Genomic DNA, 57,671 nt, shown 5'->3' on the forward strand with positions numbered 1-57,671 from the left:
GCGATGAGGAGTCATATCCGGTATTAGACCCAGTTTCCCAGGCTTATCCCAGAGTTAAGGGCAGGTTACTCACGTGTTACTCACCCGTTCGCCACTAATCCCCGGYGCAAGCACCGGATCATCGTTCGACTTGCATGTGTTAAGCACGCCGCCAGCGTTCATCCTGAGCCAGGATCAAACTCTCCGTTGAAGTAAAACAGACACAGCACGCACCCCCGGGAAAACGGAAGAAACACGCTGCACAAAATTTGAAACCAGCTGTAAAAACCAGACCACACCACGGGGTGGCATGATCCAGTCAATTCAACCAATCCATTACAATAAATTGGTATCAACAAACTTGGCACACTATTGAGTTCTCAAACAACAGACACATTCGAATATTTACCGAAACAATTCATTTTCATGAATTCTTATTTCGTTTTTCTTCGCTGCGATGTTTATAGCTTATTTCATTCATTTCCACTTTGCAAACTCGCGATTTTCATCGGAATTTCACTTTGTGGAGCGAATCCGCCCAGCAGAATTGAAGCAATTTCCATTATGTGCGCCTAGCGCATGGAGAATTGCTTCTCATTTGTGGGGGTTTGTCACCACTCAACGGCGGCGACTCAGAAAACAATACACGCTCCCCCTCGGCCGTGCAAATCGGCCGGGGAGGAGCGTGCAGGCTGCGTAATGAACGTTGATCAGGACGCGGCGACTTCCACCGTGGCCAGGTTCTTCTTGCCCCGCCGCAGGAGCAGGTAACGCCCGTGGAGCAACTCGCTGGCGGCAATAACGGCGTCGGGATCGGACACCTTCGCATTGTTGACGTAGGCCCCGCCCTCCCCCACTGTGCGGCGTGCGGCGGATTTGCTCTCCGAAAGACCGGAAGCGACCAGCAGCTCGATGATGCCCAGGGCGCCGGCGTCGACCGTGGCGGAGGGCAACTCGGAAGTTGCCGCTTTCAACGTCGCCTCGTCCAGTGCGGAGAGATCGCCGTTGCCGAACACTGCGGCCGAGGCTGCGATGACCTTTTCCGTGGCGTCCACACCGTGGACGAGCGAGGTTACCTCATAGGCCAGTTTCCGCTGGCCTTCGCGGGCGAACGGCCGCTCGGCGACCGCGAGCTCCAGCGCCTCGATCTCGGCGCGGCTCAGGAAGGTGAACACCTTGAGGCGGTCCGCTACATCCGCGTCCGCCGTATTGAGCCAGAACTGGTAGAAGGCGTACGGGCTGCACATGGCCGGATCCAGCCAGATGGCATTGCCCTCACTCTTGCCGAACTTGGTGCCGTCAGAGTTGGTGATGAGCGGCGTTCCCAGGGCGTGGACGTGCTTGCCCTCGACCTTGCGGATCAGCTCGGTACCGCTGGTGAGGTTGCCCCACTGATCCGAGCCGCCGGTCTGCAGCATGCAACCGTGGTCGCGGAACAGCTGCAGGTAGTCCATGCCCTGCAGGATCTGGTAGCTGAACTCCGTGTAGCTGATGCCTTCCTCGGAACCGAGGCGGGATGCCACGGCGTCCTTGCGGAGCATGGTGCCGACGCGGTAGTGCTTGCCGATCTCGCGGAGGAAGTCGATGGCGCTCAGGGGCGCCGTCCAATCCAGGTTGTTGACCATCCGGGCGGCGTTGTCGCCCTCGAAGCTGAGGAAGCGCCGGACCTGGGCCTGCAGGTAGCCCACCCATTCGGACACGGTGTCCTTGGTGTTCAGGGTGCGTTCCGCCGTCGGACGCGGATCACCGATAAGGCCTGTGGACCCGCCCACCAGCCCGAGGGGCTTGTGGCCGGCCAGCTGGAGCCGGCGCATGACCAACAGCTGGACAAGGTTACCCAGGTGCAGGCTCGGCGCGGTCGGGTCGAAGCCGCAGTAATACGTCACGGGATCGCCGGCGAGGAGCTTTTCGAGCTCTGCCTCATCCGTGGAGACGTGGACAAGGCCGCGCCATTTCAACTCCTGCCAGATATTGGCAAAGCTGGGGTCGTTCTGCTGGGCATCGAGAATATTTAGCTGGGACACGGAATCTAAGTTAGCAGGATCGACGGACCGGCATCGCAGGTGACTCCCGGCCCGGGACGGGCAAGCCGGACCGCGCTACTCCTCGATGCCGGCCGGGACGCCGGAGGCGGCGATGAGCCTCAGGCGCTGCGTGGGCCGGGTCATGGCCACGTACAGGTCCCCCACCCGGCCGTGCTCGTGGTTGAGCATGTCCGTCGGTTCCAGGACCACGACGCCGTCGAACTCCAGTCCCTTGGCCTCGCGGGGACTGATCACCACGATGTCCTGCGCGTAACTTCCCGCTCCGGTCCCGACACGGTGGCCGTACACGGCCCGCAGTGCCGCGCTGGCTTCGGGGAGGAGCTCGCCGTCGGCGATGACGGCCAGCAGGCCGCCCTCGATAGCGGCCAGTTCCTCCGGGAGCACCTCAACGAGCTTCTTGACGATCTGGCCGGCGCCGACACGGTCGATGACCGGGGACCAGTGTCCTTCCCTGACGGCCTTGGGCGCGGAAACCACCAGGCCGGCCGCGGTAGCCATGCGGGCCGCGGCCTCGGCGATCTGGGACGGGGTGCGGTAGTTGACGGTCAGTTCCTCGAGCTGCCAGCGGTCGCCAAACATAGGGCCCAGTGCGCTGTGCCAGGAGTTGGCGCCGGCGACGGAACTGGTCTGGGCGATGTCGCCCACGATCGTGAACGACTTCAGCGGGCAGCGCCGGACCAGGAGCCGCCACTGCATGGGCGACAACTCCTGGGCCTCGTCCACGACGATGTGCCCGAAGGCCCAGCTGCGGTCCGTGGTGGCACGCTCTGCAGCGGTCAGCCGCGTCTCGCGCTCCTGGTTCTGGTCCACAAGGTCTTCGGCCGTGACGAGGACGTCCACTCCGGCGGTTTCCATGTTGACCAGGGTCTGCTTGGCGTTGGCGAGGTCGCGGGCACGGTCCTGTTCCTGCTGCGCCAGTCCGCGTCCGGCGGCGGCATCGAGCTCGCCGAGCAATTCGGCGGCCTCGTCGAGCAGCGGAACGTCGGACTCGGTCCACGGCGAATCCGCGGGGCGGAGCAGCAACGCCCGCTCCTCCGGGCTGAGGTTCGGGGTGCATGCCTCGAGGATGGCCGGCTTGCTCAGCAGCTCCCCCACGAGCTTCTCCGGGGTCATCGGCATCCAGCACAGGTTCAGSGCSAYCCGGACATCSCGSGCGGAGCGGACGTCCTCGGCCAGGTAGGAGCGGTCGGCGTTGTTGCCGATGTTGCCGGCCTCCACCAGCTCCGTCATCTGCTCGGTCAGCTCGCGGAGCAGGATCTTGACGAAGGAGACGCGGGCCTCGTTGTGCGGTTTACCCGTGGCGCGCGCCCGTTCCTTGGCGCGTCGGACCTGCCGCGGGGTGAGGACCAGCTTGCGGCCATCGACCTCGAGGATTCTGTTTCCGGCCGGAATGCGCTGCCGGTTGGCCACGGCGTTGGCGACCACCTCGGCCATGTCCAGCCGGCCCTTGATGGCCGCCACGGCGGAGTCCTGCTCGGCGACGGCGGTGATGCCCGGCATGAGCCGGCCCAGGCTCGCCATGACGACGCCGGTCTCGCCGAGCGAGGGCAGCACGCGCTCGATGTACTTCATGAAGGACGACGTCGGTCCCACCAGCAGGACGCCGGCGCTCTTGAGTCTGTCCCGGTGGGTGTAGAGCAGGTACGCGGCGCGGTGCAGCGCGACGGCGGTCTTGCCGGTGCCGGGACCGCCCTGGACCACGAGGGCACCGGAGATGGAGGAACGGATGATCCGGTCCTGCTCGGACTGGATGGTGCCGACGATGTCTGACATCCGGCCGGTCCGCTTGGAGTTCAGGGCAGCCAGCAGGGCGCCTTCGCCCTGGAGCGAATCGTTGTCGGCGAGCATGTCGGCGTCGAGGACGTCATCCTCGATCGCCTTGACCTCGCGGCCCTGCAGGATCAGGTGACGGCGACGGCGAACGCCTTGGCGGTCGAACGCCGTGGCCTGATAGAAGTGGCCGGCCTCGGGCGCCCGCCAGTCCACCATGAGCCGTTGCAGGTCCTCGGTGGTCAGGCCGATGCGGCCGATGTACTGGGCCTCGCCGGAATCCAGGTCCAGGCGGCCGAATACCAGCCGGTCGTCGACGGCATCCAGCTGGGCTAGGCGGTCCTCGTAGAGGGCCGCGAAGGCATCGCGTTCGGAAACGTTCTGCATGGTGCCCACGGCACCGGCACGGCGCACCTGGGCCAGCTGGGTGCGCTTCTCTGCCCGCAACTCATCGAGCCGGGCGTAAAGTCCGGCCACATAGTCGCGTTCATGGGCCAAATCAGCGTCGTGCATCGAACGTTCCCCTATCGAAAAAGACGGACCCACCATTCTACAGCCATTTCGACGGACATAGCGGTTGTATGTCCCCGAACAGTGCCGAGGCAGTCTTCGTCAGGGAATTCTACCGATACGCCACGGATGGTCCAGCCACCGCGCGCCCGTTAGATCCTCAGCAGGGAGCGGACGTTGTGGCCGGTCAGGGCCGAGCGCCCGGCCAGTTCGTCGAGTTCCATGACCACGCCGACGCCGGCCACGTGGATCCCGCACCGCTCGAACAGCCGCGCCGCGGCGCCGAGCGTACCGCCGGTGGCGAGCACGTCGTCGAGGATCAGCACCCGGCTCCCCGGCGCCAGATCCGTGGTGTGCAGCTCGAGGGTGGCGGTGCCGTACTCCAGGGCGTAGTCCTCGGAGAACACTTCGCGCGGCAGCTTGCCGGCCTTGCGGACGGTGATGACTCCGGTCCCGGTGGCGTAAGCTGCGGCCGCCGCGAGCAGGAAGCCGCGGGCTTCCACTCCGGCGACGGCGTCGAACTGGCCCTGGAAAGGGCCCACCAGGGCATCGACGACGGCTCCGAAGGCGTTGCCGTCGGCGAACACCGGGGTGAGGTCCTTGAAGCTGATTCCGGGTTTGGGATAGTCCGGGATGGTGGCGCACAGGCTCTCGATCAGCTCATCCACGGGCAGTGCTGTCTTGGTCTGGTTCAGCTGGCTTTGATTCACCCATCTACCTTACTGGCTGGTAGCAAACCAGCCCGGCGGCCCTCCTCCGCGGGCAACCTCGCGGCCACCCAATGTTCATTTCGGCGGCGCCTGATTCGACGGTCCCGTCCACCCGGCCGGTGATTGAATGCTCCAATGCGACACGACATCGTCCTTTCCGGCCATGGGGTCCGCCTGGTTCCGTTGGCCCCGCACCACGCGGCAGGCCTCTTTGATTTCGTGGATTCCGGCATGTGGGCAGGCATGGCGGCCCCGATGCCGGGGACGACCGGCGAACTGGCTGGCCTCTTCGAGTCACGGCTGGAGGATCCCGCCACGATTCCGTTTGCCGTGACGGACGGGCGCACCGGCGCCCTGCTGGGCACCACGTCCCTCCGCGACTACGTGCCGGCCCAGCAGCGCCTGGAAATCGGCGGAACCTTCTATGGAAGGCAGTTCTGGGGCAGCCACGTCAACCCGGCGAGCAAGCACATGCTCCTTGCCTACGCCTATGAAGTACTGGCAGTCCACCGGGTGGCGTTCCGCTGCGACGCCCGCAACACCCGGAGCGCGACGGCGATCGAACGGCTCGGCGCCCATTTTGAGGGGATCCTCCGCGGCCACCGCGCGGCACCCGGCGGGGGCAGGGCAGATACCGCTGTGTACTCGATCCTCGCCCAGGAGTGGCCCCAAGTGCGCGAGGACCTTCGGCGGCGTCTCTCCCCGTTCGCCGTCGGCGCCGACTACGGGCTCAGCAGCCTCGCCGCGTCCTAGGAATTCCTACGTTCCGGCGGCTGGCGGCACGGGTTCGTCCGGTTCGGGCGGGCGCAGGAGGTCATTCGCAAGCCCGTAGGCGACGACGTCCAGCGCTATTCGCAGGGCCCGCTCGGCGTCGAACCGCCCGGCTGCCACGCTGCTCAGCCGGGCGTAGTCTTCGGCCCACCCGGACCGGCGAAACCTGTCGGCGTCGCCATGGAGGAGCCGGCCATAGAGGACGTCCTCGAACAAGTCGTGGTCGTTCGCGGCGATTTCGGCCATCCGTGCCTCGCGGTCCCGGATCATCTCGTTCGTGAACAACCTGCCTGCTTCTGCCGTCCCCTCGGTAATGCGGGAGTCCGCAGAGTAGTTGCACATGCGCAGGGCCCGCACCACGAGCTTGAGCGAGACGTGCTCATCCGGGACGACGAACTTTCGCAGCAAGGCTGCACGGAAGAGCTCAAGCCAGTGTCGGCGCTCTGCCTCGGCCGAGTCGGCCGCGGCCGGCGCCAGATCGGGTGTGAACAGCTCAACCATGCCGAAGTACTCGGTGGCCAGCTGCGCGAAGATCTGGAGCCGTTCCAGCTCGCTGCCCGGTTTTCCGCGTTTGCCCTCGCCCATAGTGCTCCATCCTCCCTGAGCGCCGACGCTGCGCATCAAGGTACGTGCCCGGCTACCCGCCCCGGGCGTTTGGGGCCTTTACTGTTCTTGCCGGCTTTGCCGGCTTGTAGCGGGAGACGGTGGGGTCGCCGGTGAGCCAGAACCGCCAGGGGTAGTCATGGCTGCCGCCGGCGCCGGAGACGCCAACCCGGGGGCCGGAGCTGATGCCGGCGACCCCGTCCGGCCGATTCACGGGCGGTTCCAGCCTGAACGGCGGCGCCAGGGCATCCCGCCCGCTGTCCGCCGTCGTGACGCCCAGCGCTGTGGCTAGCCGGGCGGGCCCGCTGGCGAGGTCGTTGTCCGATTTCGACGTCGGACGCCTGGCCCTGGCCAGTTCATGTCCCGCAACCACTTCGCCGGCCCGCAGCAGCAGCGCCGACGCCACCCCTTCAGGCCCGCAGACGATATTGGCGCAATGGTGCATCCCGTAGGTGAAATACACGTAGAGGTGGCCCGCCGGGCCAAACATCGGCGCGTTGCGGGCCGTCTGGCCGCGGAAGGTGTGGGACCCGGGATCAGGGTGGCGCGAATCATGCGGTCCCAGGTACGCCTCCACCTCGGTGATCCGCACAGAGACGGAGCCTTCCCGCCCGTCGTGCGTCAATATGGCGCCGAGCAGGAGCGGCGCAACGTGCCGGGCGTCGGCCGAGAGCATCGCCCGGAGCGAAGCGTGCGTGCCGGGCTCTGTGCCGGGCCGCGTGCCGGGCTCTGTCATGTTCAGACTTTAACAAATGCCGCCGCAAGCCCCCACGGCCGTGTCCGAATTCCGCTAGCAGGCGATCCGGGAAGCTGGCAGGATGGGGTCATGGACTTTTGGCAACGCTACCGGGCAATCGACGCCCGGGACACCCGATTCGACGGGCAGTTCTACACAGCCGTCCGGACCACCGGGATCTACTGCCGGCCCTCGTGTCCTGCCCGGACACCCAAAGCGGACAACGTCACGTTCTATGAGACGTCAGCCGCCGCGCACGAGGCCGGCTACCGGGCGTGTAAGCGTTGCCTGCCGGAGGCTGTGCCCGGCACCCCGGCCTGGAACGTGCGCTCGGATATCGCCGGGCGCGCCATGCGGCTCATCAATGATGGCGTGATCAACCGCGACGGCGTCGAAGGGCTGGCGGCCCGGCTCGGCTATTCCTCGCGCCAGCTCAACCGGATCCTCAGCCACGAACTCGGCGCCGGACCCCTGTCCCTGGCGCGGGCAAGCCGGGCCCAGACCGCCCGCACCCTGCTGGTCTCCACCGCCATGAAAGTCTCGGACATCGCCTTCGCCGCGGGATTCAGCAGCGTGCGCCAGTTCAACGAGACCATCGGCGAGGTCTTCGCCATGACGCCCTCTGCGCTGCGGGCCACGGCCCGGCACCACCGCGCCCCCGCAGCCACCACGGCGCTCACGCTCAATCTTCCGTACCGGGAACCGTTCGATCCCGGTGTCTTCGACTTCCTCGCCGTCCGCGCTATCCCCGGGATCGAGGAAGGCACCTCCCACTCCTACGCCCGGACCCTGCGGCTGACCCACGGCGATGCCCGTTTCCGGGTGGATTACGACGCCGGCGCTCCCGGGCGCCCGCTCGTGCTGACCATCGGCGCCGTCGACCTCCGGGACCTTGCCGCCCTGTTGAGCAGGGTCCGCCGCCTGCTGGACCTCGACGCCGATCCCGTCGCCATAGATGCCGCCCTCGCCGCCGATCCCCGCCTAGCCGCCACGGTGGCGGTCACGCCGGGGATGCGGATGCCCGGCGCCGTTGATCCGCAGGAACTGCTGATCCGGGCCATGATCGGCCAGCAGATCACGGTGGCTGCTGCGCGGACCGCCCTGGTCCAGCTTTCGGCGGCCGGGAGCGAGAGCCTGGTGCCCGCCGACGGCCTGCACCGGCTGTTCCCGACGGCCGCCCAGATTGCCGAGTCCGGCTTCGAACTGCTCCGCGGCCCGCAGCGGCGGATCGACTCCGTTCGCGGCGCGGCGGCAGCCATGGCCTCCGGGGACCTTGATTTCGGCTACGGCGATGATGTGCACGGGCTCGAGGCCAAGCTCCTGCCGCTTTCCGGCGTCGGGCCGTGGACCGTCGGATACGTCGCGATGCGCGTCATCGGAGCACCGGATGTGTTCCTTGCCAACGACGCGGCCGTCCGGAACGGCATCCGGTCCCTCGCCCCGGCCCCCGGCGCCGCGCTGAGCCCTGATTTCCGCGAGGTCAGCCCGTGGCGCTCCTACGCCACCATGCACCTGTGGCGCGCGGCAGCGGCCGCCCAGGCCGCGGCACGCAAGCCGCCACGGGCGACACAACAAGCACCAACATCGGCGACACAGCAGACACCGCAGACACCGCAGACACCGACACAAACTTCCGCGCAGACTCCGAAGAAAGCGAAACCATGAAAGCCCAGCTGTTGACCATGTCCACCCCGGACGGCCCATTCACCATCATTGCCCGTGACGGCGTCGTCCTGTCATCGGGCTGGACCGCCATCCCCGGCGAACTGACCGGGCAGATCCACGCCGACCTGCTGCCCGGCGAATTCGAGACCGTCACCGGGATGGGCGCCATCTCCGAGGCCGTCGAGTCGTTCTACGCAGGGAATCCGGAGCCCGCCATGGCCGTGCCGGTGCTGCAGAAGTCCGGACCCTTCCGCAGCCACGCCTGGGACGTGCTGCGGACGGTCGCTCCGGGGCACCCCGTGACCTACTCGGAGTACGCGGAATTGTCCGGCAACCCCAAGGCCGTCCGCGCGGCAGCCAGTGCCTGCGCCTTCAACGCGGCGGCCTTRTTCGTTCCTTGCCACCGTGTGGTCCGCACCGAYGGSASCCTGGGCGGCTTCCGCTGGGGACTCGCCGTCAAGGGCAGCCTGCTGGACCGGGAACGCGAACTCGCCCTCGCCACGGCACGGCCATAGGACGAAGGATAAGACCTGCGCGGTTTGGCCTGGCAGTCCGCCACGGCTGGGATCCTCAGTTGTTGATGGGCACGCCGGATGGCCAGGGCAGCAGCTCCGGAAGGTCGACGCCGTCGGCCGCGGCGGTGGCGCGCAGGCTGCCAAGGGTAGGCGTGCGGCCGGCGAGCCACGCGGCAATATCCGTCAGCATTCCGTTGATCACCGTCGAATGTCCACCGCTGCCAATGGCCACCGCCGGCAGGCCGAGCGGCTGCAGGACAAAGCGCTGCCCCTCGGGCACCCGGGCGGAGAGGAACTCGAAGAGGTGCCCGCAGAACGGCCGGCTCCAGGTTTCCGGGCCGTGGCCGGTGCCGAGATCCGCCGCGTGGATGACGAGTTCGCGCCAGAGGGCCAAGCCGCCGTCGAACACGACTCCCCCGCGGTAGGTGATGGACTCGCGCCAGCCGGCCGCGTCGAGGGCGTCGAAGGCGCCCAGGGCCCTGCCCAGCGCGGAGTCGAGGTCGGCGCGGTGCTCGGCGAGGCTGTGGCCGGCCGCCATGTCGATGGCGCGGTTCCGCCCCTCGAAGCCGCCGTCGTAGAGTTCCACGGCTTCACCGCGGGCCGCGTATTCGAGCTGGCGGGCCATTGCGTTGGCGATTCCGCAGATGTGGGCCAGCACGTGCCCGCGGCTCCAGCCGGGCAGTTCGGACGGCGCCTTGATGTCCTGTTCGGTCAGTTTCGCGGTGATTCCGGCCACGACGTCGGCGGCGCGGTGCAGTTCTGCCCGAAGGTTCTCTGGTGTGATGGAGGTCATGCCGCCCATCCTAACGGAGCCACCCAATTAACCCGGACTAACTGAACGGAACGTGGTCAGCGGGCGCGTAGCGGTGCCGGATGTGCCTGCGGTCGTGCCGTGCCTGCCAGAATTCGATCTCCCGGGGGCGGAGGGCGTAGAGCTGCCAGTCTGTGTTTTCATTGTCGCTGCCGTCCGCGCCGGGCCGTGCCTGCCAGTCCGCGGCCGAGGCCTCGGCGGAGAGCTCCACGACGTCCCCGGCCACCCGCACTTGGCGGCCCTGCTGCTGCCAGAAGAAGTTCAGGGCCGCGTGTGGGTTGGCCGCGAGTTCCTTGCCCTTGCGGGATTCCCGGGAGGTGGCGAAGTGCCAGCCGTCGGCGTCGATGTCCTTGAGGATCAGCATCCGCGACGACGGCCGGCCCTGCCCATCCGCCGTGGCCAGGCTGCACGCGTTCGGCTGCGGCACCCCGGCAGCCAGGGCTTCGCCGAGCCACAGCCGGAACAGCTCGGCAGGGTCCGCGGGCGCGCCCGCCGGATCGAAGTCCGGGAGCACCTCCGGGAAATCTGGCAGGGCCCGCAGCATTTTCCGGAAAGATTCGCTCATGCACCCACCTTAAACGCCGCGAGTTGGCATTTCACGGCAGTGTCATTAGACAACATTGCCGCGAAATGCCAACTCGCGTGGGGTGTAGGCGCCTCGGTGCGAACTAGCCCGCGTACTCCCGCACGCCGGCGAGTTCGCCCTCGAGGGCCAGCAGCTGGCGTTCGACGGCGGCCGGCGCGGTACCGCCCTGGGAGTTCCGGCTGTTGAGCGACCCCTCGGTGGACAGGACCGTGCGGACCTCCGGCGTCAGGTGCCCGGAGATGGCCGCGTATTCCTGGTCTGTGAGGTCCCAGAGCTCGACGCCGCGGCTTTCGGCCTGCTTCACCGCGGCACCGGAGAGCTCGTGCGCCTCGCGGAAGGGAACGCCTTGCCGGACCAGCCATTCGGCGATGTCCGTGGCCAGCGCGAAGCCCTGGGGTGCCAGGGATTCCATCCGTTCGGTGTTGAACGTCAGCGTCGCGATCATGCCGGAGACTGCCGGGAGCAGGACCTCCAGGGTGTCGGCGGCGTCGAAGACCGGTTCCTTGTCCTCCTGCAGGTCGCGGTTGTACGCGAGCGGCAGGCCCTTCAGGGTGGCCAGAAGCCCGGTCAAGTTGCCGATCAGCCGGCCGGCCTTGCCACGCGCGAGCTCGGCCACGTCCGGGTTCTTCTTCTGCGGCATGATCGATGAGCCGGTGGAGTAGGAATCGTGCAGGGTGACGAAGGAGAATTCCTTCGTGGCCCACAGGATCACTTCCTCCGAGACCCGGGACAGGTCCACGCCGATCATGGCCGTGATCCAGGCGAACTCGGCGAAGACGTCGCGGGAGGCGGTGCCGTCGATCGAGTTGTGCGTCGCCGAGAAGAAGCCCAGGTCCGCCGCGACGGCCTCCGGGTCCAGGCCCAGCGAGGAACCCGCCAGGGCACCCGAGCCGTAGGGCGAAACGCCGGCGCGCTTGTCCCAGTCCTGAAGCCGCTGCACGTCGCGCAGCAGGGCCCAGGCGTGGGCCAGCAGGTGGTGGCTGAGCAGGACCGGCTGGGCGTGCTGGAGGTGCGTGCGGCCCGGCATGGCCACGCCCKGGTGGGCCTTGGCCTGSTCCACCAGCGCGTCGATCGTGGCGASCACRCCGCGGGCGATGATCCGKGCGTGGTCACGCAGGAACATCCGGCCCAGCGTGGCCACCTGGTCGTTGCGGGAACGGCCGGCGCGGAGCTTACCGCCCAGCTGGGTGCCGGCGCGCTCGATCAGGCCGCGCTCCAGGGAACCGTGCACATCCTCATCCGACTCCGCCGGCAGGTAGGCGCCGGAGGCGACGTCCTGATCCAGCCGGCTCAGGGCGTCCAGCATGCCCTCGAGTTCGGCGTCATCCAGCAGCCCGGCCTTGTGCAGCACGCGGGCGTGCGCCTTGGACCCGGCGATGTCATAGCGGGCCAGCCGCCAATCAAAGTGCGTGGACTTGCTCAGCGCCGCGAGGGCGTCCGCGGGGCCGCCGGCGAACCGGCCACCCCACAGCGCGCCTTCATTGGTGGCGGACCTCTGCTCAGCCACGGGGGCTACTTTCCTGCGACGCGGATGTCGCGGCCGGAGGCAACCTTGGCGGACATGCCCCACAGCTCGATGAAGCCGCGCGCCATGGACTGGTCGAAGGTGTCGCCCGTGTCGTACGTGGCGAGGTCGAAGTCGTACAGCGAGGTTTCGGAGCGGCGTCCGTTGACGATCGCCTGGCCGCCGTGCAGCACCATGCGGATGTCGCCGGTGACGTAGCGCTGGGTGTCCTCAATGAAGGCGTCGAGGGAGCGCTTGAGCGGGGAGAACCACTGGCCGTCGTAGACCAGCTCGGCCCAGCGCTGGCCGACGGTCGCTTTGAAGCGGGCCTGCTCGCGCTCGATGGTGATGTCCTCGAGGTGCTTGTGGGCCGTGATGAGCGCCATGGCGCCGGGGGCTTCGTAGATTTCGCGGGACTTGATGCCTACGAGGCGGTCCTCGACGACGTCGATGCGGCCGACGCCCTGGGCGCCGGCGCGGCGGTTGAGTTCCTTGATGGCCTGCAGCGGGGTGACCTTGACGCCGTCGATCGCGACCGGCACGCCGGCCTCGAAGGAGATGGTGACCTCATCCGGTGCCGGCGGGAATTCCGGGGTGGCGGTGTAGTCGTAGATGTCCTTGGTGGGGGCGTTCCAGATGTCCTCGAGGTAGCCGGTTTCGACGGCGCGGCCCCAGACGTTCTGGTCGATCGAGTACGGGTTCTTCTTGGTGGTCTCGATCGGCAGACCCTTTTCCTCGGCGAAGGCGATGGCCTTGTCGCGGGTCAGGGCAAGGTCGCGGACCGGTGCGATGCACTTCAGGTCCGGGCCGAGGGTCTGGATGCCGACTTCGAAGCGGACCTGGTCGTTGCCCTTGCCGGTGCAGCCGTGGGCGACGGTGGTGGCGCCGAACTCGCGGGCTGCCTTGACCAGGTGCTTGACGATCACCGGGCGGGAGATGGCCGAGACCAGCGGGTAGTGGCCCTGGTAGAGGGCGTTAGCCTTCAGCGTGGGCACGCAGTACTCGTTGGCGAACTCGTCGGACGCGTCGGCCACGTAGGCTTCGACGGCGCCGCAGCCCAGCGCGCGCTGGCGGATGGTCTCCAGCGATTCGCCGCCCTGTCCGACGTCGACCGCCACGGCGATGACCTCGGCGCCGGTGGCTTCACCGATCCAGCCGATGGCTACGGAAGTATCCAGGCCACCGGAGTAGGCCAGAACAATACGCTCAGTCACGGAAATGCTCCTTAGTTGTTTAGTTTATTGGTGTCTGTTGCAAGCCTGTCACAAGCCGGGTGTGCCCGGTCCTGTGAACGGCCCATGGTGTGGCTTATTGGCCGGCTTCCTCGGCGAACTGCAGGAAGCGTGCGGCGATGTCCGCGCCGCCCAGGGGGTCCCGGGTGACGAGCAGGACGGTGTCGTCCCCCGCGATGGTGCCCAGGATCGAGGGCATCACGGAGTGGTCGATGGCGAGGGCCAGGAAGTTCGCGGCGCCCGGCGGGGTCCGCAGCACCACGAGGTTGGCGGAGGCCTCGGCGGTGACAAGCAGTTCCCCGCACAACCGGGTCAGCCGGGCGTCGAGGATTTCCTGTGTCACGCCGCTTTTGGCCGCCCGTTCGCCGCCCTCCCCCGGAACGGCGTAGACCAGCACGCCGTCCTTGCCGCGGACCCGGACGGCGCCGAGTTCCACCAGGTCGCGCGAGAGCGTGGCCTGGGTGACCTGGACGCCGTCGTCCGCGAGCAGCGCCGCGAGCTCGGCCTGGGAACGGACCGATTCGCCGGTCAGGATCGCCGTGATCCGCGCCTGCCGGGCTGTTTTGGTGGCCGGGCTGGCCCCCGGCGAGGCGGGCTGGACGGACATCAGGCCAAGCCGTCCACCGGTGCGGGCACGTCGACCGGCGCGAGCCCATTGACCGGCGCGAGCCCGTCAACAACAGCCAGGCCGGAGCGGTGCATGAGCCAGGCCATGAGCGCTTTCTGGGCGTGGAGCCGGTTTTCGGCCTCGTCCCAGACGATGGACTGCGGGCCGTCAATGACGTCCGCGGCGATCTCGTAGCCCCGGTAGGCCGGCAGGCAGTGGAGCACGACGGCGTCCGGCGCCGCGAGTTCCATCGCCGCGGCATCCACGGAATACGCGCCGAACAGCTTCATCCGCGCTTCCTTCTCCGCCTCCTGGCCCATGGACACCCAGGTGTCAGTGGCGACGACGTCGGCGCCCAGGAGGGCCTCGGCGGCGTCGACCGTGACGAGCACCGATCCCCCGGTTTCCGCGGCGCGGTCCTCGGCGGCGGCAACGATCTCCGCGGACGGCAGGTAGCCTTCGGGTCCGGCGATGCGGACGTTCATGCCTGCCGTGACGCCGGCCAGCAGGTAGGAGTTGGCCATGTTGTTGGCGGAGTCGCCCAGGTACGCCATGGTCAGGCCCTTGAGGCCTCCCTTGTGTTCCTTGACGGTCAGGAGATCGGCGAGCAGCTGGCACGGGTGGTAGTCGTCGCACAGGGCGTTGATGACCGGGACGCGCGAGTTCGCGGCCATGGCGACGAGCCCGGCGTGCGCGCCGGTGCGCCACACGATGGTGGAGACCATGCGTTCGAGCACCTTGGCGGTGTCCTCGACCGATTCCTTGTGCCCGATCTGTGCCTCGCCGGGGTTGATGATGAGCGCGTTGCCGCCCATGTCCGCGATGCCCGTGGCGAAGGAGACGCGGGTCCTGGTGGAGGTCTTGTCGAAGATGACGGCCACGGTCTGTCGGCCGTTGCCTTCCGCGGCGAAGGGCTGCACGCTGTAGGGCGCGGCCTTCATCCGGACGGCGAGCTCGAGCACCTCGGCCTGCTCGGCCGGGCTGAGGTCGGTGTCCTTGAGGAAGTGGCGGACGGGTCTTGTCGAAGTTTCAGGTGCGGTCACGGCGGCGGTCACTGGGCGTCCTTTGCGGTCTGGAGGAGGGCCGGCAGGGCGGCGAGGAAGCGGTCGGCCTGCTCGGTGGTCAGGATCAGCGGGGGCGCGAGCCGGATGGTGCGCGGGCCGGGGCTGTTGACGATGAACCCGGCGTCGAGGCCGGCGGTGACGACGGCGGGGGCGACGTCGGCGTCGAGGTCGAAACCGATCAGCAGTCCTTCGCCGCGGACCTCGGTCACACCGTCGATCCCGGCGAGGCCGGCGCGCAGGTGCTCCCCCACGCTCCGGACGTGTGCCAGGACGTCCTGGTTTTCGAGGACGTGCAGGGTGGCGAGGGCGGCCGCGGTGGCCACGGGGTTGCCGCCGAAGGTGGTGCCGTGCTGGCCTGCGGTCAGGAGCGCGGACGTTTCCGGGCCGAACGTCACGAGGGCTCCCACCGGGAAGCCGCCGCCCAGGCCTTTGGCGAGGGTCACGGCGTCGGGCACGATCCCGGCGTCCTCGCTGGCCAGCCACTTGCCGGTGCGGCCGATGCCGGTCTGGACCTCGTCGAGGATCAGCAGGGCGCCGGCCTCCGTGGTGGCCTCGCGGGCGGCCTGCAAGTAGCCTGCGGGCAGCGGCCGGACGCCGGCCTCGCCTTGGATGGGTTCGAGGAAGACGGCGGCGGTGGTGTCGTCCACGGCGGCGCGGAGGGCCTCGATGTCACCGAAGGGAACATGCACGACGCCGCCGGGCAGCGGCGCGAACGGGGCCCGGTAGGCTTCCTTCGCGGTGAGCGCGAGGGCGCCCATGGTGCGCCCGTGGAAGGCGCCCTCGAGCGCGATGATCTTGGTGCGCGGCTTCCCTGTGTCCTCCGCATCCGCGGCACCTGTGTTCCGGCGGGCCAGCTTGAACGCGGCCTCGACGGCCTCGGTGCCGGAGTTGGCGAAGAACACTTTGGAGCCGGCCGGCGCCTTGGACAGTTCCAGCAGCTTCTCGGCGAGGGCGATCTGGGTGGGGCTCGTGAAGAAGTTGGAGACGTGGCCCAGGGTGGCCAGCTGGCTGGAGATCACCGAGGTGACGAACGGGTGGGCGTGGCCGAGGGCGTTCACCGCGATCCCGCCGAGCAGGTCCAGGTACTCCTTGCCGTCGGCGTCCCACACGAGGCAGCCGGCGCCGCGGACCAAAACCCGCTGCGGGGTGCCGAAGACGCCGAGCAGGGAGGATGAGTAGCGGGAGAGCCACTGTGCGCCGGTGGCGCGCGAGTGAACCAGTTCCCCTACCGGGGAGTGCTCAAGGTCCGTGGAAGGTGCTGTTTCGATCTGGTTCATTTGCTTTCCTCGTCCGGGACCACCTGGGTGCCGATGCCGGCGGTCGTGAAGGTTTCCAGGAGCATCGAGTGCGGCAGGCGGCCGTCCACGATGTGGGCGCGCTCGACGCCGTCGTCAATCGCKTTCAGGCAGGCAGCCATCTTCGGGATCATGCCGGACTCAAGGCGCGGCAGCATCTCACGCAGCTCCGAGGCCGTCAGCGACGAGATCAGCGATGACCTGTCCGGCCAGTTGGCGTAGAGGCCTTCGACGTCGGTCAGGATGACCAGCTTGGAGGCGCCCAGGGCCGACGCGACCGCCGCCGCGGCCGTGTCCGCGTTGACATTGAGTACCTGCCCGGTGGTGGATCCGTCGGCGGCGATCTCCGGGGCAACGGTGGAGACCACCGGGATCCGGCCGGCCGCGAGGATGTCCACGATGCCTTCCGGGTTGACGCCCACCACTTCACCGACCAGGCCCAGGTCCACCTCTTCGCCGTCCACCACGGTGCCGGTGCGGACGGCGCGGAGCAGTCCGCCGTCCTCACCGGACATGCCGACGGCGTAGGGGCCGTGGGAGTTGATCAGGCCGACGAGTTCGCGCCCCACCTGGCCGGTGAGGACCATCCGGACCACGTCCATGGCCTCGGGCGTGGTGACGCGCAGCCCGCCCTTGAACTCGGATTCGATCCCGAGCCGGCCGAGCATGGAGTTGATCTGAGGGCCGCCGCCGTGCACCACCACGGGGTGGATCCCGACATGGTGCAGGAACACGACGTCCTCGGCGAAGGCGCGGCGGAGCTCGTCGTTGACCATCGCGTTGCCGCCGTACTTGATCACCATGGTGCTGCCGGCAAAGCGCTGGATCCAGGGCAGTGCCTCGATCAGCGTGGCGGCCTTGTCCCGGGCGTCGGACTGCGAGGTGGTCTCGCGGGTCTGGGTGTTCATGGGGTTCGTCCTTACCTGTTCGTCCGTACTGTTCCTTCCCCGGGGGGTTAGCTGGAGTAGGCGCTGTTTTCGTGGACGTAGTCGTGGGTGAGGTCGTTGGTGAGGATGGTGGCCTCGGCCCCCCCGGCCTGCAGGTCGATTTCGACGAGGACCTCGCGCGGTTCGAGGTCCACGAGGTTCCGGTCATCGCCGATGCTGCCGTTGCGGCAGATCTGCACGCCGTTCATGGACACGTTCAGCTGGTCCGGRTCGAASGCSGCGTCGGTGGTGCCGACGGCGGASAGCACRCGGCCCCAGTTGGGGTCCTTGCCGAAGATCGCGGTCTTGAACAGGTTGGAGCGGGCGACGGCGCGGCTGACGATTTCGGCGTCCCGCTCGCTCGCGGCGTTGAACGTCCGGATCGCGATGTCGTGGCTGGCGCCCTCGGCGTCGCCGATCAGCTTGCGGGCCAGCTCGGCGCAGACCTGGGTCAGGCCGGCACCGAAGTCGGCGGCGGACGGCGCGGCGCCGGAGGCCCCGGAGGCCAGCAGCACGACGGTGTCGTTGGTGGACATGCAGCCGTCGGAGTCCGCCCGGTCGAAGGTGACGCGGGTGGCGATGCGGAGTTCGGCGTCGAGCGTGTCCGGCCGGACGTCGGCGTCCGTGGTGAGGACCACCAGCATGGTGGCCAGGCCCGGGGCCAGCATGCCGGCGCCCTTGGCCATGCCGCCGATGGTGAACTGCGTGCCGTTGGAGTCCGTGCCGGTGAAGACGGCCTGCTTGGACACCGAGTCCGTGGTCATGATCGCGGTGGCTGCCGCGGACCCGCCGTCGGCTGCCAGGTCCGCGGTGGCGGAACCGATGCCGGCCAGGATCTTGTCCATGGGCAGCTGCTCGCCGATCAGGCCGGTGGAGCAGACCACGACGTCGGTGGCGGAGACGCCGAGGGCCTCGGCGGTCTTCTCGGCCGTGGTGTGCGTGTTCTGGAAGCCCTGGGGTCCGGTGCAGGCGTTGGCGCCGCCGGAGTTGAGGATCACAGCGTCCACCCGGCCGTCCCTGAGGACCTCTCGGGACCAGTGCACGGGGGCCGCGGCGACGCGGTTGGACGTGAAGACCGCCGCCGCGGCCTTGGACGGGCCGTCGTTGACCACGAGGGCCACGTCCGGCTTGCCGGAGGCCTTGAGGCCGGCCGTCACGCCGGCGGCGCGGAATCCCTGCGGTGCGGTGATGCTCACGGTGCGACTCCCTGGAGGTTGAGGCCGGCGGATTCCGCCAGGCCGAGGGCAATGTTCATGGACTGCACGGCGCCGCCGGCGGTCCCCTTGGTGAGGTTGTCGATGGCGCAGCAGACGATCACGCGGCCGGTGTGCTCATCGAAGGCGAGCTGCATAACCGTGTGGTTCGATCCCTGGACCGACTTGGTGGAGGGCCACTGGCCCTCGGGGAGCAGGTGTACGAAGGGCTCGTCGTCGTAGGCCTCGGCCCAGGCGCGGCGGAGCTCCTCGGCAGTGACGCTGCGTCCTGGCTGCTGCCGAATCCTGGCTGTCGCCGTCGTCAGGATGCCGCGGCTCATGGGCGCCAGGGTGGGCGTGAAGGAGACCGTGACCGGTGACCCCAGCGCCTTGGAGAGTCCTTGTTCGATCTCCGGGGTGTGCCGGTGTCCCCCGCCCACGCCGTAGGGGCTCATGGAGCCCATGACCTCCGCGCCGATCAGGTTGACCTTGGCGGCCTTGCCGGCGCCCGAGGTGCCGGACGCGGAGACGATCACGACGTCCTCGCCCTCCAGCAAGTGGTTGCTGAAGCCGGGCGTGAGGGCCAGGAGGGCCGACGTCGGGTAGCAGCCGGGGACGGCGATCCGGGTGGCGCCGCGGAGGGCGTCGCGCTGGCCGGGCAGTTCCGGCAGGCCGTAGGGCCAGGTTCCGGCGTGCGCGGAACCGTAGAACTTCTCCCAGGCTTCCGGGTCCTCGAGCCGATGGTCCGCGCCGGCGTCGATCACCAGGGTCCCGGCCGGCAGCTGCGCCGCGATCTCCGCGGACGCCCCGTGCGGGAGCGCCAGGAACACGACGTCGTGGCCGGCCAGGTTATCCACCGTGGTGTCCTCGAGGATCCGGTCCGCCAGGCCATGGAGATGCGGCTGCAATTCCCCTAGTCTGGAACCGGCGTTGCTGTGGGCCGTGATGGCGCCGATGGTGACGTCGGGATGACCGGCAAGGAGCCTCAGGACCTCGCCGCCGGCATAACCGCTCGCCCCGGAAACGGCAACAGAAATAGTCATAAACACGACTATACAGCAAGAGTATGCATAGATGCCGATATTTATGCATCGATAGGTCTGTGTCCAATTGAGTGTCTGTGCCTAATTGAGCCCGCCCCGGCGGGTTCCGCCGGCAGAGGATTCGCCGCCGGATCGGCGGCCCGCAGAAACCCGGGGGCGTATGCTTGGTAAAGGGTGATCCAGACCGTGCAGCTGCGAATGTCAGCTGCAGCGTTGCCCGTAACCGTGACGAGGCCAGCGCTCCATGACCGCCACTTCCACACTTCCCACCCAAACGCCGGCGCGTCCGCAATCGCGCGTCCGGCAACCCAACGCCGTGGTCCTGAGCTATTCGGAACTCCTGAAAAGCGTCAAGGCGGCCGGTCTCCTCGAACGGCGCGTCGGTTTCTACATCACCCTTTTCGCCAGCCTCGTGCTGCTGATGGCCGCCACCTGGTTCGGCTTCGCGCTGATCGGTGACAGCTGGTTCCAGCTCCTCATCGCCGCCGCGCTGGGCATCCTGTGCACGCAGCTGAGTTTCCTGGCCCACGAGGCCGGGCACCGCCAGATCTTCGCCTCCCGCCGCGCCAACGACTGGGCCGCACGGCTTCTCGCCACCTCCGTGGCCGGTATCAGCTACTCCTGGTGGGAGCAGAAGCACGGCGCGCACCACAACCACCCGAACGTTATTTCCAAGGACCCGGACATCGCGCCCGGCCCCATCGCCTTCCACGCTGAAGCCGTGGCCGACCGGCAGGGGCGCTTCGCGTTCCTGACCCGCAAACAGGGCTGGTTCTTCTTCCCGCTGCTGTTCCTGGTGGGCCTGGGCCTGCAGATCGATTCGGTGAAATTCATCTTCCGCCGGGCCAAGGTCACGCACCGCTGGGTTGAAATCCCGATCCTCGCGGTCCGGCTCAGCCTGTTGCCGGTCCTCGCCTTCACCTTCCTGCCCCTGGGCATGGCGTTCGCCTTCATCGGCGTCCAGCTGGCCGTCTTCGGCTTCTACATGGGCGCGTCCTTCGCACCGAACCACAAGGGCATGCCGGTCCTCCCCGCGGACAGCCGTGTGGACTTCTTCAGCCGCCAGGTCCTGACCTCCCGGAACATCTCCGGCGGCCGTTTCATGGACATCCTCCTCGGCGGCCTCAACCGGCAGGCCGAGCACCACCTCTTCCCCGACATGGCACGGCCGCAGCTGGACAAGGCCGCCAAGATCGTCCGCGAGTACTGCGCCAAACACCAGGTTCCCTACACGGAAACCACGCTGCTGCAGTCGTACGCGATCATTGTCCGCTACCTCAACGACGTCGGACTCGCCGCGGGCCGTCACTTCGAGTGCCCGATGGCGACGGTCACGCGCCGCTACTAACGGACGCATCACCCCGCCGTCCTTGCCGGACCCGGCACGCCCAGGCGGCGTCACGAACAGCATCACGTGACGGCTGGTTACGAACGGCCCCTTCATGGTTACCGCCGGTGTCCCTAGGATGGACCCAAGGACCGGGACAGAGATTCCCTCCCGGAAAAGGAGCCATATGATGCACGCAATCGTCGCCCGCCAGGCCGGGGGGCCCGGGGTCCTGGAGCTCGACGAAACAGCCCGCCCCGTTCCCGGGCCCGGCCAGTTGCTGGTCAAGGTCGCCGCGGCGGGCGTGAACTTCATCGACACCTACAAGCGCGGCGGCGTCTACACGGTCAGCTATCCCTTCACGCCCGGGTCCGAGGCCTCGGGCACCGTGGAGGAAGTCGGGGACGCCGTCACCGGGTTCGCTCCCGGCGACAGGGTGGCCACGGCCGAGGGCATCAACTGCTACGCCGGCTACGCCCTCATCGATGAGGACAAAGCCCTGCCGGTTCCGGATGGCCTGGATGATTTCACCGCCGCGGCCCTGCCGCTGCAGGGCGTGACGGCCCACTACCTGATCAACTCCACCTTCAAGGTCGAGTCCGGCCACACGGTCTTGCTCCATGCCGGCGCCGGCGGTGTCGGGCTCCTCACGATCCAGCTGCTCAAGGCCAAGGGCGCCCACGTCATCACCACCGTTTCCACGGACGAGAAAGAGAAGCTGGCCCGCGAAGCCGGAGCCGACCACGTGCTGCGCTACGACGGCTTCGCGGAGCGGGTCCGGGACCTGACCAGCGGTATTGGCGCGGACGTTGTGTACGACGGCGTCGGAAAAGACACGTTCGACGCTTCCCTGGAATCGCTGCGCATCCGGGGCACGCTGGTGCTCTTCGGCGCAGCGTCCGGCCCGGTCCCGCCGTTCGACCCGCAGCGGCTCAACGCCGGCGGTTCGCTGTACCTCACCCGGCCCACCATGGCCCACTATCTTCGCGACGCCCGGGAACGCCGCTGGCGCTCCGACGAAGTCTTCGCCGCGGCCGCCAATGGCAGCCTCAAGGTCAGGATCGGCGCCCGCTACCCGCTCGCCGAGGCAGCCCGCGCCCACGAAGACCTCGAACAACGCCGCACCACCGGGAAAGTCATCCTGGTCCCCTAAAAGGCCGCACGGTCACTTAGGCCGCGCGGCAACACCATCCGTTCATCTCATGCAGGGATAATGCGCCAGTGACCGAGCAACGACTGACCCCGAGTGAAGCCCCCGACGCCGGCACGGTGCAGAGTCTTCCCGCGCCCCGTGACACCGTTTGCGAGCCCCAGCTGCCGGGCGCACTCGCCGCCCCGCCGGAGCGGACGCTCATAGATATCCTGCGCGATACCGCCGCCCGTTTCCCGGATGCTTCCGCGCTGGACGACGGTCACCGCTCGCTCAGTTACGCCCAGCTCATGGACGAAGTCCGGGCAACCGCCAGGAAGCTGCACCTGGCCGGGCTGGGTGCCGGCGACAAGGTCGGCGTGCGGATCCCCTCCGGCACCAACGAGCTGTACGTCTCGATCCTGGCGGTGCTGCTGGTCGGTGCGGCCTACGTCCCGGTGGACGCCGACGATCCGGATGAGCGGGCCAAACTGGTCTTCGGCGAGGCCCGGGTGGCCGCCATCCTTCGCGCCGGCGGCAAGATCGTCACGGACAGCAACCACCCCCGGCCGTTCCCCGACGCGAGGCCGCCAGGGCCCGACGACGACGCCTGGGTCATCTTCACTTCGGGCTCCACCGGCACACCCAAGGGTGTTGCGGTCCAGCACCGCTCGGCCGCCGCGTTCGTGGACGCCGAGGCCCGCATCTTCCTGAAGGATGATCCGGTGGGCCCGCAGGACCGGGTGCTGGCCGGCCTTTCCGTGGCATTCGATGCCTCCTGCGAGGAGATGTGGCTCGCGTGGCGTCACGGCGCCTGCCTGGTTCCGGCACCCCGGGCGCTGGTCCGGACCGGGATGGACCTGGGCCCGTGGCTGATCAGCCACGGCATCACGGTGGTCTCGACAGTCCCCACGCTCGCCGCGCTCTGGCCGGTGGAGTCGCTGGAAAGCGTCCGGCTGCTCATCTTCGGCGGAGAGGCGTGCCCGCCGGACCTTGCCGAGCGGCTCGCCGTCGAGGGACGGGAAGTGTGGAACACCTACGGGCCCACTGAGGCCACCGTGGTCGCGTGCGCGGCGCGGCTGGGCGGGGCCGGCCCCGTCCGGATCGGCCTGCCGCTTGACGGCTGGGACCTCGCCGTCGTCGACTCCGAATCGCTGCCCGTCGCCGAAGGGTCCGTGGGCGAACTGATCATCGGCGGCGTCGGGCTGGCCCGGTACCTCGACCCGGCCAAGGACGCGGAAAAGTACGCCCCCATGCCGTCCCTGGGCTGGCCGCGCGCCTACCGTTCCGGCGACCTCGTCAAATTCGAGGCGGAGGGCCTGATCTTCCAGGGCCGCGCCGATGAACAAGTCAAGCTCGGCGGCCGCCGGATCGAGCTCGGAGAGATCGACGCCGCACTGCAGTCGCTGCCGGATGTCGCCGGCGCCGCCGCCGCGGTCCAGACCACCGCGGCCGGCAACCAGATCCTGGTCGGCTACCTTGCCGCCGTGTCCGGCGTGGACATCGACCTCGCGGCGGCGCGCGAACTGCTCGGCGAGAGCCTGCCGGCGCCGCTCATCCCACTCTTGACGCTCGTCGACTCCCTGCCCACCAAGACCAGCGGCAAAGTGGACCGCCATGCCCTGCCCTGGCCGCTCAGCGGGACCGGAGCCGCCGAGGCCGAGGGTGCGCCCCTGAACCTGCCCGATGACGCGCAGTGGATCGTGGAGCAATGGAGTGCCGTGCTGGGAAGCCTAGTGACGAGCCTGGACGCCGATTTCTTCGCCTACGGCGGCGGCTCACTGGCCGCCGCGCAGCTCGTGTCCGCCCTGCGCGTGCGCTATCCGACCATCACGGTGGCCGATATCTACGCGACACCCCGGGTGGGCGCCTTGGTGGACGAGGCCCGCCAGTCGCTCCCGGAGGGCGGGGCAGTCGCCGCCCAGGAGCGTTCCGTCACGCCCACGTCGAGGAAGTCCCAGGCCTTCCAGACCCTCCTGGGCATTCCCCTGCAAGTCCTCGTCGGCATGCGCTGGCTGACCTACTTGATGGCCGCCAACAATCTCCTGGCCGCCTTCGCCGGTTTCAGCGCCGCGCCGACCCTCTCCTGGTGGTGGGTCGGTGCGTCGTGGCTGGTCTTCGTCAGCCCGGCGGGGCGGATGCTGATCTCCATCGCCGCGGCCCGCCTGCTGCTGCGCAACGTGGTGCCCGGGACGTATCCCCGGTCCGGGCGTGTGCACCTCCGGCTTTGGCTCGCCGAACAGATCCAGGATCTCGCCGGCGCCATCAGCCTGGCCAGCGCGCCCTGGGTGCCGTACTACGCGAAGGCGCTCGGCGCGAAGATCGGCGAGAACGTCCAACTGCATTCGCTGCCGCCGGTCACCGGGCTGCTGTCCCTTGGGACCGGGTCCAATATCGAGCCTGAGGTCGATCTGTCCGGCTGGTGGATCGACGGCGACCGTGTCCACATCGGCGCCATCCGGATTGGCCCAGGCGCCAGTGTCGGGGCCCGCAGCACTCTCATGCCCGGAGCCACTGTGGGCGCCGGAGCGCAGGTGGAACCGGGCTCCGCGGTGATCGGCAAGGTCAAGGCAGGCCAGCTGGTGGCAGGCTCACCGGCCGAGCGGCGCGGCAAGGCCAAGCACTCGTGGCCCGACTCCCCGCCCGAACACCGGCTGATCGGCCGGCTGTGGTTCGCCGGCTTCGCCGCGGCATCCGCCGGGCTGGCGCTCATCCCCTATATCTCCGCCGCCGCCGCGGCCTTCGTGGTCTTTGGGTTCATCCGGGGCAGCTCCTCGCTGTCCGCGGCACTGCCCGGCATTGCGCTCTCCATCCCCCTGGCCGCGCTGGCCTGGTTCGCGACCAACCTGCTGCTGATCCTGGCCACCACGAGGCTGCTGAGCGTCGGACTCGCCGAGGGCTACTACCGGGTCCGGAGCCGGATTGGCTGGCAGGTGTGGGCGACCGAGCGAGTGCTGGACCTCGCCCGGGATCTGCTGTTCCCCATCTACGCGAGCCTCTTTACCCCGGTCTGGCTGCGGCTTCTCGGCGCCAAGGTGGGCCGCAACGTGGAAGCCTCGACAGTGCTGCTGATCCCGAGTATGACCACCGTGGGCGAGGGCGCCTTCCTGGCCGATGACACCATGGTGGCCTCCTACGAACTCGATGGCGGCTGGATGCACATTGCGCCGGCCAAGATCGGAAAGCGGTCCTTCCTGGGCAACTCCGGCATGACGGCGGCCGGCCGCAACGTGCCCAAGAACTCCCTCGTCGCGGTCCTCTCGGCCACGCCGGCCAAGGCCAAATCCGGGACATCATGGCTCGGCAGCCCGCCCGTCCGGCTGCGGCGCACCGCCATCGCCTCCGACGACACGCGGACGTACCAGCCGCCCCGGAGGCTGAAGGTCGCGCGGACCCTGTGGGAGCTGTGCCGGTTCGTCCCTGTCATGCTGACGGTCGCGATCGCCGTCGGCGTGATGCTCGCGTTCGACGCCATGGCGGCCACGTTCAACTACGGCGTCGCCGCCGTCCTGGGCGGCGTGGTGGTCCTCATCGCAGGCGCCACTGCGGCAGGCAGCGCGGTTGTGGCCAAATGGCTGCTGGTGGGCCGGATCCGCAGCGGCGAGCATCCGCTGTGGAGCTCCTTCATTTGGCGCAACGAGGTAGTGGACACCTTCATTGAGATGGTCAGCGCCCCGTGGTTCGCGCGTGCCGCCACGGGGACACCGGCGCTGGTCTGGTGGCTGCGGGCACTGGGGGCGAAGATCGGCAGGGGAACCTGGTGCGAAAGCTACTGGCTGCCCGAGGCGGATCTGGTCACGCTCGGCCGGAACTCGACCGTCAACCGCGGGTGTGTCGTCCAGACCCATCTGTTCCATGACCGGGTCATGAGCATCGACACTGTTACGCTCGATGACGGAGCCACCATGGGGCCGCACGGGGTYATCCTGCCGCAGGCCAGGATCGGCAACGGCGGCACCGTGGGGCCGGCGTCCCTCGTCATGCGGGGCGAGACCGTCCCCGCCGGCACCTACTGGATGGGCAACCCGGTCAGCCCGTGGGACGGGCCGGAACCGCCCGCCGGTCCCCAGTAGGCCCGGCCCGCGAACGTCCACCAGCACCACAACCCGAAGGTCCGTCCATTGAGCACCAGTGCAGCAAGCAGCAGCGCCGCAGCCGGCGGGGAGATCAGCCGGGAAATCAGCAGGGAAATCAGCCAGGCCATCAGTCCGGCGGCGGGCGCCCCGGACCCCTACATGCCCGGCCACGGGACCAACGCCTACCGTGTCACCCGGTACGAACTGGACCTGGACTACCGGGTCAGCAGCAACCGTCTTAGCGGGCACGCCCTCCTGCACGCCGTCACCCAGCTCCCGACGTCGGCGATCGTCCTGGACCTGGCCGGGCTGCGGGCCACCAAGATCCAGCTCGACGGCCGCCGGGTGCGAAGGTTCACCCAGCGGGCCGAGCAGCTCCTCGTCTACCCCGACGTTCCGCTGCTCGCCAATGAGGCCTTCACCCTGGACATCCGCTACGAGGGCTACCCTGCGCCGCGCCGCGGCCTGTGGGGCGAGGTCGGCTGGGAAGAGCTCTCCGATGGCGTGCTGGTCGCCGGCCAGCCCAACGGCGCCGCCTCCTGGTTTCCGTGCAACGACCATCCGCGGGACAAGGCGAGCTACCGGATCACGGTGACCACCGACGCGAACTACCGTGCGGTGTGCAACGGGGTGCTCCTCTCGCGCACCAGCAGGGCCAGCCGCGAGACCTGGGTGTACGAGCAGGCCGAACCCATGGCCACCTACCTCGCCACGGTCCAGATCGGACGCTACGAGGTCCTGACGCTCAATGCCGAGCGGCCCTCCGGGCACGTGCCGCAGTACGTGGCCGTTCCGGCGTCGCTGGCGGCGGGCGCCCGGGCCGCCCTGGCCCGCCAACCCGACATGATGCGGACCTTCACCAACTGTTTTGGGCCCTACCCGTTTCCGGAGTACACCGTGGTGGTGACCGGGGACGTGCTGGAGATTCCACTGGAGGCGCAGACGCTGTCCATCCTGGGCCCGAATCATTTGCGGCAGGACTGGGAGTCGCAGAGGATGATCGCCCACGAACTCGCCCACCAGTGGTTCGGGAACTCGCTCACGACCGCGACGTGGAAGAACATCTGGCTGCATGAGGGATTCGCCTGCTACGCGGAATGGCTCTGGTCCGAAGAGGCCGGCATCATGTCGGTGGCGGGCCGGGCCCGGGCTGCGTGGCGCAAACTGGCCGCTTCCCCGCAGGACCTGATGGTGGGTGACCCCGGGCCGGAGCTGATGTTTGACGACCGGGTCTACAAGCGCGGAGCCCTGGCCCTGCACGCCCTGCGGGTGCGCTGCGGTGACCTCGCCTTCTTCGCCCTGCTGCACGACTGGACGGACCGGTTCCGCCACGGCACCGTGACCACGGCAGACTTCAKCGTCGCCGCCGGCCACACGACGGGGCTCGACGCCGAGGCCCTGCTGCACCCCTGGCTGTTCGAGGACGCCCTCCCGCCGCTCCCGCACGCGGCCCCGCCGACGCTCTGACGGCCACGCAATTGCCGCAGGGCCCCTAAACAGAAAAACCCTGGCCGAAAAACCCTGGCCGGAAAGCCGGATCCGGCGGGCCTGGGCCGAGTCCGGAACCTTCCGCTACGGAAGGACCACGACGGCGACGGCGGCCACGAGCTCCCCGGGCAGGCCAGACTCTGCCTGCGGGAGGTCCCGCAGCCCGGCATGGCCGTCCACGCGTGGGCCCAAGACATCGAGGGTGTCCGGTGCCGTCTGCAGCCCCGTGCCCAGCATTTTGAGCCACGCCTCCTTGCGGGCCCACAGCCTGGCGCGGCCCCGCAGCAGCGAGGTGCCGTGCAGCCCGGCGAGGTGCCGTTGTTCCGCCCCGGTCAGCACCACGTCGTCGAACCCGTCGAAGTCCGCCCGGGCCGGATCTTCGGCGTCGATGCCCAGGCGCTGGCCCCGCTCCGGATCCACGACGCCCGCCAGCAGCGTCCAGCCCGATGCGCGGGACAGGCTCAGCAGCAGCGGCGCGGCGTGGCCCCGGCGCAGGTAGCCCGGCCGGCCGTGGGAGATCTGCTCGCCGGTGCCGCACCGCGGGCAGCTGTACCAGGCAGTGAGGTCCGACGCCGGCACGCCCAGCAGCTCGGCGGCGAACCGCCGCTGGGCGAGCCGCCCGGCCAGGAAGTCTTCCCGGGTCCGTGCGGACATGGCCCGCGCCCGGTCGAGCTCGGCGCCGTCCAGAAGGGACCGAGCGTCGCGTTCCAGCTCCGACGCGGCCGCCGCGGGCCTGGTCAGGCTGGTGACGTCCACGGCTCCCGGGTCGCCGGGGAGTCCGGGRAYGCGAAAGGGCGGGCAGGCACGCACAACCAGGTGTGATGCCATGACCCGCCCCTTTCAGCTCGTCAGCGCCGTCATTCGCGCKGTTCTCAGCGCTGCACCGCTCCGAAGCGGTCGTGCGCCACCGCGACCGCGGATTCGCGGGCCGTGGAYGCCTCGTCCGCCGTCAGGGTGCGGTCGTCGGCGCGGAACCGCAGGCTGAACGCCAGCGACTTCTTGCCTTCCTCGATGCCCTTGCCCGCGTAGACGTCGAACAGTGCCACGTCTTCGAGCAGTTCGCCGGCACCTTCACGCAGCGCCGTGAGCACTTCTTCCGCCGGAACCTCCTGCGGCACCACGAGGGCCACGTCCTGGGTGGCCASCGGGTACGTCGAGATGTGCCGGGCCACGATCACGTCGGCGGCKGCCTCGAAGAGGGCGTCSGCGTTCAGTTCCAGMGCCACGGAGCGGGCCGGCATGTCGTGGGCCGCCAGCAGTTTCGGGTGCAGCTCGCCGGCGTAGCCCACCACGTCGCCGGTGCGYAGCGCAATCTGCGCGGCCCGGCCCGGGTGGAAGGCCTGGTGCCGGCCCTGGGTGACCTGGAGGTCGACGCCCAGCACGTCACCGACGATCCGGGCAATGTCCACCGCGTCCGCCCAGTCCCAGGCCCGCGGGKTGTGGSCCGGGGCRGCCGGAGAGTCRTGCCCCGTAAAGACGGCGGCGAGGTGCAGCGGCTGGTCCGGGACGCCGTCGTACAGGCCATCSAGGACCTCGTCGCCRGGCTTCACGCCGAGCGGCGGGATCGAGGCGGTGCCAAGCTGCTCGCCGGGCAGGAACACGAGCCCGGCCTCGAAGAGGGCGAGGTCGCGGAAGCCGCGGGAGTGATTGCGCTTGGCCACCTCGATCAGGCCCGGCAGGACCGAGGTCCGCAGGAAACCGTGTTCCTCGCTGATCGGGTTGGCCAGCTTCAGGGCCTTGCGCTCCGCGCCCTCGGCCGGGACGCCAAAGGTGTCATTGGCGGCCTTGGAAACGAACGGGTAGCTCAATACCTCGGTGAGTCCGGCGTCGGCGAGGGCCTGGATCAGGCGGCGGCGCTGCTGCTGGACGCGGGTCAGGCCACGGCCCGGCGGAGCCACGGGAAGGGTCGCCGGGATCTGGTCGTAGCCGACCAGGCGCGCGATTTCCTCGGTGAGGTCRTCCTTGGTTTCGAGGTCGCTGCGCCAGCTCGGCGCGGTCACGGTGTGGCCGTTGCCGTTGTCCTCGACGACGGCGCCGAGGTCTTCCAGCGAGGTCACGATGTGTTCCTCGGTGAAGTCGATCCCGATCCGTGCTGCGGCGTAGCCCGCCGGCAGCTCGATCGTGACGGCGTCAGGYGCGGTCCCGACGTCGGTCCCSGCCTCATCCGCGGTGCCTCCGGCGAACTCGACCAGCAAATCMACCACACGCTGGGCGGCAACRTCGGCTACCTGCCAGTCCACKCCGCGTTCGAAGCGCTTGGACGCCTCGGAGGGCAGCTTGTGGCGGCGGCGCGAGCGTGCGATCGAGACYTCGTCGAAGTGGGCGGCCTCGACCAGGACGTTCGTGGTGGAGTCCGACACTTCGGTGTGGGCACCGCCCATGACGCCGGCGATCCCGATGGGCCCGGATGCGTCCGTGATCAGCAGATCCTCGGCGTCGAGCGTGCGCTCCTTGTCATCGAGGGTGGTGATCTTCTCSCCKGCCGTGGCGCGCCGGACCACAATGTCGCCGGCCAGCCTGTCCAGGTCGTAGCAGTGGTTCGGCTGCCCAAGCTCCAACATGACGTAGTTGGAGATGTCCACCGGCAGGGAGATGGAACGGATGCCGGCGAGCCGGAGTCGGGAGGTCATCCAGGGCGGGGTCGGCCGGGTGGCGTCCACGCCGCGAACGGTGCGGGCCACAAAACGGTCGCAGCCGGGCTTGCCGTAGATGGGGGCGTCGTCGTTGAGCTTGACGCCGTAGCCGCCGGACAGCGCCGCCGGGGCCTGGACCTTGGACGCCGGGTCGGTGAACACGGTGCCGGTGGCGTGCGCGTATTCACGGGCCACGCCGCGGATGGAGAAGGCGTAYCCGCGGTCCGGCGTCACATTGATCTCGGCCGCCTGGTCGTAGAGSCCCAGCAGCTCCATGGCGTCGGTGCCGATTTCCGGATCCAGCCCGATCCGGGACAGCACCAGGATGCCGTCGTGGTCCTCGCCGATGCCCAGTTCGCGTACCGAGGCGATCATGCCGGCGGACAGGTGGCCGTAGGTCTTCCGCGCGGAAATGTGGAAGTCGCCCGGCAGCACCGCGCCCGGAAGGGTCACCACCACCTTGTCGCCCTCGACGAAGTTGTGGGCGCCGCAGATGATGCCCTGCACGCCGGAGGGGTCGATGCCGTCGCCMGTGAGGGKCTGCGGCTGGCCCTCGGGGACAACCCGGACCTGGCACCAGTTGATGGTCTTGCCGTTGGTCTGGGGCTCCTTGACGATGCTGAGGACCTGGCCCACCACGATCGGCCCCCGGAGGGTGTCCGTGGGGCGGTGGACTGCTTCTTCTTCAAAGCCGACCTTGACGAGCTCGGCCATGACGTCTTCGGCCGATGCTCCGGCCGGTACCTGCGCGAATTCACGCAGCCAGGAAAGTGGGATACGCACTGTTAGATCTCCATCCCGAAGTGCTCGCTGAAACGTACGTCGCCTTCAATCATGTCGCGCATGTCGCCGACCTCGTTGCGGAACATGAGGGTGCGTTCRATGCCCATGCCGAAGGCAAAACCTGAATAAACGTCCGGGTCGATGCCGGCGGCGCGCAGGACGTTGGGGTTGACCATGCCGCAGCCGCCCCACTCGATCCAGCTGGGGCCGCCCTTGGCGCCCGGGTGCCAGATGTCCAGCTCGGCGGACGGCTCGGTGAACGGGAAATAGTTCGGGCGCAGCCGGATCTGGGCTTCRGCGCCGAACATCTGCCGCGCGAAGTGCTCCAGGGTGCCGCGGAGGTCCGCCATGCTGAGCTTCTTGTCGATGGCCAGGCCCTCGAACTGGTGGAACACCGGSGTGTGCGTCGCGTCGAGCTCGTCGGTGCGGAARACCTTGCCSGGGCACAGCACGTAGATGGGCAGTTCGCGTTCCAGCATGGAGCGGACCTGSACCGGTGAGGTGTGCGTGCGCATGAGCAGGTGGGCCTCKGGCGGCTCGACGAAGAACGTGTCCTGCATGTCGCGGGCAGGGTGGTCCGGCTTGAAGTTCAGGGCATCGAAGTTGAACCATTCGGACTCGACCTCGGGCCCTTCGGCGATTTCCCACCCCATGCCGACGAAGATGTCCGCCACGCGGTCCTGCAGCGTGGACAGCGGGTGGCGCGCACCGGCACGACGGCGGCGCGGCGCCGCCGTGACGTCAACGGTCTCTTCGACCAGGATCCGCGCGTCGTTCTCCGCTTCGAGCTCGGTAGTCCGATCTGCGAGCGCCTTGTTGACGCGTCCGCGGGARGCGCCCATGAGYTTGCCGGCGGCGGCCTTCTGGTCCTTGGGMAGYGCRCCGATYTCRCGGTTGGCSAGGCTCARCGCGGAYTTTTCSCCSGTGTGSGCSAGSCGCACGGCCTTGAGTTCRTCGAGSGTCGMSGCGGCGGCGATGGCGGCGACGGCYTGGTCTACGGCRGCGGTRATGGCGGCTTCRTCCAGAGGATTCGGGACGGCGGCGCCCGGCAAAGTTTCAGTCATCTACTGTTCTTAGCTACGAGTCGGATCATGCCAACTGCCCACGGCACGGGCACAGGGCGCGGGCGCGGGTAGCCGGCAAGGCTTATGGTCACAGTTCATTCTCACAGGTCACTGCATCAAACACAGGTCACTGCATTGGGGCCGGCCGAAATCGCTCCGGCAGGCGCCCACTCCAGTCTAGTAGACCGCCGTCAGCCGCACGGCAACGGCCAGGCGTTCGTGAAGCTTCCCTCCGGCAGCCCCCTGACCGCTTGGCACACCCCCGGMTACCATGGCCTCATGACGTCCGGACAGCGGCTTCGGCAGGTCGCCAACATGCTGAACGGGTCCACGCTCCTGGGCCTGCTGCTGGCAGCCTGCGCCCGGACATCCATCAGGTCCGGKCCGCGCGGACTGCTGATCGCGAGCCGCTACCGCTGGCGGCTGCCGTTTGCCGCGGCGTTCACGGTGGGCAACGTCATCGTCTTCCGYGCCGGCCCCGAATCCGCCGTCGCCAATCCAGCGCTCCTGGGACACGAGGAGCGCCACAGCACCCAGTACGCCTGGTGCCTCGGGCTGCCCTTCCTTCCGCTGTACTTCATCGCCRCGGGCTGGTCGCTGGTGCGCACGGGCAACCCGGGCAGCGCCAACGTCTTCGAGCGCCACGCCGGACTGGAAGCSGGCGGCTACCCSCTGCCCGGCAGGTCGGGGACCCATCAKYGGACCCACCAGAGAACGGGCGCAMCCGCCCCCGAACGATATGAGGCCTGACATGGCAGAGCACCGCAGAAGCATCTCGGTCACYGGAACCGGCAGCGCCGAGGCGGTGCCGGACCTCCTGACCTTGTCGATCGGGGTCGAATGCCGCCGCGATACCGTGGCAGAGGCCTACGGCGATGCSGGAACACGGTCGGCCGCCATCACGGCGGAGCTCCGGCAACACGGCGTGGACAGCGCCGACATGTCCACCTCGGGGCTSAACGTGCGGGCCGARGTGAACTGGCAGGACGGCCRCGGSCAGACCGTCACCGGCTACCTGGCCTCCAGCACGCTCACCGTCCGGATCCGCGGAYTGTCCGAGTCCTCACAGATCCTTGCCGCGGCCGTTGCTGCCGGCGGCGACGCCGTCCGGCTCAACGGGCTGAGCCTCGGCTTCACGGATTCCGCCGCCGTCGAGGCSCGGGCACGCGAGGCCGCCTGGCAGGATGCCCGCACCACGGCCGAGCACTACGCCGCCCTCTCCGGGACCGGACTGGGCAAGGTCCTWTCCCTCACCCAGCACACCGGCTTCCAGGCGCCGATCCCYGTCGCGAAGATGCAGCGGGCGGTGGCCACGGATTCGMTCGCCGTCGAGGCCGGCGAGTCGAGCGTCRCCGCCACGGTGGGTGTCGTCTGGGAACTGCTCGACTGACYGCCCACACTCGGCCCCGCTGCCCTTTGGGYYGCGGGAGCGGCCRCCGGCCYGCCWKGTGGTCTGCCCGCTAGTGCGTTGCGCCCGCAGMGAGCCGGAGGTCCGCCGTCGTCCCRAGCGTGGTGCGGACGACGACGGCGAGCGCCGCCGCCATCTGTTGCGCCGGCAGCGACGGGGTGCTGCTCCCGGCCGGAACCTGGGTGTCGGCGTAGGGGATGTGGACAAAGCCTCCCCTGGTGCCCGGAAGRAGCCGCAGGGCGTGCATGAGCGCGTAGAAGACGTGGTTGCACACATACGTTCCCGCGCTCTGGGATACTTCCGCCGGGATCTGCTCTGCCGTCAACGCCGCGAGCGCCGCCTTGATGGGCAGYGAMGTGAAATAGGCGGCCGGCCCGTCCTGGACCACGGGTTCGTCCACGGGCTGGTTGCCGGCGTTGTCCGGGATGCGGGCGTCGTCGCAGTTGATGGCCACCCGTTCCAGCGAGATGCGCGACCTCCCGCCTGCCTGGCCGGCGCACAGYACAAGCTCCGGGCGGAAGCGTTCCATGGCCTCCTCCAGCGCCTTGGCCGAGGCGCCGAAGACGCAGGGCAGTTCCACCGCCCGGACGTCGAGCCCTTCGGYCTGGAGCTGCCGTGCCGCCGAACTGGCCGCGGCCCACGACGGATTGGCCGYTTCGCCGCCGAACGGCTCGAACCCGGTGAGGAGAATCATCGCCCCAGCCTAGCAACGCGGCCAACGCTGCGGCCGGCCCAGYTGCCCCGAACTATTTGCCSCACAMTTCGCGGCCGATCCCCCGGWGACCCGCGSMACCCTTGACTTTTATTCGAACATACATTCGAATATAGGCATGAGATGGGACGCACARGCACTYGAACGCGACGCATCCCCGGGKRCCCCAGCCGCTTCGCCGGGCACTGCCGCCCTGCTGCCCCTGGCCGGACTSGTSCGGTCCGTMTCCACCCCSGAGTTYGCCGGGATCACYTTCCATGAGGTCACYGCCAAATCGGTGCTCAACAAGGTGGTCGCCGGTTCRCGKATGCCSTTCGACTGGACCRTCAAYCCCTACCGGGGSTGCAGCCACGCCTGCGTCTACTGCTTTGCCCGCAAGAGCCACACCTATCTGGACTTCGATGCCGGYCTGGACTTTGACAGCCAGGTGGTGGTCAAGATCAACGCCGCCGAGGTCCTGCGCCGGGAACTGGCCAAACMCACCTGGCGGCACGARCACGTGGCCCTGGGCACCAACACCGACCCGTACCAGCGGGCCGAGGGCCGGTATCAGCTCATGCCCGGCATCATCGGCGCCCTCGCCGATTCCGGYACTCCCCTGTCCATCCTGACCAAGGGCACGCTCCTGGCCCGGGACATCCCGCTYCTGAAGCATGCCGCGGCCCAGGTGCCGGTCGGCGTTGGCATCTCCCTGGCGATGACCAACGAGCAGCTYTCMGAAGCCGTGGAGCCGGGCACGCCGGGGCCACGGGCMCGGCTGAAGCTCGTCTCCCGGYTGCGGGAGGCCGGCCTGCCCTGCGGCGTCATGGCCATGCCMATCCTGCCGTGGCTCTCCGACGGCGACGACGCCCTCGACTCCCTCTTCGGCGCCCTGGCAGCAGCMGGGGCCACKGGGGTCACGGCCGGTGCACTGTACCTGAAGCCGGGTACCCGTGAATGGTTCATGCAATGGATCGCCCGCGAACATCCGCAATTGGCCGGCAAGTACCGGCGCCTCTACGGCAGCGGTTCCTATGCGTCGAAGGAATACCGGGCCTGGCTGGCCGGCCGCATCCGCTACTTCAAGGACCTGCACGGCTTTTCGGGCTCGCAGGGATTCAGCCACAGGGATCTTGACGCCGGCAGCGACCATGACGATGCCCGGCAGGAGGAAGCCCAGTACCCGGCCGGAAGCATCCCGGACACCGCCGGGCACGCAAACACCGGCCACGCAAACGCCGGCCACGCAAATGCCGCCCACTCAAATGCCGCCCAGCCGACACTGTTTTGATGGCGGTGGTGCCAGCGAGCTGTTCCCGAGGAACGCGACCAGCGAGCCGCGTCCCGGCAGGTGCTTGCCCTACAGCGCCTTGACCGCGCCGAGCACCTTCGCCAGCGAATCCTTGGCATCCCCGAACAGSAGGGTGGTCTTGGGATCGTGGAGGAGCTCGTTCTCGATCCCGGCGAATCCCGGGCGCATGGAACGCTTCAGGAACACGACCTGCTGGGCCTGGACCACCTCCAGGATGGGCATCCCGTAGATCGGCGAACCGGGAGAGGACTTGGCCGCCGGGTTGACCACGTCATTGGCGCCGACCACCAGCGCAATGTCCGTGGTCGCGAACTCCGGGTTGACTTCCGCCAGCTCCCGCAGCGACTCRTAGGGCACGTTGGCCTCGGCCAGCAGCACGTTCATGTGGCCCGGCATGCGTCCCGCCACGGGGTGGATGGCAAAGACCACCTCCACGCCGCGGGCGGACAGGGCCTCGGCGAGTTCCGCCACGGTGTGCTGGCCCTGCGCCACGGCCAGTCCGTAGCCGGGAACAATCACCACGCGCTGGGCATAGCCGAGCTGGACGGCCACGTCCTCCGGTGACGAGGAACGCACCGGCCGGTCACTCAAYGCGGTGGAACCCGCCGTCGAGCCGCCCTTGAACGCCCCGAACAGGATGCCGGCGACTCCGCGGCCCATGGCCGAGGCCATGACCTTGGTCAGGATGGTGCCGCTGGCGCCAACAAGCGTTCCCGCGACGAGCAGCAGGACATTCCCCAGGACCACGCCGGACGCTGCCACCGCCAGGCCCGTGAAGGCGTTCAGCAGGGAGATCACGATCGGCACGTCTGCCCCGCCGACGGGCAACACCAGGAGCAGCCCGGCCGCCAGCCCCAGGCCCAGCAGCGCGAGAGACCAGCCGAGCGACCCCGTCAGGACCACCAGCCCGCCCGAGACGACCGCTCCCAGCAGGACGGCCCCCATGACCCAGGGCATGCCGGGAAACATCAGCGGGCGGGTGCTGATGAGTTCCTGCAGCTTGCCCACAGTCACCGCCGAGCCGGCGAAGGACACCGCGCCCACCAGCATGGTGAAGACCACGGCCAGGCGGACCCAGGGGTCCTCGTTGTGGCCAAGTTCCAGGACGGCGACCAACGCGGCGGCCCCGCCTCCGACACCGTTGAAGAGCGCCACCARYTGGGGCATCTGGGTCATCTGCACCCGCCGCGCCACCGGGACGGCAACGGCGGAGCCGACGGCGATGGCGCCAAGGATGGGCGGAATGTTGTCCAGCCGCGCCGAGAGGAACACGGTGACCACGGCCAGGAGCGCCCCGGCGGCACCGATGAGGTTGCCGCGGCGGGCGGTCCGCGGCGWGCTGAGGCCCTTGAGCGCCAGGATGAAGCAGACGGCKGCCGCAAGGTAGAGCAGGGCGGTCCAYTCGGCGGTCAGGAGGCTCATCGGACCTCCCCCGCGGCGCCGCCGGAGTTCGCGTTGCTGATATGCCCGTCGCTGGTGGGTCCGYTGCCGGGGTTCGCGTCGCTGGTATGCCCGTYRCTGGTATGCCCGCCTGCTGCGGCGCCGCCGGCCTTGGYKGGGACGGTGCGCGCCGGGGTGCCTGACCGYTTGTGGGCGCTGAACATCTCCAGCATCCGGTCTGTGACCACGAAGCCGCCCACCAGGTTGACCGTTGCCAGAACCACCGCCAGCAGGGCAATGCCGAGCACCCACGGGTCGCTGGCYTGTCCGGCCACGATGATGGCGCCCACCAGGATGATGCCGTGGATCGCGTTGGCGCCGGACATTAGCGGTGTGTGCAGCTTGCTGGTGACCTTGGAGACCACTTCGAAGCCGACGAACACGGCGAGCACCACYACTGTCAGCAACGCGACCGGGCCCATCATGCCTCCGTTTCCAGTGCTGCTTCCAATGCTGCCGCGGTGGCGGCATGCCGCACGRCGCCGCCGTGSGTCAGGCAGGTCCCGGCGACCACGTSGTCCTCRAAGTCCGGGGCCACCGAGCCGCAGTCGGTCATRAGGGCGAGGAAGTTGCTGACGTTCCGGGCGTAGAGCCGGGACGCATCCGACGGCATGGCTGACGCCGCGTCCTGCAGGCCCACGAGCGTGACCGATCCGCCGTCGACCGGCACCTGGATGTCCTGGCCKGCGATCACGCCTTCGACGTTGCCGCCGGACTCCGCGGCGAGGTCGACGACGACGGAACCGGCCCTCATGCCGGCCACCATRGCGGTGGTCACCAGCAAGGGAGCGGGCCGGCCAGGTATGGCCGCCGTYGTGATCAGGATGTCCGCTGCRGCGACGTGCGGGGCSAGCAGGCTCCGCTGGCGTTGCGCCCKGTCCTCGCCGAGCTCACGGGCGTAGCCGCCGGTGCCTTCTGCCGCCGTATCAACGTCCAGGTTGATGAAGGTGCCACCCATCGAGGCGACCTCGTCGGCGGAGGCGGCCCGGATATCGTTGGCCGACACGCGGGCGCCGAGCCGCTTCGCCGTGCCGATCGCCTGCAGTCCGGCGACGCCGGCCCCGAGGACCAGCACCCGCGCCGGCGGGATGGTTCCGGCTGCTGTCATGTAMAGCGGGAAGAAKCGCGGATACCGYACGGCGGCTTCCAGCACGGCRCGGTAGCCGGTGACCAGGGACTGMGAGCTGAGCGCGTCCATGGATTGTGCCCGGGAGATCCGCGGGAGCARTTCCAGGGCGAACGAGGTGATCCCGGCCGCTGCCAGCSCCCKGACGGCGGGCAGCTCCGMTGCCGGCGATCCCAGRCCGATGGTGACCGTGCCGGGCCGGAGYCGGGCCRCWGTCTCGACCGTTAGCGGGCGGACATGCAGCAGGACGTCCAGGGCCTCGTACGGGAGCTCGGAGATCACCGTCGCKCCGGCCTCTTTGAAGGCTGCGTCCGCGAACCCYGCCTCGGTTCCKGCRCCGCTYTCCAGCAGGACATGGAGCCCGAGGGCCGTCAGCTGCTGGACCGTCTCCGGGGTGGCCGCAACGCGGCGCTCYCCGGTTCGCTGCTCTCGTCCGACACCGACCTGCACGGGCCACTCCTCTCGGTTGCGTTCAGAGTAGGCATACCCCCGACGGTTTGGCGAGAGGCGGGCCCCGGAAGCCCGTCGGAGCGTCGGAGTCAGCGGCCGGGYGCGGCTCCCACTCCGCGGGSCCCGGTGGCGCGGACGGCRGCCARCAGGGCTTCGACGATCGGAAGATCCGCSGGGATCCATGGCAGGTCCAGRACCTCGGCCGGGTTGCGGAGGTCCAGCCAGCGCAGTTSGTCGTGGTCCTCCAGCGGGCGGGGCTCTCCGTCGGCGAGCTCGGCGAACCAGACCCGCATGRCCGCTTTCTCGTTRAGCGGCCAGCCGGCGGCGGYCTCCGCGGGCAGYTCGGWCCCGAGCCGCACCCGCACGCCCAGTTCCTCCCGGAGCTCGCGGTGCAAGGCGTCTTCGGCTGCTTCGCCTGGCTCCACCTTGCCGCCCGGGAACTCCCACATGCCGGCAAACTGCGGGGGCGCCGTACGCCGGGCCACAAGGAGCTTTCCCGGTTCGGCCAGGGAGTCCACTACTGCGCCGCCAACGACGTCAATGAGTCCAGTCACGCCACCAAGTCTATGGTGACCGCTCGGCCGGGGCTCCCGGCTGCGGTTCCCGGCTGCAGCGCCGGGCGTCACGGCGGGGCAGGACCGGGAGGCGGAAACCCGTGSCGGCCGGGTAGGGGACAATAGTGGAGGGGCCGGCCGGACCAGCTGCGGAATATCCGGCGCCCCCTCCATGTTCTTTAAAGCATATTTATCTGGCCGACTCCTCCGGACTTTCCCGGAAAATCTCCCCGAAAAGACGAATGACAACCACCACACAYGCCCCGGTATCGTCCAAGTCCGGCACCCGTCACCTTGCCCTGGCCATCATTGCCCTGGCGATGGGCGGCTTTGGCATCGGCACYACCGAATTCACMATGATGGGCCTGCTCAAGGAGGTCGAGCAGGGCCTGAACATCAGCACYCCGGAGGCCGGCCACCTCATTTCGGCCTATGCCCTCGGTGTCGTGGTCGGCGCGCCGGTGCTGGCCGCCGTCGGGGCCAAGCTCCCCCGGAAGTACCTGGCGCTGGGGCTCATGCTCTTCTTCAGCATCGCCAACCTCAGTTCTTTCCTCGCCCCGGACTACGGCTCCATGCTGGTGTCCCGGTTCGCCGCGGGCCTGCCCCACGGCGCTTTCTTCGGGGTCGCKGCCGTGATCGCTGCTTCCCTCGTGGCGCCGACCAAGCGCGGSTGGGCCATTTCGATGGTCATGGCCGGGCTGACGGTATCCAACGTCATCGGCGTCCCCTTCGCCACCTGGCTGGGCCAGAGCTATGGCTGGCGGCTCCTGTTCCTGCTGGTCGGCCTGATCGGCMTCATCACGCTCGCCATGCTGTGGAAGTTCGTGCCGTTCCAGAAGCCGCACGCGGATGCCAGCTTCCGCCGTGAGCTGGGCGCGCTCAAACGGCTYCAGGTCTGGCTCGCCATCCTGGTCGGCATTGTCGGCTTYGGCGGTTTCTTTGCGACGTACACGTACATYGCGCACACCATGACCTCCGTGGCCGGGCTGCCCGCGCTGTGGCTGCCGCTGGTCGTGGCACTGTACGGAGTGGGCATGGTGGTGGGCAACATCGTTGGCGGCAGGATCGCCGAYAGGTCTGTCATGGGCACCATCTACTGGGTGCTGCCCGCCACGGCGGTGGCGCTCGTGGTCTATGCCGTTGCGGTGCATTGGGCTTGGTCCGCGCTGGTCATGGTGTTCGTGGTTGGCGCGGCCGGGTCCATGCTGGTTCCGGCCCTGCAGACCAGGCTCCTGGATGCTTCCCCTGACGCGCCGTCSCTGGCGTCCTCGCTCAACCATGCGGCGCTCAACGTCGCMAACGCCCTGGGCGCCTTCCTGGGCGGTCTGGTGATCGCCTGGGGCTGGGGTTACATCGCRCCGGCACTTGTGGGCGCAGTCCTTGCCGTCCTGGGGCTCGGRGTCGCGGCCATCAGCGGCGCCGTGGAACGCAGGCGGCCGCTGGCGTCCTAGCCGCCGTTCGCCATTCAAACGCAGTGATCAARAGAMCGGCGGCCCCGTCCAGTTGAACTGGACGGGGCCGCCGTTTCGCTGGTCTTTTCCGGGCTGTCAGGGGGCGCTGACGCGCTGCACGTCCGGTTCCAGGTAGATGACCCGGGCGATCGGGACCGCCGCGCGGATCCGGACCTCGGCGTCGTCGATCGCCTTGGCAATGTCCTGGCCCGARTCCGTGCGGGCGATGCTGATCTTGGCSGCSACCAGCAGCTCCTCGGGGCCAAGGTGCATGGTCTTGAGATGAATGATGCTGGTGCCGCCGGCTTCGATCGCGGTGCGGATCTTGGCCACGTCATCGCGSGTGGCCGACTCGCCCAGCAGCAGGGACTTGGTTTCCATGGCCAGCACCACAGCGATCGCGACGAGCAGCAGGCCGATCATCGCRGTGCCCAGGGCGTCCCAGATGCCGTTCCCGGTSAGGAGGGTCAGGCCCACGCCGAACAGCGCGAACACCAGGCCCACGAGGGCGCCGAAATCCTCGAGCAGGATCACCGGGAGCTCCGGTTGCTTGGCATTGCGGATGAACTTWACCCAGCTCTGCTTTCCCCTGAGGGGGTTGGATTCGATGATCGCYGTACGGAACGAGAACGACTCGGCAATGATCGCGCCGATCAGGACSGCGAGSGGAACCCACCAGAAGTCCCCCTCGATGGCGTGCGGGTGCTGGATTTTCCCCCAGGCCTCGTACAGCGCGAACAGGCCGCCGACGCTGAACAGSACAATCGAGACAATGAAGGCATAGATGTATCGCTCGCGGCCGTAACCGAAGGGGTGTTCGGGGCTGGCCTGCCKCTGCGCCCGCTTTCCGCCCACCAGGAGCAGCAGCTGGTTGCCGGAGTCCGCGAGCGAGTGGATCGCCTCCGCCAGCATGGACGAGGACAGCGTCAGGAAGTAGGCGACGAACTTCAAAACGGCGATGGTCAGGTTTGCGGCCAGGGCCGCGAGAATCGCCTTGGTACCGCCATTTGCAGCCACGTGAACTTCTCCTTATGGGGTTCTTCCGGGGTGGACACGGACACCGGAAGAACCCAGCGCCCACAAGGAATACCGTACCCGTTTCCGGGTCGCCGCCGAACCGCGAAAAGGGCCAGTGCGGCCACGTAACGATTGGGCATTCCCCTGCTGACAAGTAATCCGGCCTATGTTAGCTTGAAGCCATGTTCGGGATTCACAATTTGGATGCCGACAATTATGTAGGAGGAGACATGGGCTTTCTTGGCTGGATCATTCTCGGACTCATAGTAGGTGCAATCGTCAAGGCAGTTATGCCCGGCAGGGTCGGCGGCGGTTGGGTTACCAGCCTCGTGCTCGGCGTCGTCGGAGCAATTGTCGGCGGCTGGATCGGCGACCTTCTGTTCGGCGGCGGCAAGATGGAATTCTGGAATCTCGGTTCCTGGCTCCTGGCCATTGTCGGCGGCCTCGCCGTTGCGGGCATCTACGGCGCCATCACCGGACGCAACAAGACCACATAATTTCCCAGTGCGCCGACCGCACRCAGCGGATGCAGCGCCAAGTAACAGTACGACGGCGGGACCCACCATTCGGTGGGTCCCGCCGTTTGTTTGACGTGCTTTTCCGTCAGGCGATTCGGCAGGAACGCGTTAGCAAGTCCCTGCAACAGGCCCTTKGCAAAGTTCCTTACGTCGCCTGCTGGGAGCGGGCGCTGGCGTAGAGGCAGACGGTGGCTGCGGTGCCKAGATTCAGGCTTTCCGCTTCCCCATAGACCGGAACGGCCACCCGGTGGTCTGCCAGCGCGACCTCGTCCTCGGACAGGCCCTGGGCCTCGTTGCCGAASAGCCAGGCGGTGGGCTTTTCGAGCGCRTAGACCGATTCGGCGTCCGAAGATCCCTGGCGTCGGGCCGCGTTTTCGTCCTGGAGTCGGTCCAGGTTCAGCTGGCCGTATCCGTCGGCGGCGAGCACGCCAATCCCCCGCTCCTTGCAGCGGGCCGCCACCTCCTCCACGTCTGCGCCGAGGACGATCGGCAGGTGGAAGAGGGATCCCGCCGTCGCGCGCACGGCCTTGGGGTTGTAGATGTCAACGCTGGATGCGGTCAGGATGACGGCGTCCGCGCCGGCCGCGTCGGCCGCCCGGAGCACGGTGCCGGCGTTGCCCGGGTCCCGGACCTGGCACAGCACCGCAATCAGCTGCGGGCCGGCGTCGAGGACCTGTTCAAGGCTCACGTCAAGGAAACCGCAGACCGCGAGGATGCCCTGCGGGGTGACCGTGTCTGCCATSGCGGCCAGCACTTCGTCGGTGGCGAGGTACGCCGTGGTGCCCTCGGCGAGTGCCTCCAGGTCCGGGTGCCGGTCCAGGCAGGCCTCGCTCGCGTAGACCTCATAGACGACGCCGGGCTGGCCCGCGGCAATCCTTTTCTGGTGCAGCGCCAAGGCCTCGCGCACGGCCTGCGGCCCCTCCGCCAGGAACTCGCTGCGCTTTAAACGCGCCGGGCGCCCGGCAAGTTGTGCCACCTTCCTCACCCGATCAGCTCGAGGATTGGAAAGTGCAYTATCTTGCGGGCGCCCGGTTTCGTTCATATAAGAACCTTAGTTGCTTTCGCAGCCGGTTCTGGAACGAAGCAGTCTTTCGACTACGGCAGGAACTACTTTGCGGCCTCGGCGTCAGCCTTCTTGGCAGCAGGCTTCTTTGCGGGAGCCTTCTTGGCAGCCTTGGGAGCCGCGGCCTCGGCCTGGACGGCCGGAGCGGASGTGTCGGCGGGSAGCGAGTCCTTGGCGACCTTGACCAGCGCGGCGAAGGCGTTGGCGTCGGARACGGCMAGCTCGGCCAGCATGCGGCGGTCAACCTCAACCTCAGCGGCCTTCAGGCCCTGGATCAGTCGGTTGTAGGTCAGGCCGTTGGCGCGCGATGCAGCGTTGATGCGCTGGATCCAAAGACGGCGGAAGTCGCCCTTCTTCTTCTTGCGGTCGCCGTAGCTGTACACAAACGAGTGCAGCAGCTGCTCTTTTGCCTTGCGGTACAGGCGTGAACGCTGTCCGCGGTAGCCCTTTGCGCGTTCGAGGATAACCCGGCGCTTCTTGTGGGCGTTAACCGCCCTCTTCACACGTGCCACGTGCGTACTCCTTAGAAAATTCTGATCCCAAGCGTCTACTGCCGGAACGGTCCGGCTGGCCTGAGAAGCCTTTTTGGTAGTTGACTGCTGCCAGGTGGCGAACAGTCAGAGAACTTGGAACTTAGATGCCGAGCATCTTCCGGATGACCTTGGCGTCGCCCTTGAAGACGATCTTGTCGCCGGCGAGGCGACGGGTCAGCCGCGAGGACTTGTGCTCGAGGTAGTGGCGGCGGTTGGCCTGCTGGCGGCGCAGCTTGCCGCTGCCGGTCAGCTTGAAGCGCTTCTTAGCACCACTGTGGGTCTTCATCTTCGGCATGGGAACCGATCTCCTTACGTATCCGCAGAAAAGTCTGCAGCTCTTTCGTGCAGCCGCCCCTGCAGGCGGCGTGCTGGTTGCTTGCTGCCGGACATTGCTGTCCGGCAGCCGTGAACTAGTTGGTCTTCTTGCTGCCAGGCTTGGCGGCAGCCCGGGGGGCGGCCGGCCGTGCGGCGGGCTTCGGCGCTGAAGGCCTCGGCACCGGCTTCGGAGCAGCAACCGGCTTCGGTGCCGCTGCCGGAGCCGCCGGAGCGGCTGCCTTTTCCTCGGGAGCCTTGGCTGCTGCCGCCGGGGCCGGAGCGGCCTTGGGAGCCGCAGGAGCCTTGGCTGCTGCCGGCTTCTCGGCCGCCTTYGGAGCCGCAGGAGCCTTAGCTGCCGCCGGCTTCTCGGCCGCCTTKGGAGCAGCTTCCTTCGGTGCTTCCTGGACGGGAGCCTCCTCGGCTTTGGTCTCCTCGACCGGGGCCTGCGGAGCTGCCATCTCTTCAACCTTGGTCTCTTCGACCTTGGCCTCTTCAGCCTTGGCCTCTTCGACCTTGGTCTCTTCGGCCTTGGCCTCTTCGGCCTGGGCTTCTTCGGCTGCGGGGGCTTCCGTTTCGGGAGCCTCCGCCGAAACGACGAAGCCTTCCGGCAGGAGGTCGGACAGCGACTGGGTCAGCGGGGCATTGCCACCGGAGACGTCGACGCGGCCCGAAGCCTTGGCCTCGTTCTCCGCCTTGGCTTCTGCGCGCTGCGTTGCGCGGCGGGCCTCCGCCTTGGCCTCGGCYTTGTTCTTCAGCGGGCCAACCACCATGACCATGTTGCGGCCATCGATCCGCGGGCTGGACTCCACCACACCAACTTCGGCGACGTCGTCGGCGAAGCGCTGGAGCAGKCGGATGCCCATCTCGGGACGCTGCTGCTCACGGCCGCGGAACTGGATCATGGCCTTGACCTTGTCACCGGCGCCGAGGAAGCGGAGCGCGTGGCCGCGCTTCGTCTCGTAGTCGTGGGTGTCAATCTTCAGGCGGAAGCGGATTTCCTTCAGGACCGTGTTGGTCTGGTTCTTCCGGGCCTCGCGTGCYTTGACAGCGGCTTCGTACTTGTACTTGCCGAAGTCCATCAGCTTGCACACCGGAGGCTTCGCCTGCGGYGCAACTTCAACGAGATCAAGATCGGACTCGGCAGCCAAACGCAGGGCATCCTCAATACGGACAATTCCTACTTGTTCGCCTGCAGGGCCGACCAGCCGCACCTCGGGGACGCGGATACGCTCATTGATTCTTGGCTCGCTAATGTTAAAGCTCCTGTGTTCGTGAGGGGTACTCCACCGGCAAAAAGAGAAGGCCCCCAATTGCCGGAGCAATCGAAGGCCTCGAGATCGGAGCTGCCAACCTCAGCGAGGGGCATGCACTTCCTGTGGACCKGAGTCCCAGGTAGCGCCCGACCAGTACCCGGCAACCTTGACTCCCGAAGGGAGGGGCTTCCCGAAGGAAGTTTCGCGGCTGACGCGGGTGGGAGAGATCTCCGCTTGCAAACTAAAGTCAACTCTACAGAAAGATGCCCGCTCAACGCACATGTGCGTCGCCGGGTSTCCCAAAAAAACGTGGATTCCAACTGACTTGGATTCAAACTGCAAAATAGCGACATTTAGTCGGTCTGTGACAAGCTTACCAGCATGAGCACATCAGAGCGTAATTCCCACGTCTTCGAGCCCGCAGCCGCCCCGGCCGACGTCTCGGCGCAGATCCGCGACATCTCGGAAGTCCCCGCGATCGAGGTCATCACCACCGCCGCCGTCCACCTGATGAGCGCCGCCGCGGTAAAACTCGGCCTCGCAGCCGAGGAAAATGCCCAGGAACTCAAGGACCTGGAYGAGGCCCGCAAACTGATCACCGCCCTGGCCGGCCTGGTGACCGCAGCGGCCCCGGAGATCGGCTCGCAGCACGCGGGTCCGTTGCGCGATGGACTGCGTTCGCTCCAGCTCGCTTTCCGCGAGGAATCGATCATTCCGGATGCGCCGGGCAAGGGCCCGGGCGAGAAGTACACCGGCCCGGTCAACTAGGCACAAACGTCAGCACCAAACCGGCGGCGGGCGGACCACAGCGGTCCGCCCGCCGCCGGCCTCGGTCAGGGCCACGCCGCCGGTGAGTGCCGAACCGTACCAGCCCATCGCCTCGCCGCGCCGGCTCTCGTCAACAAGTTCGGCCACCTTTTCCGAGGCTGCGGACAACACCGGTGCGCACAGCAGACCCGGCAGCAACGAGAGCAGGCTSAGSGTCCAGACGTCGGTCGCGAAGGCCATCGGGATGGTCAGCGCGGACATCCCCAGCAACAGGAGGATCGGAGAAACGGGCCGGTGCATGGCGCCGTAGAGGATGCCGCCCACCACCGAGGCCGCGCACCAGAAGAGGAACACCATACCGATTTCGGCCTGGTGGCCGCCGGTCTGGAGAGCCGCAACGATGCCGACGTCGGTGCCGCTGAGGACCATGCCGGCACCGGCCGCTACAGCGAATACGGCTCCCACGGCRGCGGTGAACCAGCTGAAGTTGTGGATGACTCGGTGGCGCAGGCCGGAGCCCCGCTGGCGCCGTTCCTCGGCGGCGGCCGCCAGGGGTGCCAGTTCGGCTGCGGCCTCCTGCAGGTGGGCCGGCGCCGCGGCGACGAYGGCGGCTTCCGCGCATTCCAGCTCCTGCGCCTCGAGTTCAGCGTCGGGGGAAGCGCTCCGGGTGGGCGGGTTGAACCACATGAGGAAGAGTCCSGAGACGGATGTGGCCACGCCCACGATKGTCAGGCCCAGGACGGACTGGCCGCTGGTGGCCACGACGGCACCGACTGCCGGGCCGATCATGAAGACCAGTTCGGTGGCGATGGCGTCCAGGGTGAAGGCCGTGCGGCGCTGTTCCCCGGGGGCCAGCACGCCCAGTGACTGCCGCACCACGCTGAAGATWGGCAATGTCAGCAGGCCCCCGACGAACACCAGGGGCAGCAGGACCTCGTAGGAGACGTGCGGCACGATCGACCAGATCACGGTCTCGGCGACGACGGACGGAATGAGCGCCTTACGCAGCCCCACGGTGTCGACCCGGCGCCCGCGCCAGGGCGCCCCCACGGCGATTCCGATCGTCATCACGGCTGCGGCTGCACCGGCAGCGGCGTAGCCCTGACCGAGGGTCAGGACGATGTGCAGGGTCAGCAGGACGCCCGCCGCCGAGTGCGGTATGCGAGCGATCATCCCGACCAGCAGGAGCCGCCTGATGGGCCGGACGGCCAGCAGCTGACGGTAAAGCGCGAAGTTCACGGACTACATCCTTCTGGTACTGCCCACGGCAGCACCGGGGATGTCCCCCGTTGGGCCGTCAGCTATGGTGCTGCGCGCTGCAGCTTGACCTCGATCGAATCAACCCGCTCGGCAAAGATTTCATTCCGGGCCCAGGCGTTGTTGAGGCCGGCGATGACGGACTGCACGCCGGCGGCGTCGAGCCCGTCTTCAAGGTAGAGGACCACACGGAGTTCCGGGCCGGCTCCCCCACCGGGGAGCCGCCTGCCATCGGCCGTGGCCGAGGCAACTCCACCCCCMGGATGAATTTCAACACGGCGGACCGCCGGAAAGCCAACTGCGCCTTCCCCGAGGGCACCKGCGAGATCCGGATCGGCATAGGACGGCGTCCAGGTCTTCTGCTGGGCGAGGGCCCASACGGCCGGCCGGCGCACCACGAAYGTCGCGTCGGAGCCGGGATCCAGYACCAGGAGCTGGGCGCCTTCCGCRACCGCRGACAGCGCKGCCCGGGCCGCGTACACGGCCACCGGCCTGGCCTCCGGATGCCACGCCTCCAGTGCCGCCGCCGAAGTGAACACCGGCATGGCCGTCCGCCCGTCCGGTGCCTTGAGCGTCACCAGGGCCATATCGGCCTGCTTGTCGCCGTGAAGTTCGTCCCCGTGGGGTCCAACAGCGCCTTCGTCCTCTTCGGCGAGCTGGGCGAGGATCGGCACGAACACCCGGGCGGTGGCAAGCGCGGCCACCACAGCCGCCTCGTCTCCCGTGCCMGCGGCGAGATCCGCCAGGGCCGCCAGGTAGSCGGCGTCGGCGGCGCCGTCGTCGTCCTCGAAGTTGTGGATCTTTGCGTCATCGCCGGACAGGCTGCGGCCTGCCCAGGGCTGGCCGGCGGAGTCCGTGGGCCCGCCGGCGCCGGCGAGGGCGGCCGCGATGTGGCCGGGCAGGTGCCGGACGGGTCCCGCTTCGGTGCCCGCCGGCAGTCCCGGCCCGGTTGGTTCGTGCGGCCCGGATGGTTCTTGCGGCCCGTGGGGGTGCGTCATGAGAGCTGACCGCCTAGCGGCGACCGGCGACGTCGAGGGCCTGGGGCAGCGTGAAGTTGCCGTTGTAGAGGGCCTTGCCGACAATGGCKCCCTCCACGCCKAGCGGCACCAGMGACCGCAGGACTTTCAGGTCCTCAAGGCTGGAAATGCCGCCGGAGGCTACCACCGGCTTCCCCGTCTTTTCGACCATCTGGCGCAGGAGTTCGACGTTGGGGCCCTGGAGCGTGCCGTCTTTGGTCACATCGGTGACGACGTACCGGGCGCAGCCGGCTTCCTCGAGGCGRCCGAGCACCTCCCAGAGGTCCCCGCCTTCCTTGGTCCAGCCGCGGCCGGCAAGTGTGGTGCCGCGGACGTCSAGGCCGACGGCGATCTTGTCGCCGAAGCGTTCGATCACCCGGGCCGTCCACTCCGGGTTCTCCAAAGCCGCCGTGCCCAGGTTCACCCGGGCGACGCCGAGGTCGAGGGCTTTTTCGAGGGATTCGTCGTCGCGCAGGCCGCCGGAGAGYTCGACTTTGATATCGAGCCGCCCCACGACCTCCCGCAGSAGTTCGGCGTTGGAGCCGCGGCCGAACGCGGCGTCCAGGTCGACCAGATGCACCCATTCRGCCCCCTGCTGCTGCCAGTTGAGCGCGGCCTCCAGCGGGGTGCCGTAGCTCGTCTCGCTGCCGGCTTCGCCCTGGACGAGCCGGACGGCCTGGCCGTTGACGACGTCGACGGCGGGCAGGAGCTCAAGTACGGGCAGCGGGGTTTCGGTGGTCATCGTGGGGTCCTCAGCTTGGGGATGGATACGTGGGAGCGCGGCGGGGTYGTCAGGACGCCGGCAGGGTCAGGAGGTAGGCGGCCAGGAGCGACATGCCRGCGAGGATGTAGAAGACGATCTGCACCCAGAGCGGACTTTTCTGCTGCCGGAAGGAGATCGCTCCGCCAACCAGGAGGCCGGCGAGGCCCATCAGCACCAGGGACCACATCTAGGCGGTCCGTTCCGGGGCGGCCGAYTGTGCCGGGGCTGCGGGGCSCAGGCCCTGGACCCAGTTGCGMAGCAGCCGGGCGCCGGCGTCGCCGGACTTCTCCGGGTGGAACTGGGTGGCGCACAGCGGGCCGTTTTCCACGGCCGCGATGAACGGGGCYCCGTGGTCGGACCAGGTCACCAGCGGCGCCGCCATCCGGGGCTGGATGACGTCGAAGTCCCAGTGCTGGACACCGTAGGAGTGCACAAAGTAGAAGCGCTCGCCCTCTACGCCGGCGAACAGCTTGGACCCTTCGGGGGCAGAGACGGTGTTCCAGCCCATGTGGGGCACGACGTCGGCGGGCAGCAGTTCCACCTTGCCYGGCCACTCCCCCATGCCTTCGGCTTCCGTGCCGTGCTCGACGCCGGCCTCGAAGAGCACCTGGAGTCCGACGCAGATGGCCAGCACCGGCCGGCCTCCGGCGACGCGGCGGCCRATCATSCGGATGGCGTCAACGGCCTTGAGTTCGCGCATGACGGTTTCGAAGGCGCCGACGCCGGGCACAACCAGGCCGTCGGCRTTGAGGACATCTTCGGGCTTGGAGCTGAGGACGACGTCGGCGCCGGCCCGTTCCAGCGCACGGACGGCGGACCGGACATTCCCGGAGCCGTAGTCCAGCACGGTAACGGTGGGCTTGCCTTCCGGGGACACCAGTTTGGTCCCGGCGGCGGGGTCGATGATGGCCCCGTCGCGCAGTACCGGGCCGGTCACAAGGCGCCCTTGGTGGACGGGATGCCCTCGACGCGGGGATCCGGTTCCACGGCCGCGCGCAGGGCCCGGGCAAAGGCCTTGAACTGGGCCTCAACGATGTGGTGGGGGTCGCGCCCGGCAGTGACGTTCATGTGCAGGCAGATCCCGGCGTGCAGCGTGATTGCTTCAAAGACGTGCCGGGTCAGGGAACCCGTRAAGTGGCCGCCGATCAGGTGGTATTCCTGGCCTGCCGGCTCCCCGGCGTGGACCAGGTAGGGACGGCCGGAGACGTCGACGACGGCCTGYGCSAGGGCCTCGTCCAGCGGAACGGTCGCCTCGCCAAACCGGCGGATCCCGGCCTTGTTGCCCAGGGCGGTCTTCAGCACCTCGCCGAAGGTGATSGCCACGTCCTCGACGGTGTGGTGGACATCGATGTGGGTGTCACCGGTGGCCTTGACGGTCATGTCAATCAACGAGTGCTTRCTGAGTGCCGTCAGCATGTGGTCGTAAAACGGAACCGTCGTGCTGATGTCCGAGACGCCGGTGCCGTCCAGGTTGATCTCGACCAGGACCGAGGACTCACTGGTGGTCCGTTCCATGCGTGCGGTCCGGCCCTCGGCGGCGGTGGATCCTGGGTTGCTCATGTAAATGTGTCCTTTGGAAGAAGGCAGGTGTGTTGGGCGGTCTGGCGGGACGCTCGGGCTCCCCACCAAGTCTAGGCCTGCGGCTTTGCGGAGCCTGTCAGGATGCGTTCAAGGGCCTCGAGGAAGGCTGTGGTTTCCGTCTCAGTGCCGGCGGTCACSCGAAGGTGCCCYGGAATGCCGACGTCGCGGATGAGGACACCGGCCTCGAGCAGGCCTTTCCAGACCTCGTGCGGGTTCTCCAGCCCGCCGAAGAACACGTAGTTCGAATCCGAGGCGGCCGGCCGAAGGCCCAGCCGGATCAGCTCCGACACGATCCGGTCGCGYTGGCGCTTGATGTCCTCGACGTCCGCCATGAGTACCACCCGGTGGCGCAGGGCGGCCAGGGCGGTGGCCTGGGTGATGGCGGAGAGGTGGTACGGCAGGCGGACCAGGCGCAGCGCGTCCGCGACCTCCGGGGCCGCGGCCATGTAGCCAAGGCGTGCGCCGGCGAGGGCGAAGGCCTTGCTCATGGTGCGCGAGACGATGAGCCGTTCCCGGCCTGGCAGCAGCGTGAGGGCACTGGGCGTGCCGTCGTGGGCGAACTCGTGGTAGGCCTCGTCGACGATCACAATGGTCTGGCTGGCCTCACCGGCGTCGTAGACGGCCTCGACGACGTCAAGCCCAAGACCGGTACCGGTGGGGTTGTTCGGGGAGCACAGGAAAACGATGTTGGGCTGGAGCTCGCGGACCTGCCGGGCYGCCGACTCCGCGCTGAGCCCATAGTCTGCCGCGCGGGCGCCGACGATGTACTCCGTGTCCGTGCCCGATGCCAGCAGCGGGTACATCGAATATGTGGGAGGGAACCCGAGGGCCGTCCGGCCGGGGCCACCGAACGCCTGGAGGATCTGCTGAAGGACCTCGTTGGAGCCGTTCGCGGCCCAGATGTTCTCCGCGTCCAGGCCGTGGCCAAGATATTCGGCGAGGGCAACACGCAGTTCGGTGAACTCGCGGTCCGGATAGCGGTTCAGCCCGGCGGCGGCGGCGCTTACGGCCTCGGTAATGGCCTCGCGGACATCGGCGGGGACACCATGGGTGTTCTCGTTGACATTGAGCAGGATGGGGACGTCCAGCTGGGGCGCGCCATAGGGACGCAGGCCGCGCAGATTGTTTCGGAGGGGCAGTCGGTTGAGGCGCTCAAGCTGGTCAGTCACGTGACCAGTTTAAGTGGTAGCGGGACGGGCCCTGAAACTGTGACGCCCGCGACGGCACATGGGGCCAGGTGGATGGAGCTACTTTGACGGCACGAACAGCTGCTGGCCCGGCATCACACGCGCGGCGTCCAGGTTATTCAGCTGCACGATATCGGCAACGACATCGCGGGGGTCRCGCTCCGGGGCGACGGAGCCCGCAATGGCCCAGAGGGACTCCCCSGGCTGCACWGTCACCGAAACGGTGGGCGTCAGCGAGAGCTGGTCCGCGGAATCMGCCGCTTTCGCGGGGGCGTTGAGGAATCCGCTGAACGAGAGGATGAGCGCCGCCAGCAGGATCAGCGGGACGCCAAAGAAGACGAAACGTCCGCGACGKGTGAGCCGCAGCGGCGGCTGCTTCCGGCTGACCGAAGCAACGGCACTCARACCCTGCACCGSGGCCGGYGCCGCGGAAGGCCGCCGGCCGGCGCCRATCGGGTACACGTTGCCGTGGCTGCCCTGGCCGATGTTGCCGTGGYCGATGCTGCCGTGACCAGTGACGTTGTGACYCGCACGGCGCTGCTGATTCGTGACGCCATGAACAAAAGTGCCGTGAAACGCGCTTGAAGCTGACATGAACTGAGCCCTCCTGGACCATACGGTGCCGCCCGGCGTACTCCGCGTACTCGCCGCCAACCGACCGAACCTTCGAACATAGAACCGAACATTGCCTCCGGAGTCTGACCTCCGAAMTCGAACACATATTCGAACCTTGCTTGTTCTGTTTTAGCACTTACTAACGAACGATGTCGAGACTCGCTAGAACAAATGTTTGAAAAAGCCTTGCAGCTGGCCTATTTTTGAGGGACAGGACAACCACTTGTGACTCGAACAYTTGCGACTCGAACTTTTTACGACTCGAACATCGCCGGTTGATTCGAACATTGGTAGTTGATCAGCAGGGTCTGACATTTTCAGGCCGGAAGTTCCCGGTGACCAGASATGGCGGCCGGGCGGAACGGAAAGGCATTGGCGAACATGGCAGCACAAGCCACCGGCGGCAGGGCCTCCTCGCGGAGCCCACAACCCGCACGGGCCCCCAAAAGCCTCACCGTCCGGCAGAAGAAAATTCTGGAAACCATTCAGCGCTCCGTCACGGACAACGGCTACCCGCCCTCCATGCGCGAGATCGGTGACACCGTCGGCCTGGCCAGCCTGTCCAGCGTGACCCACCAGCTCTCCCAGCTCGAGAAGCTTGGCTACYTGCGGCGGGACCCCAAGCGTCCGCGGGCCATGGAAGTACTCATGCCGCTGACCTTGGATGAGGGGACCACTGCGATTTCGGGGGTCGAGAAGTCCAGCGGCCTGCGGGCCGTCGGCGGCCTCTCGGTCACCGAACTCGCCAGCGCCACAGACACGGCAATGGTGCCGTTCGTCGGACGCATCGCCGCCGGCGGGCCGATCCTCGCGGACCAGGTGGTGGAAGACGTCATGCCACTGCCACGGCAGCTCGTGGGCCACGGCGAACTCTTCATGCTCAAGGTCGCCGGCGACTCGATGATCGATGCCGCCATCTGCGACGGCGACTGGGTGGTYGTCCGGCGCCAGGGCGAYGCCGTGAATGGCGACATCGTGGCCGCGCTGCTGGACGACGAAGCCACGGTCAAGACCTTCCGCCAGCGGGACGGCCACACCTGGCTGCTGCCGCAGAACACCCAGTACGAACCCATCCTGGGCGACCACGCCGTCATCATGGGCAAAGTCGTCTCGGTTCTCCGCTCCCTCTGACGGCTGCGGCCGGGGTCMTCCCGGACCACGTACATCCAAAGAACACCTGCACCCAGMRAAAGGTCCCCGCCGGTAATCCGGACGGGGACCTTTGCGTTTTCYGGTCCGCTGGCTGCGCGGCCGCCTACTTGGCGGCCTGTSCCGACTCTTTGGCGAGCCGCTCSAGGGCMGCCATGGCAATSGMGGAATCGGTGGTCGGCCAGAACGGGGGCAGCGCGGCACGCAGGAATCCGCCGTAGCGCTCSGTGGACAGCCGCGAATCCAGTACGGCCACCACGCCYTTGTCCGACGTCGAGCGGATCAGCCGGCCTGCGCCCTGSGCGAGGCGGATCGCGGCRTGTGTGGCGGAGACGGACATGAARCCGTTGCCGCCGGCCTGGGCGACGGCCCGGGAGCGCGCCGTCATCAGCGGATCGTCCGGCCKCGGGAAGGGAATCCGGTCAATGACCACCAGCCGGCAGGACACGCCAGGGACGTCGACGCCCTGCCAGAGGGACATGGTTCCGAACAGGCACGTGTCCGGTTCGTCGGCGAACTGGCGCACGAGTGCGGTCATGGTCGACTCCCCYTGGCACAGGATGCTSATGCCCAGCCGGGGCCGCATGGCCTCGGCTGCGTCCTCGGCCGCGCGCCGTGAGGAAAACAGGCACAGGGCACCGCCGCCGGACGCGCGGATCAGCTTCTCGAGTTCGTCCAGCGCTTCAGGGGATGTCCCGCGCCCGGGTTTGGGCAGGTGCCGGGCGACATAGAGGATGCCCTGCTTCGGGTAGTCGAAGGGCGATCCGACGTCGACGCCGGTCCAGCTGGGGGCGCCGTTGCCGACCAGGCCYAGGCCGCCGGCGGCAGGCTCGAAGGCWGCGCCGATGGCCAGGGTGGCCGAGGTCAGGATGACGGTGTGCTCGGCGAACAGGCCCTCACGCAAACGCCCCGCGACGCTCAACGGGGCAACATTGATCAACGCCGGCGCGCTCTCGTCGGGCTGYGAGAAGCCCTGTGCCGGGTCGAAGSTGCTGTTGCGGGAGAACCACACGACCTCGCGGTTTTCGCGCGCGGCCAGGAGGCGTTCGCAGAGTTCCAGGATCACCATCAGGCGCGAGCGGGCGAGCTGGCGCCCGCCGTCGGCCGTCGTGGAACTGTCCCCCTTCGAGTCGGACAGTGCGGCGCGGCAGGCGTCGCGCAGCTGGTCGATGCAGTCCAGCTGTTCGGAGTTCAGGCCGTTGGGCATCAAGCCGCTGGGGACGCCGTCKATGGCCAGTTCCAGGTGGGCGGCGGCATTGTTCAGCGCGTCCACGGTGATGCCCGTGTGCTTTCGGGCCCCGGATGCTGCGGCGTGCACCATCGCCACGGAGAGTTGGCCGGAGACCGCGCCCGTGACCCGGTCCTGAAGTTCGTGSGCCTCGTCCACCACCACCACGTCGTACTCGGGCAGCACCGCCAGGCCTTCGAAGGCGCTCACGGCGAGCATGGCGTGGTTGGTGACCACGACGTCGGCGTCGGCAGCGTTCTGCCGTGCCAGTTCGCTAAAGCATTCGGCCGCGAGCGGGCATTTCTGCGCGCCCAGGCACTCCATGGAGGTGACCGAGACCTGWCGCCAGGCYCGGTCCGTGACGCCGGGCATGAGCTCGTCGCGGTCCCCCGTGGCCGTYTCCTCGGCCCACTCACGCAGGCGGACGACTTCTTTGCCCAGCTGGGAGGACGGCCCGCCAAGTGCCGCCGCGAAGTGCGGAACGCTGGTGTCCTCGCCGAGGGAAAACAGCTGACCCTCGGACGGCTCTTCGGACGGGAAGCCGCCCTCGAGCTTGTGCCGGCACACATAGTTGGACCGGCCCTTCACCAGGGCGACCTTCACGGGCCGCTCCAGGGCGGGCGTAATGTTCTTGAGCAGCCTGGGCAGGTCCCGCCCGACAATCTGGGTCTGCAGCGCCAGGGTCGCGGTGGAAACCAGGGTGGGCTTGTTGCTGGTCAGCGAATGGGCGATCAGCGGAATCAGGTACGCCAGCGACTTTCCGGTGCCGGTTCCGGCYTGGACCAGCAGGTGGTCGCCGCTGTCAATTGCGCGCACCACCTGCCGGGCCATTTCGTGCTGSCCGTCGCGGCTCTGGCCACCCATGCCGGACACGGCACGGTCGAGCAGTTTGATGACAAACTCCTCGCCGGCCGCGCCCTCGGTCGCATCCGCGTCGGCGTCCTCCGCGCCATCGGTTGCGTCRGCGTCCGCAGCTTCAGCGTCAGCCCTGGTCACCGCAGCCTCAGTCATTGCTGATGAAGGGATCCAGTTCAGCGGCGAGTCCTTCGCGCACCATCACCACGGCCCGCGTACCCGTTTCCTCGTGGTCGAGGCTGAGGATCTCGGCGTCGGTCTCGTGGAGCTTGCTGAGCAGGTCCCCGCGGTTGTACGGGATCAGCAGTTCAAGCTTCACGCTGGGCCGCGGAATGCCGTCGCTGATGGCCTTGAGCAGCTCCGGAATACCTTCACCGGTGCGGGCCGAGACCACCACGTGGCGCGGCTCGCGCTGCTTGAGCCGCTCGACCACGAACGGGTCTGCGGCGTCGGCCTTGTTCAGCACGATGATTTCCGGAACCTTGCGCGCATCGACCTCGCTGAAGACGCTCCGGACGGCCGCGATCTGGCCCTCCGGATCCGGGTGCGACACGTCCACGACGTGCAGGATCAGGTCCGAGTCGGCCACCTCTTCCAGCGTGGAACGGAACGCCTCCACGAGCTGGGTGGGCARGGACCGGACAAATCCCACGGTGTCCGCCAGGGTGTASCCCAGCCCGTCGGCCGTTTCGGCCTTGCGGACGGTGGGGTCCAGGGTGGCGAACAGGGCGTTYTCCACCAGCACYCCGGCGTCGGTCAGCCGGTTCAGCAGCGAGGACTTCCCGGCGTTCGTGTACCCGGCGATSGCTACSGASGGSACGGCATTACGACGGCGGTTGGCCCGCTTCGTTTCCCGCGCCGGCTTCATGGCGGCGATTTCGCGGCGCAGCTTGGCCATCCGGGTGCGGATCCKGCGGCGGTCCAGTTCGATCTTGGTTTCACCGGGACCACGCGAGCCCATGCCGGCGCCGGCGCCGCCCACCTGGCCACCGGCCTGGCGGGACATCGACTCGCCCCAGCCACGCAGGCGCGGSAGCAGATATTCGAGCTGGGCCAGCTCCACCTGCGCCTTGCCTTCACGGCTCTTGGCATGCTGCGCGAAGATGTCCAGGATCAGTGCCGTGCGGTCGATGACCTTGACCTTGACGATGTCTTCCAGGCCGCGCCGCTGGGACGGGGCCAATTCGGCGTCGACCACGACGGTGTCGGCGCCGGTAGACATCACGATRGCTTTCAGTTCCTGCGCCTTGCCGGAGCCGAGGAAGGTTCCGGGATCGGGCTTGGCCCGCCGCTGGACGAGCCCGTCGAGGACCTCCGAKCCSGCKGTCTCRGCGAGGGCAGCAAGTTCGCGCAGGGARTTCTCGGCATCCGCGAGGGTGCCTTCGGTCCAGAGGCCGGCCAGGACGACGCGCTCAAGGCGCAACTGCCGGTATTCGACCTCGGTGACGTCTTCGAGTTCGGTGGACAGACCCGCCTTGCGSCGCAGCGCATGGCGTTCCTCGAGATCCTGCTGGTCGCCGTCGAAGTTCGTGTACACCTCGTCCAGGCGGGAGATGGCCTGCGCCTTGCCGAGTACCGACTTGAGGCCACTGACACCCGGACCGCCCGCTTCGCCGGCGGCTCCGGAGCCGGCGCCACGGCCTGCACCAGGGGCGGGGGTGTCCTTGGAAAGGATCCGGTCGATAACAGCCTGGATCTCCTCAGGACTCATGTCCTGGGCTGCTGAATCGGGTCCGGTGTTGGGGTGGCTGGTCATGGTCTCCTTTAAGGGTTCGGCACTTTCAGAATAGTGCCGATTGTTKCTCTGTGGGGCGGTATTCGCGCTGGGCTGACGGCGAGGGGTCATTCGGGCCTCCTGGAATGCCCGCGGCAACGGTRCCGGAGGGCAGGGCTGGCTCCGTGCGGAGCGGTGGCTGGATGGGGAATGGGGCGTCTATGCGCCYGGCTGTGGGTAGGCACCCGGGAACGGCCGTGGGGAACACCGTCTCGTGAATACACCGTCTCGTGAGCACACCGGGGTAGYCACCATCCGCRGAGCGGCCCCGGAACGGGCCAA

General features: G+C 68.2%; 52 protein-coding genes and 1 rRNA gene. 14 read left to right on the forward strand and 39 right to left on the reverse strand.

The annotated features are described in order from the left end of the window. The 4 genes from AC1DEY_RS18715 to AC1DEY_RS18730 all read right to left on the reverse strand — a co-directional run. Positions 1-190 (reverse strand): 16S ribosomal RNA (locus AC1DEY_RS18715); the annotation flags it as partial. 499 nt (positions 191-689) lie between these two features. After that, positions 690-2,003, reverse strand: a complete 1,314-nt coding sequence (tyrS, locus tag AC1DEY_RS18720) for a tyrosine--tRNA ligase (RefSeq protein WP_476869279.1) — start codon at positions 2,001-2,003, stop codon at positions 690-692. A gap of 75 nt (positions 2,004-2,078) precedes the next feature. Continuing rightward, a complete protein-coding gene (locus tag AC1DEY_RS18725; RefSeq protein ID WP_476869280.1) occupies positions 2,079-4,307 on the reverse strand; it encodes a HelD family protein in 2,229 nt (742 codons plus the stop codon). Between the two features lie 149 nt (positions 4,308-4,456). Then, a complete protein-coding gene (locus tag AC1DEY_RS18730; RefSeq protein WP_476869281.1) occupies positions 4,457-5,014 on the reverse strand; it encodes an adenine phosphoribosyltransferase in 558 nt (185 codons plus the stop codon). Between the two features lie 135 nt (positions 5,015-5,149). Here AC1DEY_RS18730 and AC1DEY_RS18735 point away from each other — a divergent pair, with 135 nt between their 5' ends. After that, on the forward strand, positions 5,150-5,767 hold the full coding sequence (locus tag AC1DEY_RS18735) for a GNAT family N-acetyltransferase (RefSeq protein WP_476869282.1): 618 nt from the start codon (positions 5,150-5,152) through the stop codon (positions 5,765-5,767). 6 nt (positions 5,768-5,773) lie between these two features. On the opposite strand, the gene AC1DEY_RS18740 is transcribed toward AC1DEY_RS18735, so the two are convergent. Both AC1DEY_RS18740 and AC1DEY_RS18745 read right to left on the reverse strand, forming a co-directional pair. After that, positions 5,774-6,370 (reverse strand): hypothetical protein, encoded by a 597-nt coding sequence (locus tag AC1DEY_RS18740; protein ID WP_476869283.1) that lies wholly within the window; start codon positions 6,368-6,370, stop codon positions 5,774-5,776. A gap of 52 nt (positions 6,371-6,422) precedes the next feature. Then, positions 6,423-7,124 carry a DNA-3-methyladenine glycosylase gene (locus tag AC1DEY_RS18745; RefSeq protein WP_476869284.1) on the reverse strand — a complete coding sequence of 234 codons (702 nt, stop codon included), beginning with the start codon at positions 7,122-7,124 and terminating at the stop codon, positions 6,423-6,425. Between the two features lie 90 nt (positions 7,125-7,214). Here AC1DEY_RS18745 and AC1DEY_RS18750 point away from each other — a divergent pair, with 90 nt between their 5' ends. Both AC1DEY_RS18750 and AC1DEY_RS18755 read left to right on the forward strand, forming a co-directional pair. Further along, positions 7,215-8,789 (forward strand): AlkA N-terminal domain-containing protein, encoded by a 1,575-nt coding sequence (locus AC1DEY_RS18750; RefSeq protein ID WP_476869285.1) that lies wholly within the window; start codon positions 7,215-7,217, stop codon positions 8,787-8,789. Further along, a complete protein-coding gene (locus AC1DEY_RS18755) occupies positions 8,786-9,304 on the forward strand; it encodes a methylated-DNA--[protein]-cysteine S-methyltransferase (RefSeq protein WP_476869286.1) in 519 nt (172 codons plus the stop codon). The genes AC1DEY_RS18750 and AC1DEY_RS18755 overlap by 4 nt, the downstream gene beginning before the upstream one ends. A 55-nt stretch (positions 9,305-9,359) precedes the next feature. Here the strand turns inward: AC1DEY_RS18755 and AC1DEY_RS18760 are convergent, their stop codons facing one another. The 10 genes from AC1DEY_RS18760 to argC form a co-directional block, all read right to left on the reverse strand. Then, on the reverse strand, positions 9,360-10,097 hold the full coding sequence (locus AC1DEY_RS18760; RefSeq protein ID WP_476869287.1) for a maleylpyruvate isomerase family mycothiol-dependent enzyme: 738 nt from the start codon (positions 10,095-10,097) through the stop codon (positions 9,360-9,362). A 37-nt stretch (positions 10,098-10,134) separates the two neighbouring features. Next, entirely contained in the window at positions 10,135-10,680 is a 546-nt protein-coding gene (locus tag AC1DEY_RS18765) for a pyridoxine/pyridoxamine 5'-phosphate oxidase (RefSeq protein WP_476869288.1), read from the reverse strand. A gap of 103 nt (positions 10,681-10,783) precedes the next feature. Next, positions 10,784-12,208 carry an argininosuccinate lyase gene (argH, locus tag AC1DEY_RS18770; RefSeq protein WP_476869289.1) on the reverse strand — a complete coding sequence of 475 codons (1,425 nt, stop codon included), beginning with the start codon at positions 12,206-12,208 and terminating at the stop codon, positions 10,784-10,786. 5 nt (positions 12,209-12,213) lie between these two features. Beyond that, positions 12,214-13,419, reverse strand: coding sequence for an argininosuccinate synthase (locus AC1DEY_RS18775; protein ID WP_091557836.1), 1,206 nt, complete (start codon positions 13,417-13,419; stop codon positions 12,214-12,216). A 94-nt stretch (positions 13,420-13,513) separates the two neighbouring features. Beyond that, on the reverse strand, positions 13,514-14,044 hold the full coding sequence (locus tag AC1DEY_RS18780; RefSeq protein WP_079551248.1) for an arginine repressor: 531 nt from the start codon (positions 14,042-14,044) through the stop codon (positions 13,514-13,516). Further along, positions 14,044-15,099, reverse strand: a complete 1,056-nt coding sequence (gene argF / locus AC1DEY_RS18785; RefSeq protein ID WP_476869290.1) for an ornithine carbamoyltransferase — start codon at positions 15,097-15,099, stop codon at positions 14,044-14,046. The genes AC1DEY_RS18780 and argF overlap by 1 nt, the downstream gene beginning before the upstream one ends. Further along, on the reverse strand, positions 15,096-16,385 hold the full coding sequence (locus AC1DEY_RS18790; protein ID WP_476869291.1) for an acetylornithine transaminase: 1,290 nt from the start codon (positions 16,383-16,385) through the stop codon (positions 15,096-15,098). The genes argF and AC1DEY_RS18790 overlap by 4 nt, the downstream gene beginning before the upstream one ends. Then, a complete protein-coding gene (argB, locus tag AC1DEY_RS18795) occupies positions 16,382-17,311 on the reverse strand; it encodes an acetylglutamate kinase (protein WP_476869292.1) in 930 nt (309 codons plus the stop codon). The genes AC1DEY_RS18790 and argB overlap by 4 nt, the downstream gene beginning before the upstream one ends. A 47-nt stretch (positions 17,312-17,358) precedes the next feature. Next, positions 17,359-18,525, reverse strand: a complete 1,167-nt coding sequence (argJ, locus tag AC1DEY_RS18800; protein ID WP_476869293.1) for a bifunctional glutamate N-acetyltransferase/amino-acid acetyltransferase ArgJ — start codon at positions 18,523-18,525, stop codon at positions 17,359-17,361. After that, on the reverse strand, positions 18,522-19,565 hold the full coding sequence (argC, locus tag AC1DEY_RS18805) for an N-acetyl-gamma-glutamyl-phosphate reductase (protein WP_476869294.1): 1,044 nt from the start codon (positions 19,563-19,565) through the stop codon (positions 18,522-18,524). The genes argJ and argC overlap by 4 nt, the downstream gene beginning before the upstream one ends. Before the next feature lie 244 nt (positions 19,566-19,809). Between argC and AC1DEY_RS18810 the strand changes: the two genes are divergently transcribed. The 4 genes from AC1DEY_RS18810 to AC1DEY_RS18825 all read left to right on the forward strand — a co-directional run bounded on the left by AC1DEY_RS18810 (position 19,810) and on the right by AC1DEY_RS18825 (position 27,564). Further along, a complete protein-coding gene (locus AC1DEY_RS18810; protein ID WP_441409480.1) occupies positions 19,810-20,913 on the forward strand; it encodes a fatty acid desaturase family protein in 1,104 nt (367 codons plus the stop codon). A gap of 166 nt (positions 20,914-21,079) precedes the next feature. Continuing rightward, a complete protein-coding gene (locus AC1DEY_RS18815) occupies positions 21,080-22,045 on the forward strand; it encodes a quinone oxidoreductase family protein (RefSeq protein ID WP_476869295.1) in 966 nt (321 codons plus the stop codon). A 116-nt stretch (positions 22,046-22,161) separates the two neighbouring features. Further along, the gene (locus AC1DEY_RS18820) at positions 22,162-26,094 is read left to right on the forward strand and encodes a Pls/PosA family non-ribosomal peptide synthetase (RefSeq protein ID WP_476869330.1); all 3,933 of its coding nucleotides are present in this window, start codon (positions 22,162-22,164) and stop codon (positions 26,092-26,094) included. A gap of 48 nt (positions 26,095-26,142) precedes the next feature. Further along, complete coding sequence (locus AC1DEY_RS18825) at positions 26,143-27,564, forward strand: M1 family metallopeptidase (protein ID WP_476869296.1); 1,422 nt, start codon at positions 26,143-26,145, stop codon at positions 27,562-27,564. Positions 27,565-27,669: 105 nt separating this feature from the next. Here the strand turns inward: AC1DEY_RS18825 and AC1DEY_RS18830 are convergent, their stop codons facing one another. Genes AC1DEY_RS18830 through pheS form a run of 3 tightly spaced genes read right to left on the reverse strand, consistent with a single transcriptional unit; the run spans position 27,670 to position 32,065 of the window. Then, positions 27,670-28,413 (reverse strand): 4'-phosphopantetheinyl transferase family protein, encoded by a 744-nt coding sequence (locus tag AC1DEY_RS18830; RefSeq protein WP_476869297.1) that lies wholly within the window; start codon positions 28,411-28,413, stop codon positions 27,670-27,672. 44 nt (positions 28,414-28,457) lie between these two features. Beyond that, on the reverse strand, positions 28,458-31,001 hold the full coding sequence (pheT, locus tag AC1DEY_RS18835; RefSeq protein WP_476869298.1) for a phenylalanine--tRNA ligase subunit beta: 2,544 nt from the start codon (positions 30,999-31,001) through the stop codon (positions 28,458-28,460). 2 nt (positions 31,002-31,003) lie between these two features. Further along, positions 31,004-32,065, reverse strand: coding sequence for a phenylalanine--tRNA ligase subunit alpha (gene pheS / locus AC1DEY_RS18840; RefSeq protein ID WP_476869299.1), 1,062 nt, complete (start codon positions 32,063-32,065; stop codon positions 31,004-31,006). A gap of 279 nt (positions 32,066-32,344) precedes the next feature. Between pheS and AC1DEY_RS18845 the strand changes: the two genes are divergently transcribed. Next, positions 32,345-32,815: an eCIS core domain-containing protein gene (locus AC1DEY_RS18845; protein WP_476869300.1), complete on the forward strand. Its 471-nt coding sequence runs from the start codon at positions 32,345-32,347 to the stop codon at positions 32,813-32,815. A gap of 1 nt (position 32,816) precedes the next feature. Beyond that, positions 32,817-33,455: an SIMPL domain-containing protein gene (locus AC1DEY_RS18850; RefSeq protein ID WP_476869301.1), complete on the forward strand. Its 639-nt coding sequence runs from the start codon at positions 32,817-32,819 to the stop codon at positions 33,453-33,455. A 70-nt stretch (positions 33,456-33,525) separates the two neighbouring features. On the opposite strand, the gene pcp is transcribed toward AC1DEY_RS18850, so the two are convergent. Next, a complete protein-coding gene (pcp, locus tag AC1DEY_RS18855; RefSeq protein ID WP_476869302.1) occupies positions 33,526-34,167 on the reverse strand; it encodes a pyroglutamyl-peptidase I in 642 nt (213 codons plus the stop codon). 136 nt (positions 34,168-34,303) lie between these two features. On the opposite strand from pcp, the gene AC1DEY_RS18860 reads away from it, so the two are divergent. Then, positions 34,304-35,455, forward strand: coding sequence for an Rv2578c family radical SAM protein (locus AC1DEY_RS18860; RefSeq protein ID WP_476869303.1), 1,152 nt, complete (start codon positions 34,304-34,306; stop codon positions 35,453-35,455). 69 nt (positions 35,456-35,524) lie between these two features. On the opposite strand, the gene AC1DEY_RS18865 is transcribed toward AC1DEY_RS18860, so the two are convergent. The 4 genes from AC1DEY_RS18865 to AC1DEY_RS18880 all read right to left on the reverse strand — a co-directional run bounded on the left by AC1DEY_RS18865 (position 35,525) and on the right by AC1DEY_RS18880 (position 39,046). Continuing rightward, on the reverse strand, positions 35,525-36,898 hold the full coding sequence (locus tag AC1DEY_RS18865) for an NAD(P)(+) transhydrogenase (Re/Si-specific) subunit beta (protein ID WP_476869304.1): 1,374 nt from the start codon (positions 36,896-36,898) through the stop codon (positions 35,525-35,527). Continuing rightward, on the reverse strand, positions 36,895-37,341 hold the full coding sequence (locus AC1DEY_RS18870) for an NAD(P) transhydrogenase subunit alpha part 2 (RefSeq protein WP_476869305.1): 447 nt from the start codon (positions 37,339-37,341) through the stop codon (positions 36,895-36,897). Before AC1DEY_RS18870 ends, AC1DEY_RS18865 begins: the two co-directional genes overlap by 4 nt. After that, positions 37,338-38,492 (reverse strand): Re/Si-specific NAD(P)(+) transhydrogenase subunit alpha, encoded by a 1,155-nt coding sequence (locus AC1DEY_RS18875; RefSeq protein WP_476869306.1) that lies wholly within the window; start codon positions 38,490-38,492, stop codon positions 37,338-37,340. Before AC1DEY_RS18875 ends, AC1DEY_RS18870 begins: the two co-directional genes overlap by 4 nt. A gap of 89 nt (positions 38,493-38,581) precedes the next feature. Then, positions 38,582-39,046 carry a (deoxy)nucleoside triphosphate pyrophosphohydrolase gene (locus tag AC1DEY_RS18880; protein ID WP_476869307.1) on the reverse strand — a complete coding sequence of 155 codons (465 nt, stop codon included), beginning with the start codon at positions 39,044-39,046 and terminating at the stop codon, positions 38,582-38,584. A gap of 242 nt (positions 39,047-39,288) precedes the next feature. Here AC1DEY_RS18880 and AC1DEY_RS18885 point away from each other — a divergent pair, with 242 nt between their 5' ends. Next, positions 39,289-40,497 carry an MFS transporter gene (locus tag AC1DEY_RS18885; RefSeq protein WP_476869308.1) on the forward strand — a complete coding sequence of 403 codons (1,209 nt, stop codon included), beginning with the start codon at positions 39,289-39,291 and terminating at the stop codon, positions 40,495-40,497. A 96-nt stretch (positions 40,498-40,593) separates the two neighbouring features. On the opposite strand, the gene AC1DEY_RS18890 is transcribed toward AC1DEY_RS18885, so the two are convergent. Then, a complete protein-coding gene (locus tag AC1DEY_RS18890; RefSeq protein WP_441409465.1) occupies positions 40,594-41,514 on the reverse strand; it encodes a cation diffusion facilitator family transporter in 921 nt (306 codons plus the stop codon). A 230-nt stretch (positions 41,515-41,744) separates the two neighbouring features. Between AC1DEY_RS18890 and AC1DEY_RS18895 the strand changes: the two genes are divergently transcribed. Continuing rightward, positions 41,745-42,011: a GlsB/YeaQ/YmgE family stress response membrane protein gene (locus tag AC1DEY_RS18895; RefSeq protein ID WP_090956472.1), complete on the forward strand. Its 267-nt coding sequence runs from the start codon at positions 41,745-41,747 to the stop codon at positions 42,009-42,011. Between the two features lie 166 nt (positions 42,012-42,177). Here the strand turns inward: AC1DEY_RS18895 and AC1DEY_RS18900 are convergent, their stop codons facing one another. From AC1DEY_RS18900 to infC, 4 genes are all read right to left on the reverse strand, one after another. Next, positions 42,178-43,074, reverse strand: a complete 897-nt coding sequence (locus AC1DEY_RS18900; RefSeq protein WP_476869309.1) for a TrmH family RNA methyltransferase — start codon at positions 43,072-43,074, stop codon at positions 42,178-42,180. A gap of 65 nt (positions 43,075-43,139) precedes the next feature. Then, positions 43,140-43,607: a 50S ribosomal protein L20 gene (rplT, locus tag AC1DEY_RS18905; RefSeq protein ID WP_476869310.1), complete on the reverse strand. Its 468-nt coding sequence runs from the start codon at positions 43,605-43,607 to the stop codon at positions 43,140-43,142. Between the two features lie 121 nt (positions 43,608-43,728). Further along, positions 43,729-43,923 carry a 50S ribosomal protein L35 gene (gene rpmI / locus AC1DEY_RS18910; protein ID WP_009358635.1) on the reverse strand — a complete coding sequence of 65 codons (195 nt, stop codon included), beginning with the start codon at positions 43,921-43,923 and terminating at the stop codon, positions 43,729-43,731. Positions 43,924-44,038: 115 nt separating this feature from the next. After that, on the reverse strand, positions 44,039-45,154 hold the full coding sequence (gene infC / locus AC1DEY_RS18915) for a translation initiation factor IF-3 (RefSeq protein ID WP_476869311.1): 1,116 nt from the start codon (positions 45,152-45,154) through the stop codon (positions 44,039-44,041). A gap of 423 nt (positions 45,155-45,577) precedes the next feature. Here infC and AC1DEY_RS18920 point away from each other — a divergent pair, with 423 nt between their 5' ends. Continuing rightward, positions 45,578-45,964, forward strand: coding sequence for a DUF1844 domain-containing protein (locus AC1DEY_RS18920; RefSeq protein ID WP_441409461.1), 387 nt, complete (start codon positions 45,578-45,580; stop codon positions 45,962-45,964). 9 nt (positions 45,965-45,973) lie between these two features. Here the strand turns inward: AC1DEY_RS18920 and AC1DEY_RS18925 are convergent, their stop codons facing one another. The 8 genes from AC1DEY_RS18925 to AC1DEY_RS18960 form a co-directional block, all read right to left on the reverse strand. Further along, the gene (locus AC1DEY_RS18925) at positions 45,974-47,203 is read right to left on the reverse strand and encodes an MFS transporter (RefSeq protein WP_476869312.1); all 1,230 of its coding nucleotides are present in this window, start codon (positions 47,201-47,203) and stop codon (positions 45,974-45,976) included. Positions 47,204-47,265: 62 nt separating this feature from the next. Continuing rightward, positions 47,266-48,219: an SseB family protein gene (locus AC1DEY_RS18930; RefSeq protein WP_476869313.1), complete on the reverse strand. Its 954-nt coding sequence runs from the start codon at positions 48,217-48,219 to the stop codon at positions 47,266-47,268. Positions 48,220-48,232: 13 nt separating this feature from the next. Next, positions 48,233-48,979, reverse strand: coding sequence for a bifunctional 1-(5-phosphoribosyl)-5-((5-phosphoribosylamino)methylideneamino)imidazole-4-carboxamide isomerase/phosphoribosylanthranilate isomerase PriA (gene priA / locus AC1DEY_RS18935; protein WP_441409458.1), 747 nt, complete (start codon positions 48,977-48,979; stop codon positions 48,233-48,235). 49 nt (positions 48,980-49,028) lie between these two features. Further along, positions 49,029-49,187 (reverse strand): hypothetical protein, encoded by a 159-nt coding sequence (locus AC1DEY_RS18940; protein ID WP_476869314.1) that lies wholly within the window; start codon positions 49,185-49,187, stop codon positions 49,029-49,031. Further along, a complete protein-coding gene (hisH, locus tag AC1DEY_RS18945) occupies positions 49,188-49,937 on the reverse strand; it encodes an imidazole glycerol phosphate synthase subunit HisH (protein ID WP_476869315.1) in 750 nt (249 codons plus the stop codon). It lies immediately after the preceding gene. Further along, entirely contained in the window at positions 49,934-50,560 is a 627-nt protein-coding gene (gene hisB / locus AC1DEY_RS18950) for an imidazoleglycerol-phosphate dehydratase HisB (protein ID WP_476869316.1), read from the reverse strand. The genes hisH and hisB overlap by 4 nt, the downstream gene beginning before the upstream one ends. Before the next feature lie 71 nt (positions 50,561-50,631). Continuing rightward, positions 50,632-51,750, reverse strand: a complete 1,119-nt coding sequence (locus AC1DEY_RS18955) for a histidinol-phosphate transaminase (protein ID WP_441409455.1) — start codon at positions 51,748-51,750, stop codon at positions 50,632-50,634. Positions 51,751-51,828: 78 nt separating this feature from the next. Beyond that, on the reverse strand, positions 51,829-52,182 hold the full coding sequence (locus AC1DEY_RS18960; protein WP_476869331.1) for a LysM peptidoglycan-binding domain-containing protein: 354 nt from the start codon (positions 52,180-52,182) through the stop codon (positions 51,829-51,831). 582 nt (positions 52,183-52,764) lie between these two features. Between AC1DEY_RS18960 and lexA the strand changes: the two genes are divergently transcribed. Beyond that, positions 52,765-53,514, forward strand: coding sequence for a transcriptional repressor LexA (gene lexA, locus AC1DEY_RS18965; protein ID WP_441409453.1), 750 nt, complete (start codon positions 52,765-52,767; stop codon positions 53,512-53,514). Positions 53,515-53,638: 124 nt separating this feature from the next. On the opposite strand, the gene AC1DEY_RS18970 is transcribed toward lexA, so the two are convergent. Together AC1DEY_RS18970 and hflX are read right to left on the reverse strand one after the other, a co-directional pair. Continuing rightward, positions 53,639-55,771: an ATP-dependent DNA helicase gene (locus tag AC1DEY_RS18970; RefSeq protein WP_476869317.1), complete on the reverse strand. Its 2,133-nt coding sequence runs from the start codon at positions 55,769-55,771 to the stop codon at positions 53,639-53,641. Further along, positions 55,764-57,371 carry a GTPase HflX gene (gene hflX / locus AC1DEY_RS18975; protein WP_476869318.1) on the reverse strand — a complete coding sequence of 536 codons (1,608 nt, stop codon included), beginning with the start codon at positions 57,369-57,371 and terminating at the stop codon, positions 55,764-55,766. Before hflX ends, AC1DEY_RS18970 begins: the two co-directional genes overlap by 8 nt. Positions 57,372-57,671: the final 300 nt, after the last annotated feature.

Source organism: Arthrobacter sp. 05T47, from assembly GCF_056395825.1.

Coding starts and splice junctions, on each gene's coding strand:
- AC1DEY_RS18760 (WP_476869287.1), bottom strand. CDS start 10,097: ATGACCTCCATCACACCAGAGAACCTTCGGGCAGAACTGCACCGCGCC.
- AC1DEY_RS18735 (WP_476869282.1), top strand. CDS start 5,150: ATGCGACACGACATCGTCCTTTCCGGCCATGGGGTCCGCCTGGTTCCG.
- argC (WP_476869294.1), bottom strand. CDS start 19,565: ATGACTATTTCTGTTGCCGTTTCCGGGGCGAGCGGTTATGCCGGCGGC.
- AC1DEY_RS18780 (WP_079551248.1), bottom strand. CDS start 14,044: ATGTCCGTCCAGCCCGCCTCGCCGGGGGCCAGCCCGGCCACCAAAACA.
- AC1DEY_RS18895 (WP_090956472.1), top strand. CDS start 41,745: ATGGGCTTTCTTGGCTGGATCATTCTCGGACTCATAGTAGGTGCAATC.
- AC1DEY_RS18745 (WP_476869284.1), bottom strand. CDS start 7,124: ATGACAGAGCCCGGCACGCGGCCCGGCACAGAGCCCGGCACGCACGCT.
- AC1DEY_RS18815 (WP_476869295.1), top strand. CDS start 21,080: ATGATGCACGCAATCGTCGCCCGCCAGGCCGGGGGGCCCGGGGTCCTG.
- rpmI (WP_009358635.1), bottom strand. CDS start 43,923: ATGCCGAAGATGAAGACCCACAGTGGTGCTAAGAAGCGCTTCAAGCTG.
- AC1DEY_RS18750 (WP_476869285.1), top strand. CDS start 7,215: ATGGACTTTTGGCAACGCTACCGGGCAATCGACGCCCGGGACACCCGA.
- AC1DEY_RS18765 (WP_476869288.1), bottom strand. CDS start 10,680: ATGAGCGAATCTTTCCGGAAAATGCTGCGGGCCCTGCCAGATTTCCCG.
- AC1DEY_RS18740 (WP_476869283.1), bottom strand. CDS start 6,370: ATGGGCGAGGGCAAACGCGGAAAACCGGGCAGCGAGCTGGAACGGCTC.
- AC1DEY_RS18790 (WP_476869291.1), bottom strand. CDS start 16,385: ATGAACCAGATCGAAACAGCACCTTCCACGGACCTTGAGCACTCCCCG.
- AC1DEY_RS18810 (WP_441409480.1), top strand. CDS start 19,810: ATGACCGCCACTTCCACACTTCCCACCCAAACGCCGGCGCGTCCGCAA.